The organism is Pantoea sp. 9140 (assembly GCF_000745295.1).
Classification (GTDB): Bacteria; Pseudomonadota; Gammaproteobacteria; order Enterobacterales; family Enterobacteriaceae; genus Pantoea; species Pantoea vagans.
The window spans coordinates 3,098,112-3,155,782 of the sequence record NZ_JQNO01000001.1; the positions used below are offsets into that span (position 1 = coordinate 3,098,112).

The 57,671-nt window shown below is 55.8% G+C and carries 53 protein-coding genes and 1 other RNA gene (2 of these 54 cut by a window edge); 20 read left to right on the forward strand and 34 right to left on the reverse strand.

The features are described 5' to 3' along the window. The 3 genes from FA92_RS14305 to FA92_RS14315 all read left to right on the forward strand — a co-directional run. On the forward strand, positions 1-477 hold the 3' portion of the coding sequence (locus tag FA92_RS14305) for a TerC family protein (RefSeq protein WP_003853954.1). 234 nt of this gene lie to the left of the window's left edge; 477 of the gene's 711 nt are visible here — the last part of the coding sequence; its start codon lies beyond the left edge, outside the window; its stop codon occupies positions 475-477. A 118-nt stretch (positions 478-595) separates the two neighbouring features. After that, entirely contained in the window at positions 596-814 is a 219-nt protein-coding gene (locus tag FA92_RS14310; protein ID WP_013358922.1) for a YgdI/YgdR family lipoprotein, read from the forward strand. A gap of 139 nt (positions 815-953) precedes the next feature. Next, the gene (locus FA92_RS14315; RefSeq protein WP_013358923.1) at positions 954-1,994 is read left to right on the forward strand and encodes an NADP(H)-dependent aldo-keto reductase; all 1,041 of its coding nucleotides are present in this window, start codon (positions 954-956) and stop codon (positions 1,992-1,994) included. A gap of 39 nt (positions 1,995-2,033) precedes the next feature. Here the strand turns inward: FA92_RS14315 and FA92_RS14320 are convergent, their stop codons facing one another. Beyond that, entirely contained in the window at positions 2,034-2,483 is a 450-nt protein-coding gene (locus FA92_RS14320) for a GNAT family N-acetyltransferase (protein WP_033783994.1), read from the reverse strand. Between the two features lie 3 nt (positions 2,484-2,486). After that, positions 2,487-3,743, reverse strand: a complete 1,257-nt coding sequence (gene lysA, locus FA92_RS14325) for a diaminopimelate decarboxylase (protein WP_033783995.1) — start codon at positions 3,741-3,743, stop codon at positions 2,487-2,489. Between the two features lie 102 nt (positions 3,744-3,845). On the opposite strand from lysA, the gene FA92_RS14330 reads away from it, so the two are divergent. Continuing rightward, positions 3,846-4,766 carry a LysR family transcriptional regulator gene (locus tag FA92_RS14330; RefSeq protein ID WP_013358926.1) on the forward strand — a complete coding sequence of 307 codons (921 nt, stop codon included), beginning with the start codon at positions 3,846-3,848 and terminating at the stop codon, positions 4,764-4,766. On the opposite strand, the gene FA92_RS14335 is transcribed toward FA92_RS14330, so the two are convergent. Next, positions 4,763-5,926: an MFS transporter gene (locus tag FA92_RS14335; protein ID WP_033783996.1), complete on the reverse strand. Its 1,164-nt coding sequence runs from the start codon at positions 5,924-5,926 to the stop codon at positions 4,763-4,765. The two genes, FA92_RS14330 and FA92_RS14335, sit on opposite strands and share 4 nt — an antisense overlap. Before the next feature lie 361 nt (positions 5,927-6,287). Here FA92_RS14335 and FA92_RS14340 point away from each other — a divergent pair, with 361 nt between their 5' ends. Beyond that, positions 6,288-6,914: a serine protease gene (locus tag FA92_RS14340; protein ID WP_013358928.1), complete on the forward strand. Its 627-nt coding sequence runs from the start codon at positions 6,288-6,290 to the stop codon at positions 6,912-6,914. Here the strand turns inward: FA92_RS14340 and FA92_RS14345 are convergent. From FA92_RS14345 to xerD, 6 genes are all read right to left on the reverse strand, one after another. Then, positions 6,911-7,405: a cupin domain-containing protein gene (locus FA92_RS14345; RefSeq protein ID WP_033783997.1), complete on the reverse strand. Its 495-nt coding sequence runs from the start codon at positions 7,403-7,405 to the stop codon at positions 6,911-6,913. The two genes, FA92_RS14340 and FA92_RS14345, sit on opposite strands and share 4 nt — an antisense overlap. Positions 7,406-7,528: 123 nt before the next feature. Further along, positions 7,529-9,049 (reverse strand): lysine--tRNA ligase, encoded by a 1,521-nt coding sequence (lysS, locus tag FA92_RS14350; protein WP_033783998.1) that lies wholly within the window; start codon positions 9,047-9,049, stop codon positions 7,529-7,531. Between the two features lie 2 nt (positions 9,050-9,051). Next, a protein-coding gene (prfB, locus tag FA92_RS14355) for a peptide chain release factor 2 (protein ID WP_098052461.1) occupies positions 9,052-10,150 on the reverse strand; the annotation gives its coding sequence in 2 pieces (ribosomal slippage) (positions 9,052-10,074 and positions 10,076-10,150; 1,098 coding nt in all). Positions 10,151-10,382: 232 nt separating this feature from the next. Continuing rightward, the gene (gene recJ, locus FA92_RS14360) at positions 10,383-12,119 is read right to left on the reverse strand and encodes a single-stranded-DNA-specific exonuclease RecJ (protein WP_033783999.1); all 1,737 of its coding nucleotides are present in this window, start codon (positions 12,117-12,119) and stop codon (positions 10,383-10,385) included. Positions 12,120-12,122: 3 nt separating this feature from the next. Next, positions 12,123-12,836 carry a bifunctional protein-disulfide isomerase/oxidoreductase DsbC gene (gene dsbC / locus FA92_RS14365; RefSeq protein ID WP_013358933.1) on the reverse strand — a complete coding sequence of 238 codons (714 nt, stop codon included), beginning with the start codon at positions 12,834-12,836 and terminating at the stop codon, positions 12,123-12,125. Between the two features lie 21 nt (positions 12,837-12,857). Then, a complete protein-coding gene (gene xerD / locus FA92_RS14370) occupies positions 12,858-13,751 on the reverse strand; it encodes a site-specific tyrosine recombinase XerD (RefSeq protein WP_013358934.1) in 894 nt (297 codons plus the stop codon). Positions 13,752-13,853: 102 nt separating this feature from the next. Here xerD and fldB point away from each other — a divergent pair, with 102 nt between their 5' ends. Next, entirely contained in the window at positions 13,854-14,372 is a 519-nt protein-coding gene (gene fldB, locus FA92_RS14375) for a flavodoxin FldB (protein ID WP_033733827.1), read from the forward strand. Between the two features lie 72 nt (positions 14,373-14,444). Here fldB and FA92_RS14380 read toward each other — a convergent pair whose 3' ends face one another. Next, the gene (locus tag FA92_RS14380) at positions 14,445-14,855 is read right to left on the reverse strand and encodes a protein YgfX (RefSeq protein WP_033784000.1); all 411 of its coding nucleotides are present in this window, start codon (positions 14,853-14,855) and stop codon (positions 14,445-14,447) included. Beyond that, on the reverse strand, positions 14,830-15,096 hold the full coding sequence (sdhE, locus tag FA92_RS14385; RefSeq protein ID WP_013358937.1) for an FAD assembly factor SdhE: 267 nt from the start codon (positions 15,094-15,096) through the stop codon (positions 14,830-14,832). Before sdhE ends, FA92_RS14380 begins: the two co-directional genes overlap by 26 nt. Positions 15,097-15,322: 226 nt before the next feature. Between sdhE and ygfZ the strand changes: the two genes are divergently transcribed. Further along, positions 15,323-16,309, forward strand: coding sequence for a tRNA-modifying protein YgfZ (ygfZ, locus tag FA92_RS14390; protein ID WP_033784001.1), 987 nt, complete (start codon positions 15,323-15,325; stop codon positions 16,307-16,309). A 49-nt stretch (positions 16,310-16,358) separates the two neighbouring features. On the opposite strand, the gene FA92_RS14395 is transcribed toward ygfZ, so the two are convergent. Next, positions 16,359-17,024 carry a hemolysin III family protein gene (locus tag FA92_RS14395; RefSeq protein WP_013358939.1) on the reverse strand — a complete coding sequence of 222 codons (666 nt, stop codon included), beginning with the start codon at positions 17,022-17,024 and terminating at the stop codon, positions 16,359-16,361. A gap of 170 nt (positions 17,025-17,194) precedes the next feature. Here FA92_RS14395 and FA92_RS14400 point away from each other — a divergent pair, with 170 nt between their 5' ends. Further along, complete coding sequence (locus FA92_RS14400; protein WP_013358940.1) at positions 17,195-17,914, forward strand: MurR/RpiR family transcriptional regulator; 720 nt, start codon at positions 17,195-17,197, stop codon at positions 17,912-17,914. Positions 17,915-18,029: 115 nt separating this feature from the next. After that, positions 18,030-19,469: a 6-phospho-beta-glucosidase gene (locus FA92_RS14405; RefSeq protein WP_033784002.1), complete on the forward strand. Its 1,440-nt coding sequence runs from the start codon at positions 18,030-18,032 to the stop codon at positions 19,467-19,469. Between the two features lie 17 nt (positions 19,470-19,486). Here FA92_RS14405 and FA92_RS14410 read toward each other — a convergent pair whose 3' ends face one another. The 8 genes from FA92_RS14410 to FA92_RS14445 all read right to left on the reverse strand — a co-directional run bounded on the left by FA92_RS14410 (position 19,487) and on the right by FA92_RS14445 (position 29,529). Further along, the gene (locus FA92_RS14410; protein ID WP_033784003.1) at positions 19,487-20,230 is read right to left on the reverse strand and encodes an SDR family oxidoreductase; all 744 of its coding nucleotides are present in this window, start codon (positions 20,228-20,230) and stop codon (positions 19,487-19,489) included. A gap of 66 nt (positions 20,231-20,296) precedes the next feature. Then, on the reverse strand, positions 20,297-23,170 hold the full coding sequence (gcvP, locus tag FA92_RS14415) for an aminomethyl-transferring glycine dehydrogenase (RefSeq protein ID WP_033784004.1): 2,874 nt from the start codon (positions 23,168-23,170) through the stop codon (positions 20,297-20,299). An 80-nt stretch (positions 23,171-23,250) separates the two neighbouring features. Then, entirely contained in the window at positions 23,251-23,637 is a 387-nt protein-coding gene (gcvH, locus tag FA92_RS14420) for a glycine cleavage system protein GcvH (RefSeq protein WP_033784005.1), read from the reverse strand. 23 nt (positions 23,638-23,660) lie between these two features. Beyond that, positions 23,661-24,758 (reverse strand): glycine cleavage system aminomethyltransferase GcvT, encoded by a 1,098-nt coding sequence (gcvT, locus tag FA92_RS14425; protein WP_033784006.1) that lies wholly within the window; start codon positions 24,756-24,758, stop codon positions 23,661-23,663. 432 nt (positions 24,759-25,190) lie between these two features. Then, positions 25,191-26,393, reverse strand: a complete 1,203-nt coding sequence (gene ubiI / locus FA92_RS14430) for an FAD-dependent 2-octaprenylphenol hydroxylase (protein ID WP_033733677.1) — start codon at positions 26,391-26,393, stop codon at positions 25,191-25,193. A 13-nt stretch (positions 26,394-26,406) separates the two neighbouring features. Then, the gene (gene ubiH / locus FA92_RS14435; RefSeq protein ID WP_033784007.1) at positions 26,407-27,585 is read right to left on the reverse strand and encodes a 2-octaprenyl-6-methoxyphenyl hydroxylase; all 1,179 of its coding nucleotides are present in this window, start codon (positions 27,583-27,585) and stop codon (positions 26,407-26,409) included. Further along, positions 27,582-28,904, reverse strand: coding sequence for a Xaa-Pro aminopeptidase (gene pepP / locus FA92_RS14440; protein ID WP_081917164.1), 1,323 nt, complete (start codon positions 28,902-28,904; stop codon positions 27,582-27,584). Before pepP ends, ubiH begins: the two co-directional genes overlap by 4 nt. Positions 28,905-28,950: 46 nt before the next feature. Beyond that, the gene (locus tag FA92_RS14445) at positions 28,951-29,529 is read right to left on the reverse strand and encodes a YecA family protein (RefSeq protein ID WP_033733679.1); all 579 of its coding nucleotides are present in this window, start codon (positions 29,527-29,529) and stop codon (positions 28,951-28,953) included. Positions 29,530-29,699: 170 nt separating this feature from the next. On the opposite strand from FA92_RS14445, the gene zapA reads away from it, so the two are divergent. The 3 genes from zapA (at position 29,700) to FA92_RS14455 (ending at position 30,939) form a co-directional block, all read left to right on the forward strand. Further along, complete coding sequence (gene zapA / locus FA92_RS14450; RefSeq protein WP_008925677.1) at positions 29,700-30,029, forward strand: cell division protein ZapA; 330 nt, start codon at positions 29,700-29,702, stop codon at positions 30,027-30,029. 40 nt (positions 30,030-30,069) lie between these two features. After that, positions 30,070-30,253: non-coding RNA, 6S RNA (gene ssrS / locus FA92_RS22765), on the forward strand. Between the two features lie 92 nt (positions 30,254-30,345). Continuing rightward, positions 30,346-30,939: a 5-formyltetrahydrofolate cyclo-ligase gene (locus FA92_RS14455; RefSeq protein WP_033784008.1), complete on the forward strand. Its 594-nt coding sequence runs from the start codon at positions 30,346-30,348 to the stop codon at positions 30,937-30,939. 429 nt (positions 30,940-31,368) lie between these two features. Here the strand turns inward: FA92_RS14455 and serA are convergent, their stop codons facing one another. Beyond that, positions 31,369-32,607 carry a phosphoglycerate dehydrogenase gene (gene serA / locus FA92_RS14460; RefSeq protein ID WP_033733680.1) on the reverse strand — a complete coding sequence of 413 codons (1,239 nt, stop codon included), beginning with the start codon at positions 32,605-32,607 and terminating at the stop codon, positions 31,369-31,371. 279 nt (positions 32,608-32,886) lie between these two features. Then, positions 32,887-33,546 (reverse strand): ribose-5-phosphate isomerase RpiA, encoded by a 660-nt coding sequence (gene rpiA / locus FA92_RS14465; RefSeq protein WP_013358954.1) that lies wholly within the window; start codon positions 33,544-33,546, stop codon positions 32,887-32,889. Positions 33,547-33,728: 182 nt separating this feature from the next. Here rpiA and FA92_RS14470 point away from each other — a divergent pair, with 182 nt between their 5' ends. After that, entirely contained in the window at positions 33,729-34,634 is a 906-nt protein-coding gene (locus FA92_RS14470; RefSeq protein ID WP_010248822.1) for a LysR family transcriptional regulator ArgP, read from the forward strand. A gap of 344 nt (positions 34,635-34,978) precedes the next feature. On the opposite strand, the gene FA92_RS14475 is transcribed toward FA92_RS14470, so the two are convergent. The 7 genes from FA92_RS14475 to tkt form a co-directional block, all read right to left on the reverse strand. After that, positions 34,979-35,701 (reverse strand): oxidative stress defense protein, encoded by a 723-nt coding sequence (locus FA92_RS14475; RefSeq protein ID WP_033784009.1) that lies wholly within the window; start codon positions 35,699-35,701, stop codon positions 34,979-34,981. Positions 35,702-35,845: 144 nt separating this feature from the next. After that, complete coding sequence (gene argO, locus FA92_RS14480) at positions 35,846-36,469, reverse strand: arginine exporter ArgO (protein ID WP_033784010.1); 624 nt, start codon at positions 36,467-36,469, stop codon at positions 35,846-35,848. Positions 36,470-36,602: 133 nt separating this feature from the next. Then, on the reverse strand, positions 36,603-37,478 hold the full coding sequence (mscS, locus tag FA92_RS14485; RefSeq protein WP_033784011.1) for a small-conductance mechanosensitive channel MscS: 876 nt from the start codon (positions 37,476-37,478) through the stop codon (positions 36,603-36,605). 190 nt (positions 37,479-37,668) lie between these two features. Then, a complete protein-coding gene (gene fbaA / locus FA92_RS14490; protein ID WP_013358958.1) occupies positions 37,669-38,748 on the reverse strand; it encodes a class II fructose-bisphosphate aldolase in 1,080 nt (359 codons plus the stop codon). 105 nt (positions 38,749-38,853) lie between these two features. After that, positions 38,854-40,017 (reverse strand): phosphoglycerate kinase, encoded by a 1,164-nt coding sequence (pgk, locus tag FA92_RS14495; protein ID WP_013358959.1) that lies wholly within the window; start codon positions 40,015-40,017, stop codon positions 38,854-38,856. Between the two features lie 51 nt (positions 40,018-40,068). Then, a complete protein-coding gene (gene epd, locus FA92_RS14500; protein WP_033733686.1) occupies positions 40,069-41,088 on the reverse strand; it encodes an erythrose-4-phosphate dehydrogenase in 1,020 nt (339 codons plus the stop codon). 313 nt (positions 41,089-41,401) lie between these two features. Then, positions 41,402-43,396, reverse strand: coding sequence for a transketolase (gene tkt, locus FA92_RS14505; RefSeq protein ID WP_033733687.1), 1,995 nt, complete (start codon positions 43,394-43,396; stop codon positions 41,402-41,404). Positions 43,397-43,667: 271 nt separating this feature from the next. Here tkt and FA92_RS14510 point away from each other — a divergent pair, with 271 nt between their 5' ends. Further along, entirely contained in the window at positions 43,668-44,423 is a 756-nt protein-coding gene (locus tag FA92_RS14510; RefSeq protein ID WP_013358963.1) for a M48 family metallopeptidase, read from the forward strand. 64 nt (positions 44,424-44,487) lie between these two features. Here the strand turns inward: FA92_RS14510 and FA92_RS14515 are convergent, their stop codons facing one another. The 3 genes from FA92_RS14515 to speA all read right to left on the reverse strand — a co-directional run bounded on the left by FA92_RS14515 (position 44,488) and on the right by speA (position 48,160). Continuing rightward, positions 44,488-44,898, reverse strand: coding sequence for a YidB family protein (locus FA92_RS14515; RefSeq protein ID WP_033784012.1), 411 nt, complete (start codon positions 44,896-44,898; stop codon positions 44,488-44,490). A gap of 194 nt (positions 44,899-45,092) precedes the next feature. After that, the gene (gene speB, locus FA92_RS14520) at positions 45,093-46,013 is read right to left on the reverse strand and encodes an agmatinase (protein ID WP_013358965.1); all 921 of its coding nucleotides are present in this window, start codon (positions 46,011-46,013) and stop codon (positions 45,093-45,095) included. Between the two features lie 170 nt (positions 46,014-46,183). Continuing rightward, positions 46,184-48,160, reverse strand: a complete 1,977-nt coding sequence (gene speA / locus FA92_RS14525) for a biosynthetic arginine decarboxylase (protein ID WP_072008985.1) — start codon at positions 48,158-48,160, stop codon at positions 46,184-46,186. A gap of 843 nt (positions 48,161-49,003) precedes the next feature. Here speA and metK point away from each other — a divergent pair. Both metK and FA92_RS14535 read left to right on the forward strand, forming a co-directional pair. After that, positions 49,004-50,155: a methionine adenosyltransferase gene (gene metK / locus FA92_RS14530; RefSeq protein WP_010248851.1), complete on the forward strand. Its 1,152-nt coding sequence runs from the start codon at positions 49,004-49,006 to the stop codon at positions 50,153-50,155. A 533-nt stretch (positions 50,156-50,688) separates the two neighbouring features. After that, positions 50,689-52,086 carry a sugar porter family MFS transporter gene (locus FA92_RS14535; protein WP_013358968.1) on the forward strand — a complete coding sequence of 466 codons (1,398 nt, stop codon included), beginning with the start codon at positions 50,689-50,691 and terminating at the stop codon, positions 52,084-52,086. 81 nt (positions 52,087-52,167) lie between these two features. On the opposite strand, the gene FA92_RS14540 is transcribed toward FA92_RS14535, so the two are convergent. Continuing rightward, positions 52,168-53,400 carry an O-antigen ligase family protein gene (locus FA92_RS14540; protein WP_081917166.1) on the reverse strand — a complete coding sequence of 411 codons (1,233 nt, stop codon included), beginning with the start codon at positions 53,398-53,400 and terminating at the stop codon, positions 52,168-52,170. Between the two features lie 25 nt (positions 53,401-53,425). Further along, complete coding sequence (locus tag FA92_RS14545) at positions 53,426-54,571, reverse strand: glycosyltransferase (protein ID WP_033784014.1); 1,146 nt, start codon at positions 54,569-54,571, stop codon at positions 53,426-53,428. Between the two features lie 209 nt (positions 54,572-54,780). Here FA92_RS14545 and FA92_RS14550 point away from each other — a divergent pair, with 209 nt between their 5' ends. The 4 genes from FA92_RS14550 to gshB form a co-directional block, all read left to right on the forward strand. Beyond that, complete coding sequence (locus FA92_RS14550) at positions 54,781-55,293, forward strand: SprT family zinc-dependent metalloprotease (RefSeq protein WP_051926533.1); 513 nt, start codon at positions 54,781-54,783, stop codon at positions 55,291-55,293. A gap of 76 nt (positions 55,294-55,369) precedes the next feature. Further along, entirely contained in the window at positions 55,370-56,074 is a 705-nt protein-coding gene (gene endA / locus FA92_RS14555) for a deoxyribonuclease I (protein ID WP_033784015.1), read from the forward strand. 71 nt (positions 56,075-56,145) lie between these two features. Continuing rightward, positions 56,146-56,877, forward strand: a complete 732-nt coding sequence (rsmE, locus tag FA92_RS14560; RefSeq protein ID WP_033784016.1) for a 16S rRNA (uracil(1498)-N(3))-methyltransferase — start codon at positions 56,146-56,148, stop codon at positions 56,875-56,877. A gap of 106 nt (positions 56,878-56,983) precedes the next feature. Beyond that, positions 56,984-57,671, forward strand: partial view of a glutathione synthase gene (gshB, locus tag FA92_RS14565; protein ID WP_013358974.1) — the 5' portion only. The gene runs 257 nt beyond the window's last position; 688 of the gene's 945 nt are visible here — the first part of the coding sequence; it begins with the start codon at positions 56,984-56,986; its stop codon lies beyond the right edge, outside the window.

Genomic DNA, 57,671 nt, shown 5'->3' on the forward strand with positions numbered 1-57,671 from the left:
CTGATGGATCATGCGTTCTCGGCGCGCGATCTGATTCTGCTGTTTGGCGGTCTGTTCCTGCTGTGGAAATCGAGCATGGAGATCCATGAAACGATTGAAGGCAGCGAAGGCGAACACAATACCCGCGTTCATTCGTTCCTTGGCGCGATTGTGCAGATCATGATGCTCGACATTATTTTCAGCCTCGACTCGGTGATCACTGCCATCGGCCTCTCCGATCATCTTTTCATTATGATGGCAGCCGTTGTGATTGCGGTGCTGATGATGATGTTTGCCGCACGCGCGATTGGTGAGTTCGTCGAGCGCCATCCGTCAGTGAAAATGCTGGCACTCTCCTTCCTGATTCTGGTCGGTTTTACCCTGATTCTGGAGAGTTTCGCGGTCCACGTACCAAAAGGTTACATTTATTTCGCTATGTTCTTCTCCATGGCGGTTGAGTGCCTTAACCTTATGCGCAGTAAGAAAAAGCACGCCTGACAAAGTCAAGGGCGAGCCTGCTCGCCCGGTTATTTTCAGAATCCTACGATTAACCCTGCCGGCAAAACCATTTATTACTACACTTTTTGCACTTAACGATTTGTGAGGAAGAGGCGTGATGAAAGGGTTGGCAGGCGTAGCACTGGTGATGGTAACCGCAGCGTTACTGAGTGGATGCAGTTCTGATTATGTCATGGCGACTAAAGATGGCCGGATGATCATGACCGAGGGCAAGCCGAGCATTGATAAAGAGACCGGCCTGGTGCAGTACACCGACCAGACGGGTCACGAGGTGCAGATTAACAGCGATGAGGTCTCAACGATCATTGAACGTTAAGTGCCCGATTTAATTACCTGCCACCGATTCCGCGCTGGCAGGTGATTTCCCCGACTTTTCCCCCTTCCTTCCCCGCCGTTGCTCGCGCTATAGTCCCTGAGGACACAACATTCCATTCCATAAAAAAAGGAAGCTGGCAATGCACTATCATCGTATTCCCCACAGCACGCTGGAAGTGAGTCAGCTGGGGTTGGGCACTATGACGTTTGGCGAACAGAACAGCGAAGCCGACGCCCATGCTCAGCTGGATTTAGCTATCCGTTCCGGCATCAACTTTATTGATACCGCTGAAATGTATCCGGTGCCACCGCGCCCGGAAACCCAGGGTCTGACCGAACAATACATTGGCAGCTGGCTTAAACAGCGCGGCAGCCGCGATAAAATCATTCTGGCCAGTAAAGTGGCGGGTCCGTCACGCGGCAATGATGCGTCGATTCGCCCGGATATGGCACTGGACCGTAAAAACATCCGCGCCGCACTCGATGCCAGCCTGAAACGTCTGAACACCGACTACCTTGATCTCTACCAGCTGCACTGGCCGCAGCGCCAGACCAACTATTTTGGCAAGCTGGGCTATCAGTACAGCGAGACCACGGCCCAGGTGACGCTGCTGGAGACGCTGGAAGCGCTGACCGAGCAGGTGCGCGCCGGTAAAATCCGTTATATCGGCGTGTCGAACGAAACCGCGTGGGGCGTGATGCGCTATCTGCAGCTGGCGGAGAAGCATGAACTGCCGCGCATTATCAGCATTCAGAATCCTTACAGCCTGCTGAACCGCAGCTTTGAAGTGGGTCTGGCCGAAATCAGCCAGCATGAAGGCGTCGAGCTGCTGGCGTATTCCAGCCTGGCGTTTGGTACGCTGAGCGGTAAATATCTGAACGGTGCGCAGCCTGCGGGCGCACGTAACACGCTGTTCAGTCGCTTTACCCGGTATAGCGGCGAGCAGTCTCAGAAGGCGATTGCCGAATATGTGGCGTTAGCGCAACAGCATCAGATTGACCCGTCGCAGATGGCACTGGCCTATGTGCGTCAGCAGCCGTTTGTGGCCAGCACGCTGCTGGGCGCCACAACGCTTGAGCAGTTGCAGATTAATATCGACAGCTTCAATCTGACCTTAAATACAGAGATTCTGGAAGGTATTGAGGCAATCCACCGCCGTTATACCTATCCTGCGCCATAAATACTCTGTTGCCAGCTGCCGCAGGGCGGCTGGCTTCTCTCACAGGTCACGATAATAGAGTTTCACCGGCTTATCGGGATACTCCAGCGCCTCTCCCTGCGGCAGCCAGCCAGACCGTTCGTAATATCCTCCAAACGTTGACCATAACCACAGCCGTGGATAGCCGCGAGCCTGTGCATAAGCAATGACATGCTGCTGCAGCGCCTCACTGACACCTTTGCCGCGCGCCGACTCATCCACATACAGCGCCGCCAGCCACGGATAGAGATCCTGACGGCTGATCAGATCGCAGCGCCAGAATCCCACCGTGCCGATTGCTCTGCCCGCCTCTACAGCGACAAACGTCACCGGAAAATCAGCGCCGGTCAGGCTGCTGTTTACCACACTGGCGAAGAACGCCCGGCTGCTGGCTTCGCCAAAAGCGCGCCACTGCCAGTCGGTGATCTGATCGGCAAACTTTGGCACATCGCTGAGCGGGACGATTTTCATAAGTTAATCGATTTCCAGCGCCAGCAACGACTCAATCGTCTGCGCGCGACGGATTTCGCGCGGCTGGCCCTGCTCAAACAGCACTTCCGGGATCAGCGGACGGCTGTTGTAGTTTGAGGACATAGAGGCACCGTAAGCCCCGGTGTCGTGAAACACCAGATAATCGCCCACTTTTGCTGCCGGCATCGCGCGCGGTTCAACCATGCCGCCCTCCAGCTGGGTAAAGACATCGCCCGATTCGCACAGCGGACCGGCCACTACCGTGTCGATGGTCTGCTGCTCATCAATCGCCCGTTCATCGCCCGCCATCAGCGAAATATGGTGATAGCTGCCATACATGGAGGGACGCATCAGGTCACTGAAACCGGCATCGACCAGCACGAAATGACGGCTGCCCATCGACTTCACTGCCCGCACCTGCGACACCAGCACGCCCGCTTCGGCCACCAGGAAACGGCCCGGTTCGATCTCCAGTTTGACCGCATGACCCAGATGCTGAGCGATACGCTGACGCGCCGCGTCCCACAGTCCAAAGTAGTGATCGGTATCGATCGCCTCTTCGCCGTAGCGATAAGGAATAGAAAGGCCACCGCCCGCAGAGATCGCAGTCAGATCCTGACCCGATGCCATCACCAGTTCCACCATCGCATCACAGACCTGCTGCAGATGCGAATAATCCACGCCAGAGCCGATGTGCATGTGAATACCCACCAGCTTCAGGCCGTGCTGTTTAATGGCCGCCAGCGCCTCGTCTAAGTCGTCGTGCCAGATACCGTGCTTGCTGTTTTCGCCGCCAGTATTGGTTTTCTGACTGTGGCCATGACCAAAACCTGGGTTGACCCGCAGCCACACCGCATGTCCCGGTGACACCGCGCCGAGCTGATGCAGCATATCGATCGAACCGGCATTGACCGGCACCTTCAACGCAGTAATCCGCGCCAGTGTCGGCTGATCGAACAGATCCGCAGTGAAGACGATCTCGTCACCGCCAGACTGGTAGCCAGCAGCCAGCGCACGTTCGATCTCACCCAGCGATACCGAATCCACTTTCACACCCGCGGCCCGCATCAGGCGCAGGATATGAATATTTGAGCAGGCTTTCTGCGCAAAACGCACTACATCAAACGCCTGCAGCTGAGCAATACGCGCCTGAATAATCTGTGCGTCATAAGCCCAGAATGGACCGGCATAACGGCGTGCCAGCGGCAGCAGGTTAGTGGCGTTGAGGGCGGTGTCGGTACTCTGTAATGAACGTGGCATAGCAATTCTCCTGTGGCGATAACCGCATTAAGCCAGAATCATGCCATAGCGAAAAATATCTGTTTTAATAGCATCTATTCAGAATAGATATAGGAAGGCGGCGTGGCGAACATTAACTGGCGGCATATCGAAATTTTTCATGCGGTGATGACCAGCGGCAACCTGACCCAGGCTGCTACGCTGCTGCATACCTCACAGCCGACCGTAAGCCGGGAGCTGGCACGACTGGAGCAGCAACTGGGATTAGCGTTGTTCGGGCGGGTACGCGGTCGCCTGCAGCCGACGGTACAGGGGTTACGTCTGTTTGAAGAGGTACAGCGATCCTGGTATGGGCTGGATCGCATCATGGAAGCGGCAGAAGGGTTGCGTCAGTTTCGTCAGGGTGAGCTGTCGATCGCCTGCCTGCCGGTTTTTTCGCAGTCGCTGCTGCCACCGCTGTGTCAGCCTTTTTTACAGCGCTACCCGGATGTGAGCCTGAATGTGATTCCGCAGGAGTCGCCGCTGCTGGAGGAGTGGCTGTCGGCACAGCGCTACGATATCGGCTTAACCGAAACCCAGCACGCGCCGGCTGGCACTGACCGCCTCGCCCTGCTGACCTGTGATGAAGTATGCGTTTTGCCACAGCATCATCCTCTGAGTCAGCGTGCAGAACTGACACCGCACGACTTTGCGGGCGAACAGTATGTCAGCCTGTCGCGCAACGACAGCTATCGTCAACTGCTGGATGCGCTGTTTCAGGATCAGGGCGTCGAACGGCGGCTGGTGATGGAGACGCACAGCGCCGCGTCGGTGTGCGCGATGGTCAGAGCGGGCGTGGGTATTTCGATTGTGAATCCGCTGACGGCGCTGGATTACGCCGACAGCGGTGTGGTGATGCGAAAATTCAGCGTGGCGGTGCCGTTTACCGTCAGCCTGGTGAGGCCACAACACCGTCCCGCGTCAGCGCTGGTCGATGCCTTTGTCAGCCATCTGCAGCAGCAGGTGGCTGACTTTCCGGCACGTATTGCCGCCCGCCTGGCTTAAGCGCGAACTCTGGCGGCTGCGCTGCCCGATTTACGGAAGGTGATCAGGCAGATCAGCAGGCCGATAGCGGCCAGCGCAGCTGCCGCAACCGGCACCGCCGTCAGGCCAAAACCACGGCCAATGACTGCCCCGCCGACCCAGGCACCCAGCGCATTACCGACGTTAAACGCCGAAATGTTCAGGGTTGAGACCAGATTAGGTGCCTCTTTGCCGTGACGGACCACGTTGATCTGCAGGCCCGGTACCGTGGCAAAGGTCGCCATTGCCCACAGGAACAGGGTGAGCTCCGCCAGCCACAGCGCATGGCTGGTCCAGCTGAACAGCAGCGAGAAGATGGCGATCAGAGAAAAGCTGAGGATCAGACTGAAGGAGACTTTCCAGTCGGCCAGTTTGCCGCCAAGAATGTTACCCACTGTCAGGCCCGCGCCAATCAGGAACAGCGTCCAGCTGACACCCCGATCGCTGATGCCCGTTACCTCTAACAGCAGCGGCGCAATGTAACTGAACAGGGCAAACATCGCCGCGGCAAAGAACACCGTCATCAGCAGCGAGAGCCAGAGTTTGCCGTTGGCCAGCGCACCGATTTCACTCGCCAGATGAACCGGCTTCTCTTCTTTATTGTTCGGCAGACTCACGATCAGGGCGATAAACGCCAGCACGCCGATCACCGCTACGCCCCAGAACGTAGCGCGCCAGCCAAACATCTGTCCGAAGCTGGTTCCCAGCGGGACGCCCAGCACGTTAGCCAGGGTCAGCCCGGTAAACATCAGCGCCACAGCAGAAGCCTGACGACCGGCCGGCACCAGGCTGGCGGCCACCACCGCGCCGATACCAAAGAAAGCACCGTGACAGAGCGCGGTGACGATTCGCGCCAGCATCAGCAGGTTGTAGTTGTAAGCCAGCGCACACAGCAGGTTGCCGACAATAAAGATCACCATCAGCAGGATCAGCGTTTTTTTGCGCGGCAATCTGGCGGTGAGCAATGCCATAATCGGCGCACCAATCGCCACTCCCAGCGCATAGCCACTGATCAGCCAGCCCGCCGACGGAATCGACACCTGAAGGTCACGTGCCACCTCCGGCAGCAACCCCATAATGACAAATTCGGTGGTTCCGATGGCGAACGCACTCAACGCCAGCGCCATTAATGCTACAGGCATAACACTCTCCCGGTTTTATTTGCAGGTGAACCGCGCAGACGCGCCGCCCCTCGACGCTTGTTAGAATTTGATCTGCGTCACGTTGAGTATTACAGCACAGCACTGATTTGCGACATAGCCTGCGTGCAGCAAAGGATTATTGCCGCCGCCGCAATAATCCTGCCGCGTTATCGTAAAAATCTTTCGTCTCCAGCCTGCAGGCCAGGCCCGCACAGCCTCATTCCCCCACTGTCAGGTTGTCATTTTCTGTTAACCGGTTACGCTTTTTAATGCGGAATTAATTAATAAATCTTTAACGTTGCCGATATATCCCTAATCAATTGCCAGGTGATGTAATCAACTTCTGACGCAGGGAGAGAGAATGCAACGACTCATAGCCTTAATGGTGTTTGGCTTAACCGGCTGCTCGGTGGGTCATTATGAGTACAGTAAAGAGGCTGAAAAACGGGTTGATATGACCGTCACCGGCATTCCCACCGTGCTGGGCTTTGGTACGCTCGGTACCACTATCCCGCTGACGCCGGAGTACAGTCTGACCGCCGCGCACGTGGCGAAGTTTTCACTTTACCGCGTCAAAGCCTGGCATCCGCAATGCGATCTGGCGGTGGTCTACCACAAAAACAGCGAAATGAACCTGCCACCCAGCTTCCGCAACAGTCATATCGGCGACCAGGTGAATCTCTACGGCTACAGTTTTATTTCGGCCATGCCGGTCAGCTCCAGCGGACAGAACCTGATTAATACCACGCTGGCAAACAGCTGGAACAAGCCAGACTGTGTCGTCGTCGCGGCGAATGCGGGTGTGGTGAAAGGGATGTCGGGCGGCGCGGTCTATAACGCCTCAGACGACACGCTGGCAGGTGTAATTATTGGCTACAGCAATAACATCAATGACAATGCCAGCGGTAAGACGCTGTATAAGAACGTTGCGCTCTATGTGCCCTATTCACGGTTCCAGACCTGGCTGGATCAGGCGATAAAATCTTAAGTTTTTTTGTCGGGCAAACCGGGATGGTTGCCCATAGGATGTTCGGGCGGATTCAGCCATCTGTCTTTACGGGTTGCTTCGTAATCCGGGTTAAGAGGATAAGTAATACGATTTTCAGGCTTGCTGGTCTCCCCCACCACTAAAAAGCGTGCCTCGTGCTCGCTGTTATTGATAAAGGTGTGGCAAATGCCCGTGCCCGCCGGAAAGGCCACTGCATCGCCCGGCGACAGTGGATAAAGCTCGCCGTTAATCCAGGCGTCAGGATGTCCTTCAAGCACAAAAATGAACTCTTCTTCCGCGCTCTCCGCGTGGGGATAAGACAAGCGGCGTCCGGGCAACAGCCTTTCATGGTGAATGCCAGGGCGGGTTAATCCTAGCAATCTCCCCAGTGGCGAACCAAACGACATGCGCTCATCGCTGTCGGCATAGTGTTCGTTATCTTCGCCTTCCAGCGCCTGCCAGTGGCGAATACAGTCGGGACGTTGCGTCATGATGATGGCTCCAGGTTGAGACATTCAGCTTGGCAGAGGAAGCGGCATGACTCAAGCATGGCGAGGCGAACAGCAGATATAAAAAAGGCCGGGATGCCCGGCCTTTTCTGAAAACAGTCAGACTTACTTGCTGCCTGGACGCAATGCCGGGAACAGGATCACATCACGGATAGTATGGCTGTTGGTAAACAGCATCACCATACGGTCAATACCGATGCCCAGACCCGCGGTTGGCGGCAGACCGTGTTCCAGTGCGGTGACATAGTCTTCGTCGTAGAACATCGCTTCGTCGTCACCCGCATCTTTGGCATTCACCTGCTGCAGGAAACGCTCAGCCTGATCTTCTGCATCGTTCAGCTCGGAGAAGCCGTTGCCGATTTCACGACCACCAATGAAGAACTCAAAGCGATCGGTGATTTCCGGGTTCTCGTCATTACGGCGGGCCAGCGGAGAGACTTCAGCCGGATATTCGGTAATGAAGGTTGGCTGAATCAGATTCGCTTCTGCCGTCTCTTCGAAGATCTCGGTCACGACGCGGCCCAGACCCCAGCTCTTCTCTACTTTGATGTGCAGGGATTGTGCAATCGCCACGGCTTTGTCGAAGTCTTCCAGATCGGCCAGATCCGTTTCCGGACGGTATTTCTTAATCGCTTCACGCATGGTCAGTTTTTCAAACGGCTTGCCGAAATCAAACTCCTGCTCGCCGTAAGGCACAACCGTGCTGCCCAGCACATCCTTCGCCAGCGTACGGAACAGGCTTTCGGTCAGCTCGATCAGATCTTTGTAATCCGCATAAGCCATATAGAGTTCCATCATGGTGAACTCTGGGTTATGACGTGGCGAAATACCTTCGTTACGGAAGTTACGGTTGATCTCGAATACGCGATCGAAGCCGCCCACCACCAGACGCTTCAGGTAGAGCTCTGGCGCAATACGCAGATACATGTCGATATCCAGCGCATTGTGATGGGTGATAAACGGACGCGCAGAGGCACCGCCCGGGATCACCTGCATCATCGGGGTTTCCACTTCCATAAAGTCGCGGCCCACCATGAACTGGCGAATACCGGCCATGATCTGCGAACGAATTTTGAAGGTGTTGCGAGACTCTTCGTTGGCGATCAGATCAAGGTAACGCTGACGGTAACGGGTTTCCTGATCGGCCAGGCCGTGGAACTTATCCGGCAGCGGGCGCAGTGCTTTGGTCAGCAGACGCAGTTCTGAACAGTGAATCGACAGTTCACCGGTCTTGGTTCTGAACAGTTTGCCACGCGCACCCAGGATATCGCCGAGGTCCCATTTCTTAAACTGCTCGTTGTAGATGCCTTCCGCCAGATCGTCACGTGAAACGTAAAGCTGAATCCGGCCGCCCACATCCTGCAGGGTGACGAAAGAGGCTTTACCCATGATACGGCGGGTCATCATGCGGCCGGCGACGCTGACTTCGATACCCAGCGCTTCCAGCTCTTCGTTGCTCTTCTCGCCATAGCTTTCCAGCAGCTGGTTCGAAAGGCTGTCACGACGGAAATCGTTGGGAAACGCCAGACCGTTGGCACGCAGCGCGCTCAGCTTTTCACGGCGCGTTTTCAGTTCGTTATTTAACTCAACGGCGGTATCAGCGCTCTGCGGTTGTTGTTCAGACATGTCTATAACCCTGCTTTTAAACTAGCTTCAATGAAACGATCCAGATCGCCGTCCAGCACCGCCTGGGTGTTACGCGTCTCTACGCCGGTGCGCAGATCTTTGATGCGTGCATCATCGAGAACGTAAGAACGGATCTGACTTCCCCAGCCAATGTCGGACTTGTTGTCCTCCAGCGCCTGTTTCTCAGCATTTTTCTTTTGCATCTCAAGCTCGTACAGCTTCGCTTTCATCTGCTTCATCGCCTGATCTTTGTTCTTATGCTGAGAACGGTCGTTCTGACACTGGGTGACGGTACCGGTTGGAATATGGGTAATACGCACCGCAGATTCGGTCCGGTTAACGTGCTGGCCGCCCGCACCCGACGCACGATAGACGTCAATGCGCAGATCGGCCGGGTTGATGTCGATATCAATATCGTCATCCACTTCCGGGTAGATAAAGGCGGAGCTGAAGGAGGTGTGACGACGGCCGCCGGAGTCGAATGGGCTCTTACGCACCAGCCGATGCACGCCCGTTTCGGTGCGCAACCAGCCAAAGGCGTAGTCGCCTGATACGCGAATGGTCACAGACTTGATGCCCGCAACTTCACCTTCAGACTCTTCGATAATTTCGGTTTTGAAGCCTTTCGCTTCGGCCCAACGCAGATACATACGCATCAGCATGCTGGCCCAGTCCTGCGCTTCGGTGCCGCCGGAACCCGCCTGCAGATCGATGTAGCAGTCGGCGCTGTCATATTCGCCGGAGAACATGCGGCGGAATTCCAGTTCGCCCAGCTTGCCCTCAAGGACATCCAGCTCGGCAACGGCTTCGTTGAAGGTCTCTTCGTCTTCCGCTTCTACGGCCAGCTCAAGCAGACCCTGCACATCTTCCAGGCCCTGCGACATCTGTTCCAGCGTCTGCACGATGGCTTCCAGCGAGGAGCGCTCTTTGCCCAGCGCCTGAGCACGCTCAGGTTCGTTCCAGACATCGGGCTGTTCCAGCTCGGCGTTTACTTCTTCGAGGCGTTCTTTCTTGGCATCGTAGTCAAAGATACCCCCGAAGAACGTCGCTGCGCTCACTGAGGTCCTGAATACGGTTTTTGACCGGGTTGATTTCAAACATGGCTTTAGCGTCTTTCTTATGTTCGATGGGACAGGAAAATTAACGCACAAGTTTACCCGAAACTGGCGGCAGATTGTAGCGCTGAGACAGCGGGCGGATGCCGGGGTTGCGTGACGTGTCGCATTTGCGTCTTGCAGCGCGCCGACATGCTCGCAGGTAGCGGGCTAATGCAGGGGATAATCAGGCTGTCGCGCCTCTGCCGTGGCCGGAGAGTCGCGACAGCCTGTCTGACTCAGTTCAGCGGCCAGATATGGTCGATGATCAGCTGCACTGAGCGGTTACCGCGATACTCATTAATATCCAGCTTATACGCCAGTTCGACCTGACGAATGCTGCTGTCGGGCCAGAGCGTGGTATCGACATTAAAGGCAATGCCATCGATGAGCGGCCCACCATTCAGCGGCTCGACCATCACTTTCAGATGTCGCTCGCCCACCAGACGCTGTTGCAGCAGCTTAAATTTGCCGTCAAACGCGGGTTCCGGGAACGCCTGGCCCCAGGGACCGGCTTCGCGCAGCATCTCTGCGGTCTGCAGCGAAAACTCCTGCGGCTGTAACGCGCCATCGGACCAGATGATGCCCTGCAGGGATTCGCCATCCAGCCACTCTCCGACCAGGTCGGCAAAGCGCTGACGAAACTCCTCGTAGCGCGCGGTTTCCAGCGATAAACCGGCCGCCATGGCGTGACCGCCGAACTTCAGCATCAGGCCTGGATTCAGCGTATCCAGACGCTCCAGCGCGTCGCGCAGATGGAGACCGGCAATCGAACGGCCCGAGCCTTTCAGCGTGCCGTCGCCCGCCGGCGCAAAGGCAATGACCGGACGATGGAAACGCTCTTTCAGACGAGAGGCAAGAATGCCCACCACGCCCTGATGCCATTCGGGGTGATAAAAGGCCAGTCCCAGCGGCAGATCGCTCTGCTCACGCTCCAGTGCCTGACACAGCGCCAGCGCTTCGCTCTGCATGCCCTGCTCTATCTCTTTGCGCGTCTGGTTCAGCGCATCCAGTTCACTGGCCAGCATGCGCGCCTGGCTGAGATCGTCGGTCATTAACAGTGCTACGCCCACCGACATATCGTCGAGGCGGCCTGCGGCGTTGAGCCGCGGCCCCAGCGCGAAACCGAGATCGCTGGCCGCCAGCTGACGCGCATCGCGATTCGCAATCTCCAGCAGCGCCCGGATGCCTGGCCGACATTTTCCGGCCCGGATACGGCTGAGCCCCTGCCACACCAGAATGCGGTTATTAACGTCGAGCGGCACCACATCGGCTACCGTGCCGAGCGCCACCAGATCCAGCATCTCCGCCAGATTCGGTTCAGTGCGGGTAGCGCCAAACCAGCCCTGGGTACGCAGATGGGCGCGCAGCGCCAGCATCAGATAGAACGCGACGCCCACGCCCGCCAGCGCGCGTGAGGGAAAGTTGCAGTCCGGCAGATTGGGATTCACGATCGCTTCAGCTGCCGGTAAGGTTTCGCCCGGCAGATGGTGATCGGTAATCAGCACCGGAATACCGTGCTGATGTGCGCATTCCACACCGGCATGAGAGGAGATGCCGTTATCGACCGTCAGGATCATCGCGGCACCGCGCGCGCGCGCCTGCTCAACCACTTCCGGACTGAGGCCATAACCATCTTCAAAGCGGCTAGGCACCAGATACTGCACGTTGCCGCCCCCCATGCTGCGCAGCGCCATCACCGTCAGCGCAGTACTGGTTGCGCCATCGGCATCAAAGTCGCCCACAACCATAATGCGGCGCCCATCCAGCAGCGCCTGGTGCAGCAGCGCCACGGCGCTCTCAATCCCGCTTAAGGACTGATACGGCAGCAGGTTTTTCGCACCGCGCTCCAGCTCCGCGGCGTCGCACACGCCGCGTTGCAGATAGAGTCGTTTCAGCAGCGGCGGCAGCGTAGCCGGCAGCGCATCGTCAACCGTCACCTCACGGCGACGCAGTTCCACTTCCTGTTTTAACACCGATTAACCACCACGCTTCTGATTGTCCAGCACCTGCTTCAGCTCCTGCGGCGACTGATAACCCGGGATCATCATGCCGGTGTCGGTCAGCATCGCGGGCGTGCCCTGAATACCGAACAGCACGCCCAGTTTGTAGTGCTGAGCAATATCGATTTTGCAGCTGTCCGGCGCGGCCATCTTCGGCGCATTACCTTTCATCGCTTCATCGAACGCTTTATTGCGATCAGCGCTGCACCAGATCGCTTTCATCGCTGGTTCGATCTGACCATTCAGCCCTTCACGCGGAAACGCCAGGTAGCGCACGGTGATGCCCAGCGCATTGTAGTCCGCCATCTGCTCGTGCAGCTTGTGACAGTAGCCACAGGTGATGTCGGTGAAGACCGTGATCACATGCTGCTCTTTTGGCGCTTTGTAGACGATCATTTCCGGCACCAGCGCCTCGACTTTTTTGTCCAGCAGCTGGTTGGTGACGTTGACCGGCTGTTTGCCGCTGACATCATAGAGCGGGCCCTGAATCATATGCTTGCCGTCATCGGTCACATAGAGCACGCCGCTTTCCGACAGTACGGTTTTAAACCCTGGCAATGGTGACGGGCTGATCTCCGTCTGGTTCAGACCGAGCTTTTTAAGGGATTGCTGAATGGCGCTGTCATCGGCCTGTGCCAGACCGGAAAAGGCGCTGGCTAACAGGGCCAGCATAGCAAAATGCTTGTTCATTTTTATCCTTATGGCCGCGAATCAGGCTCGCGGATGGTGTTGTTGATGCAACTGACGCAGGCGCTCAGTGGCGACGTGCGTATAAATTTGGGTGGTAGAGAGATCGCTATGTCCCAGCAGCATCTGTACGACACGCAGATCCGCGCCGTGGTTCAGCAGATGGGTCGCAAAGGCGTGACGCATCACATGCGGCGATAACTTTTCGCTGTCGATCCCCGCCAGCGTGGCGTAATGCTTGATGCGATGCCAGAAGGTCTGGCGCGTCATCTGCTGTGCCCGATTACTGGGAAACATCACGTCCAGCGTCTGACCATTGAGCAGCCATGGGCGACCATGTTCCATATATTGCTCCAGCCAGTAAACCGCTTCTTCACCTAACGGCACCAGCCGCTCTTTATCGCCTTTACCGATAACCCGCACGACGCCCTGGCGCAGGCTGATGTCGCTGAGCGTCAGTCCAGTCAGTTCAGAGACGCGCAGGCCGGTGGCATAGAGCACCTCCAGCATCGCCTTGTCGCGCAGCTCCAGCGGAATGTTGGTATCGGGTGCCTGCAGCAGCCGCTCAACCTGGGCTTCACTGAGGTCTTTCGGCAGACGCTGCGGCAGTTTTGGCGCGGACAGCAACGCGCTGGGATCGTCCGGGCGCAGCTTTTCGCGATAAAGATACTGGAACAGGCGACGCATCGCGCTGAGCAGCCGCGCTGAGCTGGTCGCCTTGTAGCCGCCCTCCAGCCGTTCGGCCAGGAACTGCTGCAGATCCAGCGGCGTCACACTGAGCAGCGTCAGTTGGTGATGCGTCAGCCAGCCGGTCAGCGTCTGAAGATCCTGACGATAAGAGGAGAGAGTATTCTGCGCCAGATTGCGTTCAATCCAGAGCGCATCAAGAAACTGTTCTGTCAGTTCGCTGTCCTGCACGTTATCTCCGCCGTCTGGTGTAAAATCATGCTCATTATGCCTGATTCAGCGGTGCTTCTGGTACAATTGCGCCAAAGTCAGTATTTACAGAGTGTTATCTGCATGAAAATCGGTCTTTTTTACGGTTCCAGTACCTGTTACACCGAAATCGTAGCGGAAAAAATTCGCGATTTTATTGGCGAAGAGTTAGTAACGCTGCATAACGTCAAAGATGACGACCCGCGCCTGATGGAGCAGTACGACTTGCTGATCATGGGCATCCCGACCTGGGATTTCGGTGAGTTGCAGGAGGACTGGGAAGCCATCTGGACGCAGCTGCCCGCGCTGAATCTGCAAAACAAGATTGTCGCGCTCTATGGCATGGGCGATCAGATTGGCTATGGCGAGTGGTTTTTAGATGCGCTCGGCATGCTGCACGAGTTGCTCCAGCCGATGGGCGTGCGCTTTGTCGGCTACTGGCCGCTTGAAGGCTATGAATTTACCAGCCCGAAACCGCTGAGTGCCGATGGCGCGCAGTTTGTGGGGCTGGCGCTGGATGATGTGAATCAGTTTGAGGTCACCGATGAGCGTGTTGAGCAGTGGTGTGAACAGGTGTTAACCGAAACCGCCGCACTGCTCTGACCGGTCAGGCGCGCTGGTTTGCTGTTGTTGAACCCATGCGCCAGCAGACGATGATTGCCAGCCCTGTTGCCGTTAATGCCGCGCCTTACTGAAGCAGCTGGCGCGTAACGCCCGCCATTCGTCCGGCTGCATATTGTCCTGCATCAGCCACCAGCGCAACGCAGCCCCCTGCTCGCTCTTCGCTACCAGCAGTACGCCAATCGGTAACCACCGCAGCGGCTGGGTGGGCCGCCAGCGTTTTCCCTGCCAGATCCAGCAATGAACGCTTTCCCGCTGCAATGTGCCGTGTCGCCGAATCAATCGCCGGTAACAACGCCAGCCTTCAGCCAGCATCAGCAGAATAACCGGCGTTTTAATCAGCCAGCCGCCCACAGGCAGCGTCATCAGGATTACACCAGGAACGGTAGCCACCAGCCAGGCGCACAGACATCCGCACGCCAGGCGAGAGGGTCGCAGCTTACATTGCCACCGGGCCGCGATCATGGTTACGCTGCTGGATCAGTTTTACCATCCGCTTAAGCTCCGGATCGGCTGGCTCGCCATGATTCATGAGCCAGTTAAACAGATCGGGATCGTCACTCTTCAGCAGGGCAACAAAGACCTGCTTATCCGTGTCGTTCAGCGTGTCATACTCAAATTTGAAGAACGGCATAATCGCCACATCCAGTTCCAGCATGCCGCGACGGCAGGCCCACTGAATACGTGATTTATCATTAATATCCATGCGTCAATTTCCACAATTCACAACGTGGCCGCTAGTGTAACCTGGTTTACTGCGGCTCGCAGGCGCAGCGTCGCAGGCTGTGCAACCTGCCACATTCCAGAACGCGCGTTTTCAAGGTTATCACGCCTTTTGTGCGCCGTTTTCCGTAAACAGGTTGCATTGCCAGTCGGCTCTTTTAACATTGAAGACAATGTTCCGGATGAAGCTTCTTATACAGGATACCTCCATGCCCACTTTTACTTTACCGCCGCGCCAGCCTGCCGCGTCGTCTCGTCTGCCGTTAACCCTGATGTCACTGGATAGCTGGGCGCTGGTTTCCATTACCGGTGCCGACAGCACCGCTTACCTGCAGGGTCAGTTAACGCTGGATGTCGCGGCGCTGGATGCAGACCACCATTCGCCCGCCGCACACTGCGATGCTAAAGGCAAAATGTGGAGCAATATGCGCCTGTTCCATCGCGGCGAAGGCTATGCCTATCTGATTCGCCGTGACCTGCGCGACACCCAGTTGACCGAGTTAAAAAAATACGCGGTGTTTTCGAAAGTGACGATGGCGGCTGACGATGAGTCCGTGCTGCTGGGCGTTGCCGGTTTTCAGGCACGCGCCGCGCTGGCGAAACTGTTTGATAGCCTGCCCGACAGCGAGAAACCGGTCGTGCAGCAGGGAGAAACGACGCTGCTGTGGTTCGCCCATCCGGCCGAGCGCTTTCTGATTGTTACCTCGCAGGCACAGGCTGAGACGCTGAAGCAGAAGCTCAACGATGATGCACAGTTCAATGACAGTCAGCAGTGGCTGGCACTGGATATTGAAGCGGGAATTCCGGTGATCGATCCGGCCACCAGCGTGCAGTTTATTCCGCAGGCCACTAACCTGCAGGCGCTGGATGCCATCAGCTTTAAAAAGGGCTGCTATGCCGGTCAGGAGATGGTCGCCAGAGCGAAATATCGCGGTGCCAATAAACGCGCGCTTTACTGGCTGGCGGGTCAGGCCAGTCATCTGCCCGAAGCCAACGCCCCGCTGGAGTTGCAGATGGGTGAACGCTGGCGTCGTACCGGCAGCGTGCTGGCTGCGGTGCAGTTAGATGACGGCATCAGCTGGATTCAGGTGGTGCTGAATAACGATCTGGAGCCGGATAGCCTGCTGCGGGTTGAAGGTGACGAGGGCGGGCATCTGACCATTCAGCCACTACCCTACTCGCTGACTGAAGAGTGATGTAACGTCCAGGCCCTTCCTTTAACGGAAGGGCCATGCCGCAATCTACTCAGCGCACATAGAAGTAGATAGCGCAGAAGTGGCAGAGACTGCCGCCCAGCACGAACAAATGCCAGATAGCGTGGTTATAGGGAATACGGCGCGCCACATAGAAGATCACCCCCAGCGAATAGATAATTCCGCCTGCGGCCAGCAGCCAGATGCAGCCCGCTGGCAGGATCATCGCCAGCTGATAAACCACAATCAGCGACAGCCACCCCATACAGAGATAGGTCACCAGCGACAGCGCTTTAAAGCGATGTGCAATCGTGAGCTTGAACAGAATCCCGGCCAGCGCCAGCCCCCAGATCACCGCCATTAATCCATATGCCAGCGGCGTCCTCAGCCCGACCAGCAGAAACGGCGTATAGGTGCCCGCAATCAGCAGATAGATGGCGCAGTGATCCAGCTTTTTCAGCCAGGGTCTGGCCGGTCCATCCGGAACCGCATGATAGAGCGTCGAGGCCAGAAACAGCAGGATCATGCTACCGCCATAGAGGCTGTAACTGATAAAAGTGAGGGTGTCCGCCTGCCGCGCAGTGGCCTGGTTGATCATCAGTATCAGCCCGACGATACCGAACAGGCAGCCAAGGCCGTGACTGATACTGTTGGCAATTTCTTCAGCAACTGAATAACCCGCAGCGGGCCGGTGTTTTTGAGAGAGTGTAGTGGTCATATCCGGTTCCTGAACAGCGCCATAGCAGTCATAACTGTTACCCAGCGTAGCCAATAATTTTTTCAGTGTGCACGTGTACGCTAAAATTATTTAGCTGAAATTCACTCTCCGTTAAACCCGGTGCTGAATCTGGTAAACTGACCGCCGGTCAACTGTTCAATGAGCCATCCATGTTTTCGCATCGCGATCTTGCCCGCCTTAACGATCTGGAAATGCAGGTCTATCAGTTCATCATTAAGCATCGCGAAGGCGTCAGCTACATGACGATCCGCGAGCTGGCTGCGCAGGCTGGTGTCTCCACCACCACCGTGCTGCGTTTCTGCCGCAAGATGGACTGCGAAGGCTGGTCGGAATTCCGCATCCGCCTGCGCTTAAGCGAAAAACAGAGCGCGCCATTGCTCAACACGGCGGGTGTCAGCGAGATGCTGAGCTTTTTTAAAAGTATTAATAACCCGGAATTTGAACAGCTCATCGCCCAGGCCGCGCAGAAAATTAATCAGGCTGAGCGGGTCTTCTTTATTGGTGTCGGCACCTCCGGCAGCCTGGCAAAATATGGCGCGCGCTTTTTTTCCAATCTCGGTAAATTCAGTCATGCGATTGACGATCCCTATTACCCGGTCGCTCCCGATCTCTATGAAAATGCCATTGCCATTATTTTATCCGTCTCTGGTGAAACCGAAGAGATCCTGCGTATTGCCAGCCAGTTCAGTCTGAACAAGTGCAGAATCATTGCGATAACCAATACGGAAAGCTGCTCGCTGGCGAAGATTGGTGATTTCAACCTCTGCTACCATGTGCCGATTATCCGTATGGCGGACAACACGGATATTACGACGCAGGTGCCAGTGACCTATATTATTGAAGCGATCGGCCGCCAGCTGGGCAAATAAAACAGCCTGTTTTTCAGGTGTAACAAACGCAATTACTGGCGCGCTGTTATATCGTGACTTTCATTATTGCCTTGCTACACTCAGCCCAATTTCAATATCCGCAATGGGGTGGAGCATGAGTGCAGAATTGCAGTTACCAAAAGGCTTTCTGTGGGGCGGCGCGGTGGCGGCGCATCAGGTTGAAGGCGGCTGGGATCAGGGCGGCAAAGGCGTCAGCATTGCTGACGTGCTGACCGGCGGTTCGCATGGCGTTGACCGGGTGATCACCGACGGCGTGCAGCCTGGCCATTTTTATCCGAACCACAAGGGCGTGGAGTTTTACTCCCACTACAAAGAGGATGTCGCGCTGTTTGCCGAGATGGGCTTCAAATGCTTCCGCACCTCCATTGCCTGGACCCGCATTTTCCCCAACGGGGATGAGCAGCAGCCCAACGAAGCGGGTCTGCAATTCTATGACGATCTGTTTGATGAACTGCTGAAGTATGGCATTGAACCGGTTATCACCCTTTCGCACTTCGAAATGCCTTATCACCTGGTCAAAGAGTATGGCGGCTGGCATAACCGTAAAGTGGTCGACTTCTTTGTGCGCTTCAGCGAAGTGGTGCTGAATCGCTATAAGAACAAAGTGAAATACTGGATGACCTTTAACGAGATCAACAATCAGCGTAACTGGCAGTATCCGCTGTTTGGTTACTGCTGTTCAGGCGTGATCTTCACCGAACACGAGAAGCCTGAAGAGGCAATGTATCAGGTGATGCACCACCAGTTTGTTGCCAGCGCCAGAGTGGTCAAACTCGGTCACGCTATCAATCCTGACTTTCAGATTGGCTGCATGATCGCCATGGTCCCGGTCTACCCGTTTTCCTGCCATCCGGACGATGTGGTGCTGGCCCAGGAGTCGATGCATCAGCGCTATGTGTTCAGTGACGTGCAGATGCGCGGCTACTATCCGGCGTACACCCTGAAAGAGTGGGCGCGCAAAGGGTATAACATCCAGATGGAAGCGGACGATGCCGCGACGCTGCGCCTGGGTTGCGCCGACTATGTCGGCTTCAGCTACTACATGAGTAACGCCGTGAAGACCGATGCCAGCGGCGTTGACGACCCGATTACCGGCTTTGAAGGCGTGGTGAAAAACCCGCATGTGAAAGCGTCAGACTGGGGCTGGCAGATCGACCCGGTGGGCCTGCGCTATGCCATGAACGAGATGTACGAGCGTTATCAGAAGCCGCTGTTTATTGTGGAAAACGGCTTTGGTGCTATCGATAAGCCCAATGCCGACGGGCTGATTGAAGATGATTACCGTATCGACTATCTGCGTGCGCACATCGAAGAGATGAAGAAAGCCGTGACATATGATGGCGTCGAATTAATGGGCTATACGCCGTGGGGCTGCCTGGATTGCGTTTCGTTTACCACCGGCCAGTACGACAAGCGTTACGGCTTTATTCATGTGAATAAAAACGATGATGGCAGCGGCGACTTTTCTCGTGCGAAGAAGAAGAGCTTTAGCTGGTATCAGCAGGTTATCGCCAGCAACGGCGAAAACCTCTGATTCATTACTGAAACCCGTTAACGCCCACCGGCAGCGTCAATGATACTGCCGGTGACGTAAGAGGCCGCGTCGCTGGCCAGCCAGACGATCGCTTCCGCCACCTCTTCTGCCTCACCGCCACGTCCCATCGGGATAATGCTGGCAAGCCGATCCACCCTGCCTGGCTCGCCGCCATCGGCATGCATCTCTGTATAGATGAATCCCGGACGGACGCCGTTAACCCGAATCCCCTGCTGCGCCACTTCCAGCGACAATCCTTTCGTCAGCGTATCCATCGCCCCTTTTGAGGCGGCGTAATCGACATATTCACCAGGCGCACCGGTACGTGACGCGGCCGACGAGACGTTTACGATCGCGCCGCCCTGACCGCCGTGATGGGTGCCCATCCGCTTCACCGCCTCACGACAACAGAGAAAGGTCCCGATGACGTTGGTGGCAAAGACCTTATGCAGGCGCGCCGCATCCAGCTGCTCTGTACGGCACTGCTGAAACAGAATCCCGGCGTTGTTCACCAGCAACGCCAGCGGCACAGACTGCTGGTCGAGCTGCGCAAACATTGCCATCACCTGGGCTTCATCACTGATATCCGCCTGAACCGCAAAGGCTTCACCCCCCTGCTGCTGGATCTGTGCCACCAGCTGTTGCGCTTCTGCCTCGCGCTGACGGTAGTTCACCGCAACCCGATAACCCCGCGCGGCCAGTAACAGCGAGGTGGCCCGTCCGATACCGCGGCTGCCACCCGTAACCAGTGCCAGTTTCATGCTGATTCTCCAGAAAAAAGGGCCGACGAAGCGGCCCCTGATGGTTAATGCTTGTCTGTGCGAAGATTACTGATAGTCGCTCATCGGCACGCAGGAGCAGAACAGATTACGGTCGCCAAATACATCATCCAGACGTTTCACCGTCGGCCAGTATTTGTTGTGGCTGCCCGCCGGGAAGACGGCCAGTTCGCGACTGTAAGGATGTGACCACTCGCTGACGATTTCCAGCTGGGTATGTGGCGCATTCACCAGTGGATTGTCGTCCAGCGGCCATTCACCTGCCGTAACCCGGTCAATTTCCATGCGGATCGCCAGCATCGCGTCGATAAAGCGATCCAGTTCGATTTTGCTCTCAGACTCGGTCGGCTCCACCATCAGCGTGCCTGCCACAGGGAAGGACATGGTCGGGGCGTGGAATCCGTAATCGATCAGGCGTTTAGCGATATCCAGCTCACTGATACCGGTTTGCTCTTTCAGCGGGCGGATGTCGAGAATACATTCATGCGCCACGCGTCCTTCACGGCCAGTGTAAAGCACCGGATAGGCGGACTGCAGGCGGCTGGCGATGTAGTTGGCATTCAGAATGGCGACTGAACTGGCCTGCTTCAGCCCTTCCGCACCCATCATGCGAATGTACATCCAGCTGATCGGCAGAATAGAGGCGCTGCCAAACGGCGCTGCGGAGACCGCGCCCTGCTGCGTCAGCACACCGTCAATCTGCACCACGCTGTGCCCCGGAACAAACGGCGCCAGGTGCGCTTTCACGCCAATCGGTCCCATACCCGGACCGCCGCCGCCGTGCGGAATGCAGAAGGTTTTATGCAGATTGAGGTGCGAGACATCGGCGCCGATGTAGCCCGGCGTGGTAATGCCGACCTGCGCATTCATATTCGCGCCATCCAGATAAACCTGGCCGCCGTACTGATGCACAATCTGGCACACCTCACGGATGGTCTCTTCGTAAACGCCGTGGGTGGACGGATACGTCACCATGATGCAGGAGAGCTTATCGCCCGCCTGCGCCGCTTTTTCGCGCAGGTCGCCGAGGTCAATGTTGCCCTGTTTATCGCAGGCCACCACCACCACGTCCATGCCCGCCATCTGGGCGGATGCCGGGTTCGTACCGTGCGCCGAGCTCGGTATCAGGCAGAGATGACGATCGCCCTCGCCGCGGCTTTCGTGATAGCGGCGGATCGCCAGCAGCCCGGCATATTCACCCTGCGCGCCGGAGTTCGGCTGCATACAGAGTGCGTCATAGCCGGTAAGCTGCACCAGCCACTGTGAAAGCTGGCCGATCATCTGCAGATAGCCGGTCGCCTGTTCCGCCGGGCAGAACGGATGCAGCTCCGCAAATTCCGGCCAGGTGATCGGGATCATTTCGGCGGCGGCATTCAGCTTCATGGTGCAGGAACCGAGCGGGATCATCGCCTGATTCAGCGCCAGATCCTTTTTCTCCAGGCTGTGCATGTAACGCATCATCTCGGTTTCGCTGTGATGACGGTTGAACACCGGGTGGGTCAGGATTTCGCTGTGGCGTTGCAGGCCAGCCGGAATCGCGTGACTTTCACTGGCGACTTCGCTGTCGAGCTTTTCCAGATCCTGGCCGTGCTCATCACCCAGCAGAATAGCGAACAGCGCCAGAATATCGTCGCGGCTGGTGGTTTCATCCAGCGTGATGCCAACGGCGTTATGGATGTCGCTGCGGAGGTTAACGCCAAAGCTCAGGGCGCGGTTCAGCACGGCGGCTTTATCCGCCACTTCCACCGTCAGCGTATCGAACCAGTGCTGATGGCGCAGCTTCAGGCCGCCCTGCTGCAGTCCGGCTGCCAGAATATTCGTGAAGCGGTGAATGCGTGAGGCAATGCGTTTCAGACCGGCCGGGCCGTGGAACACCGCGTAGAGACCGGCGATGTTGGCCAGCAGCACCTGCGACGTACAGATGTTGGAATTAGCCTTTTCACGGCGGATATGTTGTTCGCGGGTCTGCATCGCCATACGCAGCGCCGTATTGCCCGCGGCATCACGTGACACACCGATGATGCGGCCTGGCATGGAGCGTTTATGCTCATCGCGGCTGGCGAAGAAGGCGGCATGCGGGCCGCCGTAACCCATTGGCACGCCGAAGCGCTGAGCGGAACCAAAGACGATGTCTGCGCCCTGCTTACCTGGCGCTTCCAGTAACACCAGCGACATAAAGTCCGCCGCCACGCTGACCACGACTTTACGTGCTTTCAGCCCGGCAATCAGCGCGCTGTAATCGTGCGCTTCACCCGTTGTGCCCACCTGTTGCAGCAGCACGCCAAACAGGTCGTCGTGATCGGATGCTTTGTCGGCGCTGTCAATGATCAGTTCGAAGCCGAACGTCTCCGCACGTGTACGGACCACATCCAGCGTCTGCGGATGAATATCGTCGGCAATGAAGAATTTATTGGCGTTTTTGAGCTTACTGACGCGTTTTGCCATTGCCATCGCTTCGGCGGCGGCAGTGGCTTCATCCAGCAGTGAAGCAGACGCGATATCCATGCCGGTGAGATCCAGCGTCAGCTGCTGGAAGTTCAGCAGCGCTTCCAGACGGCCTTGTGAAACTTCAGGCTGATACGGCGTATAGGCGGTGTACCAGCCTGGATTCTCCAACATGTTACGCAGGATGACCGGCGGGGTGATGACCGCGCTGTATCCCATACCGATCCAGGATTTGTACCGCAGATTCTGGCTGGCAATGGCTTTCAGTTCGGCCAGCGCCTGCTGTTCCGTGGCGGCTTCGCCCACCGCGGGCGGGCCAGGCAGCTGAATGTCTGCCGGCACAATCGTGCTGATTAACGCGTCCAGCGAACGGGCACCAATCGCGTCAAGCATCTGCGCCTGCTGCTCAGGTGAAGGACCAATATGGCGCTCGATGAATGCACCGTTGTGTTCTAGCTGGCTGAGAGTCTGAGTCATTAGCAGTAAATCCTGAATCGGGCTGGGGGAACCGGAGAGCAAACAGAAATCTGCGGCCTCTGCACGAGGCCGCCTGACGACTACTCGTCGATGGAGGCTTTGTAAGCATCCGCATCCAGCAACATGTCGATTTCAGACGCGTCGCTGGCTTTGATTTTGAATAACCAGCCGCCGTCATAAGGCTCGCTGTTGACCTGCTCCGGTGAGTCGGTCAGCGCTTCGTTGACCGCCACAATCTCACCGCTGATCGGCGCATAGATGTCTGAGGCTGCTTTAACGGATTCAGCCACCGCGCACTCTTCACCGGCAGCAAACGTCGCGCCCACTTCAGGCAGATCAACAAACACCATGTCGCCCAGTAACTCCTGCGCATGTTCCGTAATCCCCACCGTGTAGCTGCCATCAGCTTCTTTGCGCACCCATTCGTGGCTGTCGCGGTACTTCAACGTATTCGGCACATTGCTCATTGGCCATTTCTCCTGAATAAAATTTACTGGGCGACCGGTTTACCGGCGCGGACAAAAACGGGACGGGTAACCTGAACCGGCATCTGGCGGTTACGGATCTCAACGATGGCAGTGCTGCCGATAGAGGCTGGAACACGCGCCAGGGCGATGCTGTAACCCAGCGTCGGTGAGAAAGAACCACTGGTGATGATGCCTTCCTGCAACTGCCCCTGGTCATCGGTGAAACGCACCGGCTGGCCGTTACGCAGCACCCCTTTTTCTGTGAGGATCAGCCCCACCAGTTTTTCGGTGCCACGTTCACGCTGCAGTTCCAGCGCTTCCCGGCCGATGAAATCGCGATCGGCGGGTTCCCAGCAGACGGTCCAGCCCATGTTGGCGGCCAGCGGTGACACGCCTTCATCCATCTCCTGACCATAAAGATTCATACCCGCCTCCAGACGCAGCGTATCGCGTGCGCCAAGGCCAGCCGGTTTTACACCAGCGGCCAGCAGACGCTGCCAGAAATTGGCCGCTTCTTCTGCGGGCATCGCAATTTCATAGCCCGCTTCGCCGGTGTAGCCGGTCGTAGCGATAAACAGGTCACCTGACTGCACACCGAAAAACGGCTTCATGCCAGCGACAGCCAGACGCTGTTCTTCGCTGAACAGGGTCTGCGCTTTCTGCTGCGCCTGCGGCCCCTGCACGGCAATCAGCGCCAGGTCATCACGTTCGGTGAGCGTAATGCCATAGCCCTCTGCGTGTTGGGTAATCCAGGCGAGGTCCTTCTCACGGGTCGCGGAGTTCACCACCAGCCTGAAGAACGTTTCGCTCATAAAGTAAACAATTAAATCATCAATGACGCCACCTGAAGCATTCAGCATGCCGGTGTAGAGCGCTTTACCCGGCTGCGTCAGTTTTGCCACATCATTTGCCAGCAGGTAGCGCAGGAATTCGCGGGTACGCGGACCTGTCAGGTCAACAATGGTCATGTGAGAGACATCAAACATACCGGCGTCGCTGCGCACCACATGATGTTCATCCATCTGGGAGCCATAGTGCAGCGGCATCATCCAGCCATGAAAATCTACCATGCGGGCACCGCAGGCCTGATGCTGTTCAAACAGAGGTGTTTGCTGAGTCATAACCATCCTGTGCAGAAGCGGTTGAGTGCAAAAGTGCGCCGGAATTAAGGGCCGACGCAAACGTTCTCTTACGGCTGACGTTACCACCGAATCTGACGATTAACCATAAGCAAACCGGGGTCGAAAGCAGATGCACAGCCTAACCAGGAACAGCTGACCACAGGATAAAAAACTGCAATTTTGTGATTAATCGCGCAATAAATGCAGGGCCTTTAAATATACGCAGCAAATTTATGCGGGATGGCATTCAGGATGTTAAAAAAATTCCGCACTCTGCCAGGAGATGAATGAGAAAAAGTAATGCGAATTCGGCCGCAAAATTAGAATAAATCAAACGAAGATCCCTGATGGTGCAGCGTTGCCTTTTGGTGGTGCAGAGGGGTTAAGGGATAAAAAAAGCCAGCAGATGCTGGCTTATCAGAAGGTGTGGATTTAGCGTAGCCAGGCGGGCAAATCATTCAGGCCCATCGCCTGCTTCAGCATCATGGGTTTTACCCCGGGCAGGCGATCGGCCAGTTTCAGACCGACATCGCGCAGCAGTTTTTTTGCCGGATTATTACCGGCGAACATTTCACGGAAGCCCTGCATTCCCGCCAGCATCATGGCAGCACTGTGCTTACGGCTGCGCTCGTAGCGACGCAGATAAAGGTGCTGACCAATATCTTTACCCTGCTGATGCAGACGGCGAATTTCACCAATCAATTCGGCGGCATCCATAAAGCCAAGGTTAACGCCCTGACCCGCCAGTGGATGAATGGTGTGGGCCGCATCGCCCACCAGCGCCAGACGGTGTGCCGCAAAGTTGCGGGCATAGCGCGCCACCAGCGGGAACGACTTACGCTCGCTCTCGAGCTGGCACAGGCCAAGGCGCATATCAAACGCCACCGAGAGCTGCTGATTGAACAGCGCTTCCGGCATGGTTTCCAGACGACTCGCTTCCTGCGGCGAGAGCGACCAGACGATGGAGCTCAGATGGGGATCCTGCATCGGCAGGAAAGCCAGAATGCCGTCGCCGTGGAACACCTGGCGCGCTACCGCATCGTGAGGCTTCTCAGTGCGGACGTTAGCCACTAACGCATGGTGATCGTAATCCCAGAAGGTCAGCGGAATGTCGGCTTTGTTGCGCAGCCAGGAGTTAGCCCCGTCAGCGGCAATCATTAATCGCGCGCTTAACATGCTGCCATCCTGCAGAGTAATAAAGGCTTCGTTGTCGCCAAATGCCACCTGCTGTAACTGCGAGGGTGCCATCAGCGTTACGTCACTGCAGGCGCTGGCGCGTTGCCAGAGCGCGTTATGAATCACCGGATTTTCGATGATATGGCCCAGATGCGACAGGCCCTGCTGCTCATCATCAAAGGCGATGGTGCCGAAACTGTCCTTATCCCACACTTCCATGCCGTGATATGCGCGGCAGCGCAGCGAGAGAATGGTCGACCAGACATCCAGCTTCTGCAGCAGCCGTTCGCTGGCAGCATTGATTGCCGACACGCGAATGGACGGAGACGCACTCAGCGCCAGCGGTGGCTCCGGCGATTTTTCCAGCACGGCGATGCGCAGCCCGCTGCCCTGCAAGCCGCAGGCCACCGCCAGCCCCACCATACCGCCACCGGCAATCACCACATCAAAAGTTTGCATCTGAGCCTCTTTATTAACGCTTAACCCAGCCAAGCGTACGCTCAGCCAGTTGATTTCGTAACCACGGCAGATGATCCATCGCCAGCAGACCCAGGTTGCGACCGGCCACCATCGGGCCATAGCGATTCGCAAAGACACGAACCAGACCGTCGGTAATACCGATAGTCGCGGCGCGGTCGGGCTGACGACGCTGCTGGTAATGGTTCAGCACCGCATAGCTGCCGGGGTCCTGCTGCTGGCGATGGGCGGCGGCCAGGGTTTCGGCCAGCGACATCACATCCCGCAGGCCAAGATTGAAGCCCTGTCCGGCAATCGGATGCAGCGTCTGCGCTGCATTGCCCACCACCGCCACGCGGTGGGTCACGGGCGAGATCGCCCGGTGGAGTGCCAGCGGGTAATATTCACGCTGACCGGTGTGGGTGAATTTGCCCAGGCGCCAGCCAAAGGCACGCTGAAGCTGGCTCAGGAATTCGGCCTCGCTCCACTGCTCAATGCGTTCACGCTGCGAAAGCGGATGACACCAGACCAGTGACAGACGGTTGCCGGACATCGGCAGCAACGCCAGTGGGCCATGTTCGGTGAAACGCTCGAATGCCCGGCCCTGATGAGGCAACGCAGTGGTGACATTGGCAATCGCTGCGAGCTGCTGATAGTCGTCCCGCTGCCACTGAATACCGCACGAGGCGGCCAGCGCAGACCGCGTGCCATCCGCCGCCACCAGCAGTTTGCCGCTCAGTTGCTCGCCACTGTCCAGCGTCACCTCTACCTGCTGCTCGCTGCGTTGGGCATGCGTGACGCGCGCCGGACAGCGCAGCGTCACGCCTGGCGCTTTTTTAAGTTCAGCAAACAGCCGCTGACCGACGTCAAACAGTTCGACCACCTGTCCCAGCGCCGGAATCGCGTAATCAGCCGCTGCCAGCGACACAAAGCCAGCGTGCCCGCGGTCGGAAACATGGATATCGGTAATCGGGGTGGCACAACTGGCGATGCGATGCCACAGATTGATGTCCGCCAGCTGCTGGCAGGTGCCGGCAGAGAGCGCAATCGCGCGGCCATCGAAACCAGGATGCGCCCGACTGCCAGGCTCACTGCTTTCAATCAGCGTCACCGGCAGTGTGCCCTGAGTAAGATGGGAGATCGCCAGCGCCAGCGTCGCCCCGGTCATGCCGCCTCCGGCAATCAGAATCGTCATGCCTGTTTTGCCGCCGCCATCAGTGCTTCAATCTCATCGGCCTCTTTCACCACGCTGTCGGTGAGATTTTCGATACCCTCTTCCGTGATCACTATGTCATCTTCGATTCGGATACCGATGCCGCGATACTGTGCGGGCACGTCCGCATCCGGCCCGATATAAAGACCCGGCTCGACGGTTAACACCATACCTGGCTCCAGGATCCTGTCGCGGCTCGGCGTGCCATAGTGACCAACATCGTGCACATCCAGTCCCAGCCAGTGCCCCAGGCCATGCATGTAAAACTGGCGATGCGATTCTTCAGCGATCAGGGTATCAACGTCGCCTTCAAGAATGCCCAGTTCAACCAGACCGGTGATCATGATGCGTACTACTTCATCATTCACTTCACGGATGCTGACGCCAGGGCGGAACATCTCAAGCGATCGGTTCAGCGAAGCCAGCACGATGTCGTAAATCGCGCGCTGCGCCGGGCTGAATTTGCCGTTAACCGGGAAGGTGCGGGTGATATCGCCCGCATAGCCGTAGAATTCACAGCCTGCATCGATCAGCACCAGATCGCCGTCACGCATCTCACTTTCGTTTTCGGTGTAGTGCAGAATGCAGCCGTTCTCACCGGCCCCCACAATGGTGTTGTAGGAGGGATAACGCGCGCCGTGGCGGGTAAATTCGTGATGAATCTCCCCTTCGAGCTGGTACTCAAACATGCCGGGCTGACAGATTCGCATGGCACGGGTATGCGCCAGTGCGCTGATTTCCCCGGCGCGACGTAACAGTGCAATCTCCTCTGCATCTTTGAACAGGCGCATTTCATGCACCCACGGTCGCCAGTCAGTGACGGTAGCGGGCGCACTGAGATTCTGACGGAAACCGCGACGCAGCTTGTCCAGCGCGCTGAACACCAGCGTATCCGCATGGGCATATTCGCCCTGCGCATGGTAAATAACGTCAAGGCCATTCAGCAGCAGGTGGAGTTGTTCACCGATATCATTCCAGGGTAAGGCACGATCAACGCCCAGTTTTTCGGGAGCCGCCTCCTGGCCCAGCCGACGGCCAGACCAGACTTCCGCTGCCGGGTCACGCACGCGATTAAACAGCACGCTGTGATTATGATTTTCGTCGCTTTTGATCAGTACCAGCAGTGCCTGCGGCTCGTTAAAGCCGGTGAAATAGCTGAAGTCGCTGCTCTGACGAAACGGGTATTCCGTGTCATTACTGCGTGTCACTTCTGGCGCAGCAAAAATCAGCGCTGCGCTACCAGGCGCCATCTTTGCCAGCAGCGCCTGACGACGCTGCTGGTATCGTTCCAGTGAAATCATCTCTGCACTCCCTGTAAACTGACTGGTTAAACGCGTTGACCTGAAATTAGTGTAGCGTCGGTTTTTGCACTTCTGGAGCGGTGGGCTGGGGACGGGTAAACGTATCGTGGCACAGCAGTGCGGCGACACGTACATACTCGATCACCTCTTCCAGCGACTGCTCCAGCTCTTCCTGGTCTTCATCTTCTTCGTAACCAAGCTGGGCGATAGTGCGCAAATCGTCGATTGCTTCGCCGGTTTCGCCGGTGACCTTATCCAGTTTAGGCTGTGTTACGCCCAGGCCGAGCAGAAAATGGTTAACCCAGCCTGCCAGTGCATCTGCGCGGTCAAAGACAGTGATGTCATCGTCAGCAGGAAGCATCAGCTGAAACAGGAAGCCGTCATCTTCCAGCGTGGTGGCCGTGTGCTCGTGCAGCGCCGCCAGCGGCACGGCAAGAGTGTGTGAAAACGCCATGCCTTCGTTAGCCAGATCGTGTACCAGCGTCTTCCAGCTGGTGTCCTGGTTACCGCCACAGAGGATCCCGCTCAGCAGGCCATGCATTTCCGCGGGCGTCATGCCAACGCCCTGCTGGGAGAGCACAGCCGCGAGCGCGTTGTAATCGGGGGTTGCGTTCTGTAAGGACATAAGTTTTCATCGTCGTTGGCAGAATAAGTTCGTGTTATGCTACCACTAGCTGCCTCAAGGTTTCCAGAAAAGGGGTTGTATCTTATTTCGTGGGTCTATATAGTTGCCCGCCTCCCAAGCCATTGACTGCTAAGGGAGTTGCGAGCGAAGTAATCAGTCAGGAAGGTGGCATGTCTGCACAACCGGTAGATTTACAAATTTTTGGTCGTTCGTTGAGAGTGAATTGTCCGCCAGAGCAGCAAGATGCGCTCAATAGCGCGGCTGAAGATCTCAATCAGCGGTTGCAAGATCTAAAAGTTCGCACTAGAGTCACAAATACAGAACAACTGGTGTTCATCGCCGCGTTAAACGTCTGCCACGAGCTGGCGCAAGAGAAAGTGAAAACGCGCGATTATGCTGCTAATATGGAACAGCGTATTCGTATGCTGCAGCAGACGATAGAACAGGCACTGGTTGAGCAAGGTCGCATCTCTGAGCGTGAGGGTGCGAAGTTCGAATAAAACTTCATGGTTGCTATCGTTACATCAACGGTGAGGTAAATTTTCTCTGAGATGTTTGCATGTGGGCCAGTCCCCTGAGCCGATATTTCGAAAAAACAGAATGTGACGCTCTGTAACCTGTGTGCATGCTCGGTTCGTCCGAGAAGCCTGATGGTTACGACGGCATGTTCACCTTGAACCAAGGGTTCAAGGGTTACAGCCTACGGCGGCATCTCGGAGATCTCCCTTCCTGTAGTCCTGCTTTTTTCCCCGGACCGACATGTTATAGTCGCTGCACAGCGGCTTATCCGGCGGGGAAATCATGTCTGAACCTTCCATGTCATCACCTTCAATGTTACAGCGTCAGGAAATTCGTCAGCAGGTGCGCCATCTGCGTCGTGCCATGACGGATGAGCAGCAGGCTCAGGCCGCCGAACAGCTCGCTGAACTCGCCCTTAACTACGCCCCGCTCTCAGCCGCACGCCATATTGCCCTGTTTTTATCGGTTGATGGTGAGCTGAATACCCGTCCGCTGATTGCCCGGCTCTGGCATCTGAAGAAAGCCGTCTATCTGCCGGTTTTACACCCTTTCTCCCCCGGTAATTTACTGTTTCAGCGCTACTCGCCCGATACACCACTGATCCCGAATAAACTGCGCATTCCTGAACCGCTGCTCGATATCCGGCAGTTGATCACACTTGATCAATTGGATCTGATGCTGGTGCCGCTGGTGGCCTTTGATCAGCATGGGCAGAGGCTGGGGATGGGAGGCGGCTTCTACGACCGCACGCTACAGAACTGGCGGCAGCACGGTTTTTTGCCCGTTGGTCTGGCACACGACTGTCAGCAGGTGGATAGCCTGCCGGTTGCAGAATGGGATGTGCCTTTGCCAGCGGTGATGACGCCGTCAAAGCTCTGGCAGTGGGAGTAGAAGAAGCACTGTTAGGGGATTTTCAGACGGCTTAAACCCATATTCGGGCGCAACTGGCAGCAATGAAATAGCTCAATGCGCAGGGAAGATGGTCAGAAGAGGAAAGCGTCCCGCGCAAGGGACAAAAACGCCGGGAGCGTTTTGAACAGCGCAAAGCGTTGGCACGTTCACGGGCGCACCTCAGGGATGAGGTGCGTACTAAAAACGCCGGGAGCGTTTTTGAACAGCGCAACGCGTTGGCCCGTTCACGGGCGCACCTCAGGGATGAGGTGCGTAATCGCGCGGGCCAAGCATGCCATGGATGGCGGCTTTTGCTTCTTTCCGATCTGACCGTGTTCTCTTCGCAGTCTCGGTATTAAAGCAAATCGGGACAGCCTGTATTAACTACCTGAAGAGACACAACTAAGCGCCTATTCAGGTTGGTATCACTTAGTAAAGCAAACGAGCGCGGATAGTGCCCGGAATCGCCTTCATCAGCTGCAGTGCGTTCTCTGCCACTTCTGGCTCTGCATCAATGTCGATAACCACATAACCCATAAACGGCGAGGTCTGCAGATACTGCGCGGCGATGTTGATGCCCTGCTCTGCGAAGATCTGGTTGATAGCCGTCAGCACGCCGGGACGGTTTTCATGGATGTGTAGCAGACGGCTGGCGCTGATACCGTGAATCGGCAGTGACACTTCCGGGAAGTTTACAGCCGAGAGAGTCGAGCCGTTATCGGAATATTTCGCCAGCTTACCCGCTACTTCAATTCCGATGTTCTCCTGCGCTTCTTCCGTCGATCCGCCAATGTGCGGTGTCAGGATCACGTTGTCGAACTCACTCAGAGGAGAGATAAACGGCTCGCTGTTGGTGGCAGGCTCGGTCGGAAAGACATCGATGGCTGCGCCACCCACATGCTTGCTGGCCAGGGCATCACACAGCGCCGGAATATCCACGACGGTGCCGCGTGAGGCGTTAATCAGCAGCGCACCGGGTTTCATCTGCGCCAGTTGCTCTGCACCGATCATATCCTGTGTGGAGGCGGTTTCCGGCACGTGCAGGCTGACAACGTCGCTCATGTTGAGCAGATCGGCCAGATGGCGTACCTGCGTGGCATTACCCAGCGGCAGCTTGTTTTCAATGTCGTAGAAGAAAACATGCATCCCCAGGCTTTCGGCCAGCACGCCCAGCTGCATCCCGATGTGGCCGTAACCGATGATACCCAGCTTTTTGCCACGCGCTTCAAATGAGCCTTTGGCAATCTTATTCCAGATACCACGGTGTGCTTTCGCATTAGCTTCGGGGATGCCACGCAGCATCAGCAGCATCTCACCAATGACCAGCTCTGCCACCGAGCGGGTATTCGAGAACGGCGCGTTGAATACCGGAATACCCCGGCTCGCAGCCGCCTGCAGATCAACCTGGTTAGTGCCGATACAGAAACAGCCAACGGCGACCAGCTTTTCAGCCGCCGCAAAAATCTCTTCAGTGAGCTGGGAGCGGGAACGGATACCAATGAAGTGCGCATCGCGGATCGATGCTTTTAACGCGTCGGAGTCCAGTGCGCCCTTGTGGAATTCGATGTTGGTGTAGCCTGCAGCCCGCAGATTCTCCAGCGCGCTCTGATGGACACCTTCCACCAGCAGGAACTTAATCTTATCTTTTTCCAGTGATACCTTTGCCATTTCCCGATCCTATTCAGCATTCAATGAGGACTACCATAAGCCAGCCTTCTGTCAAAATATCAAAAAAATCGCGTCCGGCAATACAAACGATTGCCCGGCAGCCAGCACGGCAATGTCTGACAGCAGCACATTGCCGGACAAAATCATGATGTCAGCGATGAAGAGAGAACGAACCTACTGTCGATGACGGTTATGTGACATAAGTCACCAAATTTCACCGACGTGAGAAAAGATGATTTGCAGGCAGAAATAACCGGCGCCTTTACAGCGCCAGACAGATCATTTTTTGATAGTTTTCACGCCATCAGGACCGCCAATCAATGCGATATCGGCACCGCGCGCGGCAAAAAGACCAACGGTAACGACGCCCGGCAAGGCATTGATGGTTTTTTCGAGCTCAATCGGATCGAGAATGCGCAGATTATGCACATCGAGAATAATGTTGCCGTTATCGGTCACCACGTTCTGACGATACTCAGGTAAGCCGCCCATTTTCACCAGCTGACGCGCCACGTAACTGCGCGCCATCGGAATCACTTCGACTGGCAGCGGAAAACGCCCCAGCACATCGACCTCTTTTGAGGCGTCAGCGATGCAGATAAAGGTCTCGGCCACCGCGGCTACGATCTTTTCACGCGTCAGCGCTGCGCCGCCGCCTTTGATCATCTGCATCTGTGGGTTGATCTCATCCGCGCCATCAACGTAAACCGACAGCAGGTCAATCTCGTTCAGATCGAACACCTGAATGCCCAGGCTTTTCAGCTTCTGGGTAGAAGCGTCGGAGCTGGAGACGGCACCTTCGATCTGATGCCTGACCGTGGCCAGCGCATCAATAAAGTGGGCAGCGGTGGATCCGGTGCCTACGCCAACAACGGTGCCCGGCTGCACATAGTCAAGTGCAGCCCAGCCAACGGCTTTTTTCAGTTCATCCTGGGTCATGGTATGTTTAAAACCTGTGCGACAACGAAGTGCGCGTAGTATAAAACAAGGCTTGCTGAAAATGCTCGGCTGTCCGACGTGGATTTAACGCTTTGGAAGCCAGCCCACAAAAAACAAGCGAGCCATCACAGGTGACACTTTTGTGGCATAGTGACGTCCACCCTGAAGGAGAGAGAAGAAGAATGAAACGCCCGGATTATCGAACGCTTCAGGCGCTGGATTCAGTGATCCGCGAACGCGGCTTTGAGCGTGCCGCACAAAAGTTGTGTATCACCCAATCGGCGGTTTCACAGCGTATCAAGCAGCTGGAGAACCTGTTTGGTCAGCCGCTGCTGGTGCGCACCGTGCCGCCGCGTCCGACTGAACAGGGTCAGAAATTGCTGGCGTTACTGCATCAGGTGGAGCTGCTGGAAGAGGAGTGGCTGGGCGATGAGAACAGTGGCACCACACCGCTGCTGCTGTCGCTGGCGGTCAACGCCGACAGTCTGGCGACCTGGCTACTGCCTGCGCTGAAAGATGTGCTGGCAGATTCCCCTGTCCGTCTGAATCTGCAGGTCGAAGATGAAACCCGCACTCAGGAGCGTCTGCGTCGGGGTGAAGTAGTCGGTGCAGTGAGTATTCAGCCGCAACCGCTACCGAGTTGTCTGGTGGATCAGCTCGGTGCGCTCGACTATCTGTTTGTCGCGTCACGCGACTTTGCCGATCGCTTCTTTCCTAACGGCGTCACGCGCTCAGCCCTGCTGAAAGCGCCTGCGGTGGCGTTTGACCATCTTGATGATATGCATCAGGCCTTCCTGCAGCAGAACTTTGATCTTTCACCCGGCAGCGTGCCCTGCCACATCGTGAACTCCTCTGAAGCCTTTGTGCAGATGGCGCGGCAGGGTTCAACCTGCTGTATGATCCCGCATCTTCAGATTGAGCGTGAGCTGGCAAGCGGTGAGTTAATCGATTTGACGCCGGGATTGTGTCAGCGCCGGATGCTCTACTGGCATCGGTTTGCGCCGGAGAGCCGCTTAATGCGTCGGGTGACCGATGCGCTGATTGCGCATGGACATCGGGTGCTGCGGCAGGATGACGTGGCAGCCTGAAAACAAAAACGGGGCGAAAGCCCCGTTTTTGTTGCTGACAAATCGGGATAACCAGGAGTCTTACAACAACAGAAAAGTTAAACGCGAAGGGAACAGGGTCAGAAGAGGAAAGCGTCCCGCGGCCTGGGACAAAAACGCCGGGAGCGTTTTTGAACAACGCAACGCGTTGGCCCGGTCACGGGCGCACCTCAGGGATGAGGTGCGTAATTGTGCGGGCCGAGCGGCCAGGGATTGGCCTTAGCGACTTTCCGATCTGACCCTGTTTCCTGTGCAGGCACCGTCTCACAGCGAACCAGGCCAGGTTTTGTCAACAATCTCAAACGGGACATCAGCCCCGTTTTGCATTATGGCGTGTTGGGCTTGAGCTCAAACACCACATCTACCTGATCGTCAAAGTTGATGCTCTGCTGATCGTAGGTTTCCTGCGCCGACGTATCTGCCGCGGCTGCCGCTTTATACATGCGGTTCATTGGCATCGGCTGATAGTTGGCAACCTGATAACGAATGCTGTAGATGGATCCCAGCTTCGCGTTGAAGCCTTCAGCCAGCTGTGAGGCCTGCTGAGTCGCGTTCTTAATCGCGGCTTTACGCGCCTGCTCTTTGTAGCTTTCCGGGTTTGCCACGCCTAACTCAACGCTGCGTACCTCATTCAGACCAGACTTCAGCGCCCCGTCCAGCAGATCGTTCAGCTTGTCCAGTTGACGCAGGGTGACCTGCACCTGACGCACCGCGCGATAGCCTTTCAGTACCGATTTACCCTCTTTGGTGTAATCGTACTCAGGCTGTGTGCTCAGGTTAGCTGCATCGATATCTTTCTTCTCAATGCCGTTTTTCTGCAGAAAATCGAAATATTGCGCAACCCGGCTATCCGCCTGCTTTTTCGCATCTGCAGCATCTTTCGACGACACGTTCACCACGATTGAGAGCGTCGCGATATCGGGACGGGCATCGACCGTTGCCTTGCCTGAGGTCACCACGTGCGGTCCGTTCGGTAACTCATCAGCGTGTACGCCAGGCAATGCCCCGGCGCTCATGATTGCGGCCAGAGCCAATGCTTTCAGTTTCATGAAAGTCCTCCTTGAAAAGGTCACTATGACGGCTTCCAACCGGCGAAGCCCAAAAGCGCATCGGTATGCGCCATGCTTTGAGTGGTCATTATGGCAAAAGTTCGCCTGCGGTGCGGCAATTACTGGCGCGGATCGCAGCCGGGATCAAAAACCGGCAATGCCCTGGCGCGCCAACTGCAGGGCGATAAACCACATTACCGCACCCACCAGCAGGTTAATAATGCGCTGGGCTTTCGCGGTACGCAGGCGCGGTGAGAGCCACGCGGCCAGCAGGGCCAGGCCAAAGAACCAGAGGATCGACGCACTGATGGTGCCCAGCGCGAACCACTGACGCGCCGTGGTAGTCGGCAACTGACCGCCAAGACTGCCCAGCACCACAAAGGTGTCGAGGTAGACGTGCGGATTGAGCCAGGTTACCGCCAGCAGCGTCGCAATGATGCGTCCCCTGCTCTGCTTTAACGGCTCACCATCCGTCAGATCGGCCTCACCGCGAAAAGCACTGCGCAACGCGCCCCAGCCATACCACAGCAGAAAAGCCACGCCCGCCCAGGTGATGACCATCAGCAGCAGCGGAGACTGACTCAGCAAGGCGCTGCCGCCAAAGATGCCGCCGCATATCAGCAGAATATCGCTCAGCGAGCAGAGTGCCGCCGTCATCAGATGGTACTGACGTTTTACACCCTGATTCATCACAAATGCGTTTTGCGGCCCCAGCGGCAGTATCAGCGCGGCGCCGAGGGCAAGCCCCTGAAAGTAGAGAGATATCACAGCATTACGTCCTCACGTGGTCAGATGCGAAGAAGTATAAAGAGAGGAAATGATTAGCGGAAATTGAAAGAACTAATCTGCGATTAGCAAAATTAATGGGCGACGGTCGCCGCCCATTGATCGATTTTTATTGTCACTGAACCTGCGTTTCGACGGCTTCAGGCGCGGATTTCTGATGCAGATGCACATCCATCTGCGGATAAGGAATACCAATTCCTTTGCCATCCAGCGCACGTTTGAAGTTCTTCAGCAGATCCCAGTAAACGTCCTGCAGGTCTCCGCTGTTGCTCCAGCAACGCACCACAAAGTTCATGGAAGAAGCAGCCAGTTCGTTAAGACCGATCTGAATACCCTTCTCTTTCAATACACGGCTGTCGGCTTCAACGACCTGCTGCAGTAAGGCAATGACTTCATCCACATCCGCTTCATAAGCGACGCCAATGATAAATTCATTGCGACGAACCGGCTCACGCGAGAAGTTAACGATGTTTCCGCTGATGATTTTACCGTTTGGCACCACCACAATTTTGCCATCCCCGGTCCGGAGCGTAGTAGAGAAAATCTGCACATGCAGTACGGTGCCCATCACGCCACCCAGATCAACAAACTCGCCTGTACGGAACGGGCGGAAGGTGACCAGCAGGACGCCTGCGGCCAGGTTTGAGAGCGATCCCTGTAAGGCCAGACCAACTGCCAGACCAGCAGCACCCAGTACAGCAATCACCGAGGCGGTCTGCACACCAATACGTCCCAGCGCCGCGATAATGGTGAAGGCGATAACGCCATAGCGCACCAGCGCGGAGAGGAAGTCTGCCACGGTCGCGTCGATATGACGGGCGCGCAGCAGGCGATTTACGGCATTAGAGATGATACGGGCGATGACCATCCCGATAATGATGATGGCGATAGCGGCAACGATATTTACGGCATAGCTGATGATCAGCGCCTGATTGCGAATCAGCCAGTTACCTGCGTTGTTTAAGCCGTCGACGACGTGTAAATCTTCCATTAATAAGCCCTGTTGTTAGATTCCCACCGGGAATGAAAAAACTGCCAGATGACATCCGACACCCTGCCATCAAGGGTAATCAATTATCCCCTTAAGCGCCAAACCGTCGGGCTTTAAAGCGCGTTTTTACGAAAATTTTGCATAAAAAAAGGCCCTTTCGGGCCTTTTTTGTACGATTACTGAATGTCAGTTACAGCACGTCGACAGCGTTAAGCTCTTTGAAAGCCTGCTCCAGACGCACGACCATAGAGGCCTGGGCAGAACGCAGCCAGACGCGTGGGTCGTAGTATTTTTTGTTTGGCTTGTCGTCGCCTTCCGGGTTACCCAGCTGCGACTGCAGATAGCCTTCGTTCTTTTTGTAGTACTGCAGGATGCCGTCCCAGGTTGCCCACTGGGTATCGGTATCGATGTTCATCTTGATCACGCCGTAGCTGATAGACTCTTCGATTTCTGCAGCTGAAGAACCTGAACCGCCGTGGAAAACGAAGTCCAGCGCGTTGTGCGGCAGGCCATGTTTTTCACACACATATTTCTGCGAATCGCGCAGAATGGTCGGGGTCAGTTTCACGTTACCTGGCTTGTAAACGCCGTGTACGTTACCGAATGAAGCCGCAATGGTGAAGCGCGGGCTAATCGCATGCAGTTTTTCATACGCGTAGTTCACATCTTCCGGCTGAGTGTAGAGTGCAGAAGCGTCCATGTGGCTGTTATCCACGCCATCTTCTTCACCACCGGTGCAGCCCAGTTCGATTTCCAGCGTCATGTCGAGTTTCGCCATACGCGCCAGGTATTTGCTGCTGATCTCGATGTTCTCTTCCAGAGACTCTTCTGACAGGTCGATCATGTGAGAAGAGAACAGTGGTTTACCGTTTTTCTGGAAATACTCTTCACCCGCGTCCAGCAGACCGTCGATCCATGGCAGCAGTTTCTTGGCACAGTGGTCGGTGTGCAGGATAACCGGCACGCCATACTGCTCAGCCATCAGGTGAACATGGTGTGCACCCGCGATAGCGCCGAAAATGGCCGCGCCCTGTGGTTTATCAGTCTTGAAGCCTTTACCCGCGATAAATGCAGCACCGCCGTTAGAGAACTGGATGATGATTGGCGCTTTAACTTTCGCAGCGGCTTCCAGTGCGGCATTGATAGAGTCGGTGCCGACGCAGTTTACGGCTGGCAGTGCGAATTTGTTCTCTTTCGCAACTTTGAAGATCTTCTGTACGTCATCACCAGTGACAACGCCGGGTTTTACGAAATCAAAAATTTTAGACATGATTGTGTCCTGTTTCGTGACCGTTGTTCCCGCTCGGGAACATCGATTTAAACGCCCAGACGGGCAAGACTTCAGGCGATGCCGCCAGGCATCGCCCCCAAAGGATTACTGCTTCGCACGCTCTTCCAGCATAGCAACTGCAGGCAGTTTTTTGCCTTCAACGAATTCAAGGAACGCGCCGCCGCCGGTAGAGATGTAGGAAATTTTGTCTTCAATGCCGAACAGGTCGATAGCCGCTAAGGTATCGCCACCGCCAGCAACAGAGAAGGCATCGCTGTCTGCAATGGCGTTCGCCACGATCTCGGTGCCTTTACGGAAGTTAGGGAACTCAAACACGCCCACCGGGCCGTTCCACAGGATGGTTTTAGCATCCTTCAGGATAGCCGCCATCGCCTGTGCGGTTTCGTCACCAAAGTCCATAATCTCTTCGTTATCCGCCACTTCCGAAACCTTTTTCACGGTCGCTGGCGCAGTTTCAGAGAATTCTGTGCCGACGCGTGAGTCAGTCGGAACCGGGATACCGTGCTGATCGCGCAGGCCTTTGGCCGCTTCAACGAAGTCTGGTTCATAGAGTGATTTACCGACATTGTTGTCGATAGCCACGAAGGTGTTAGCAATACCGCCGCCCACAATCACGGTGTCCGCGATTTTGACCAGAGACTGCAGCACGTCAAATTTGGTAGAGACTTTAGAACCGCCAACAACAGCCACCAGCGGACGTTCCGGGTTGCTCATAACTTTACCCAGCGCTTCCAGTTCTGCAGAAAGCAGCGGACCGGCACAGGCGATAGGAGCAAATTTGCCGACGCCGTGGGTAGACGCCTGCGCACGGTGCGCAGTACCAAAGGCGTCCATCACAAATACGTCGCACAGCGCAGCATATTTTTTAGACAGTGCTTCGTCGTCTTTCTTTTCGCCTTTGTTGAAGCGAACGTTTTCCAGCACCACCAGTTCGCCAGCGCCGACTTCAACGCCATCGAGGTAATCTTTTGCCAGGGTCACATTGGTGCCGCTCAGCTTCTCTTTCAGGTAGTTAACTACCGGCAGCAGCGAGAACTCTTCGTTGTACTCACCTTCGGTCGGACGACCCAGGTGGGAGGTAACCATTACTTTCGCGCCCTGTTTCAACGCCGCTTCAATGGTTGGCAGAGAAGCACGGATACGTGCATCAGACGTCACTTTACCTTCTTTAACTGGTACGTTCAGATCGGCACGGATCAGAACGCGTTTGCCAGCCAGATCCAGATCGGTCATCTTAATTACAGACATGGTGAACCCTCTCGTTGATTCTCATAAGTTTTGCCAGACGCAAACCGCGTCTTACCTGAAACCGCTTGCGGCCATCGCTAACGTCGTGTCGAGCATTCGGTTAGCAAAGCCCCATTCGTTGTCACACCAGACCAGGGTCTTGATAAGGTGTTGACCGCTGACCCGCGTTTGTGTTCCATCCACAATGGCACTGTGCGGATCATGGTTAAAATCTACTGAGACTAACGGTAATTCCGTATAGTCAACTATACCACGAAATGCCCCTTCTGCCGCGCTCCGCAACAGGGTGTTAACATCACACGCTGTCACCGCGTTATGCACAGAAACGCTGAGATCAATGGCCGTCACGTTAATCGTCGGGACGCGAACGGCTATCGCCTCAAAGCGATCGTTGAATTTCGGAAAAATACGGGTAATGCCAGCCGCCAGACGCGTATCTACCGGGATGATCGACTGACTGGCTGCACGTGTGCGGCGCAGATCGCTGTGATAGGCGTCGATCACCTGCTGATCGTGCATCGCCGAGTGGATCGTAGTGACAGTGCCGGATTCGATTCCAAACGCATCATCCAGCAGCTTAATCACCGGAATAATGCAGTTCGTCGTACAGGAGGCGTTGGAGACGATGCGGTCACTGGCGGTCAGTGCCTGCTGGTTAACGCCATACACCACCGTGGCGTCGAGATCGTTGCCGCCGGGATGAGAGAACAGCACTTTTTTAGCGCCAGCCTGCAGGTGCGCTTCGCCATCAGCCCGCGAGCCATAGACGCCGGTACAGTCCAGCACCACATCCACGTCGAGTTCACGCCAGGGCAAATCGGCAATGTCTGCACGGTGCAGAATACGTAGGGTATCACCCCCCACCCACATCACATCGCGCTCCTGACGGACGTCGAACGCAAAACGGCCATGGCTGGTATCGTATTTCAGCAGATGCGCCATACCGGTGGCTTCTGCCAGCTCGTTAATGGCGACCACGGTGATCTCTGCACGCCGGCCCGTTTCATAGAGCGCGCGCAGGACGTTGCGTCCAATCCGGCCAAAACCATTTATCGCTACCCGTACCGTCATTTCTCTCCTGCCACGTCAGACTGAAAAAAACGTGCCGTTAGCCTGAGCGTTTCACTGCATTTTGTACAGGAGATTCTTACCCGGCATTGTCCGAAATCAGGGCGGTGTGCACAGCGACTGAAACGGTTCAGCCACAATAATAGAAGGAAGGAATAACAGGAATGACTGTGATCAATCTGACTGCTTAAATTTGGATCTGCGTCACAAATTCGGGCCATAGTCAGTTATTACTGGAGGAATAATAAATAAAGGGACGAAAATTTCGCCCCTCTTGTTTCACTGCCAGACGGGAACAGACCCGCTTGGCCGGTTTTTACGCCAGCAGCGCCTTCGCTTTAGCGACCACGTTGTCGACGGTGAAGCCAAACAGTTCAAACAGCTGATCCGCAGGTGCAGATTCGCCGAAGCTGGTCATACCCACGATAGCGCCGTTCAGACCGGTGTATTTGAACCAGTAATCCGCGATGCCCGCTTCGATAGCGACGCGCGCGCTGACCGCTTTCGGCAGTACGGATTCGCGGTACTCATCGCTCTGCTTGTCGAAAGCATCCGTTGAGGGCATAGAGACCACGCGCACTTTACGGCCTTCGCTGGTGAGTTTGTCCCATGCACCGACAGCCAGCTCAACTTCTGAACCGGTAGCGATCAGGATCAGCTCAGGGGTGCCGTCGCAATCTTTCAGTACATAACCGCCACGTGCCACGTTAGCCAGCTGTGCAGCGTCACGTTCCTGCTGCGCCAGGTTCTGACGAGAGAAGATCAGTGCTGTCGGGCCATCCTGACGTTCGATGGCATATTTCCACGCCACGGCAGATTCAACCTGGTCACATGGACGCCACAGGCTCATGTTTGGTGTGGTACGCAGGCTCGCCATCTGCTCAACCGGCTGGTGCGTCGGACCATCTTCGCCCAGACCGATAGAATCGTGGGTGTAGACCATGATCTGGCGGATCTTCATCAGTGCCGCCATACGCGCTGCATTACGCGCATATTCAACGAACATCAGGAAGGTGGCGGTGTACGGCAGGAAGCCGCCATGCAGCGCCAGGCCATTAGCGATAGCGGTCATACCAAACTCGCGCACGCCGTAATGGATGTAGTTACCCGCTGCATCTTCGTTGATTGGCTTAGAGCCAGACCAGATAGTCAGGTTGCTCGGTGCCAGGTCGGCTGAGCCGCCCAGGTATTCCGGCAGAATTTTACCGAAAGCTTCGATAGCGTTCTGTGAGGCTTTACGGCTGGCGATCTTGGCCGGGTTCGCCTGTAGCTGCTCAACGAACTTCTGCGACTCTTCCTGCCAGTTAGCGGGCAGTTCGTTGCTGACGCGACGTTTGAACTCGGCAGCCAGTTCAGGATGTGCCTGCGCATACGCAGCGAATTTCTCATCCCATGCAGACTCTTTTGCCTGGCCCGCTTCTTTCGCGTCCCACTCTGCATAGATGTCAGAAGGAATAACGAATGGCGCGTGGTTCCAGCCCAGCTGTTTGCGGGTCAGTGCCACTTCATCATCACCCAGCGGTGCGCCGTGTGAATCATGCGTGCCCGCTTTGTTCGGTGAACCAAAGCCGATAACGGTTTTGCACATCAGCAATGAAGGCTTGTCGCTGACGCTTTTCGCTTCGTCGATCGCTTTAGCAATCGCGTCCGCATCGTGACCATCAACGCCGCGCACCACGTGCCAGCCGTACGCTTCAAAGCGCTTCGCGGTGTCATCGGTGAACCAGCCATCAATGTGACCATCGATAGAGATGCCGTTGTCATCGTAGAACGCAACCAGTTTGCCCAGCTTCAGCGTACCCGCCAGTGAGCAGACTTCGTGCGAAATACCTTCCATCATGCAGCCATCACCCATGAAGACATAGGTGTTGTGGTCTACGATGTCATGACCCGGACGGTTGAACTGTGCGGCCAGCGTGCGTTCCGCAATGGCGAAGCCGACTGCGTTCGCGATGCCCTGCCCCAGCGGACCGGTGGTGGTTTCAACGCCCACGGTGTAGCCATATTCAGGGTGACCTGGAGTTTTTGAGTGCAGCTGGCGGAAGTTTTCCAGCTCGCTCAGTGGCAGATCGTAGCCGGTCAGGTGCAGCAGGCTATAGATCAGCATGGAGCCGTGACCATTAGACAGAACGAAACGGTCGCGGTCGGCCCACAGCGGGTTGGTTGGGTTGTGGTTCAGGTAGCCGCGCCAGAGTACTTCAGCGATGTCCGCCATGCCCATTGGGGCACCCGGATGTCCCGATTTCGCTTTCTGTACTGCATCCATACTTAACGCACGAATGGCGTTGGCAAGCTCTTTACGAGAGGGCATTTTCTACTCCAGGTCGGATTAATGCTTCGCGCCTTAACTTATTGTTATTAATGAGTTAGTGGGCAAAACAAGGAAAAAGTTGCCCATCAATGTACATGAAAATCGGGGCAAAAGTACATGCTGTAAAACGCTAAATGTAACCGCTCCGTATGGCTTTTCCGGCCAACTCTGCTAGCAAAGTGCAGACTGGCACGCTATAACCAAATCGTTTATTCACCTGACTGAGTTTCAGGTGTTTGTTTTTCTTACCTTGTTATGAATGGGATAGAGCATGAAAATCCAGAAAACGGTGTTAGCGCTTGGGCTGGCAACGCTGCTCAGCGGCTGTCAGGGTTTAGACAATAATGGACTGATGCAGTCGGGCGCGCAGGCGTTTCAGGCGTACACCCTGAGCGACGATCAGGTTAAGCAGCTGAGCGATAAATCCTGTGAGCAGATGGACAAAGATAATCAGGTTGCGCCTGCGAACAGTGAGTATCAGCAGCGTCTGAACAAGATTGCGGCCGCGCTGGGCGACAACATCAACGGCGTCCCGGCTAACTACAAGGTCTATCAGACCAAAGATGTTAACGCCTGGGCGATGGCCAACGGCTGTATCCGCGTTTATAGCGGCCTGATGGATATGATGACTGACAATGAAGTGGAAGGCGTGCTGGGTCATGAGATGGGGCACGTGGCGTTAGGTCATACGCGCAAGGCGATGCAACTGGCGTATGCCACGACCGCAGCCCGCACGGCAGCAGCCTCAGTGGGCGGCGTGATCGGTTCACTGTCGCAGTCGCAGCTGGGTGAGATGGGGGAAAAACTGGTCAATGCGCAGTTCTCCCAGACACAGGAATCACAGGCGGATGACTACTCCTACGATTTGATGAAGAAGCGCAACATCAACCCGGAAGGCCTGGTCACCAGCTTTGAGAAACTGGCGAAACTGGAACAGGGACGTCAGAGCTCGATGTTTGACTCGCACCCGGCTTCTGAAGCGCGCGCCGAGCACATCCGCGAACGTATTGCTGCTGACGCGAAGTAATACGGACGGCAGGCGCGTGCATTGTGCATGCGCCTGCAGAGCGTGTCAGGTCAGTATCTGTGGCCTAACGTTTGAATATCTGATCCACCATCGAACCTAAATCGAGTTTGTTCTCGTGCAGTGAGGCTTCATCCATATGCCCCTGCGGTGACATCTTATCAATCAGCTGCGGCAGGATAACTGCCAGCGTGCCCGCTGCGCCTTTCACGTCGGTTCCCAGCTTATCCGCCAGTGACTGCAGTTCCGCCTCACCAAACGCCGAGTGGATGTCGCTGTGTTCTACAGGCTGATTCGTCCCGGTGCCGATCCACGAACCAAACACCTCACCCAGCCCGCCCTGCTGGAATTTTTGCAGCAGCACTTCGATGCCGCCCTGCTCCTGTACCCAGTGCCAGACCGCCTGCAACTGCCCAGGCAGATGCCCGTCGCTTTGGTTGCCCTGCAGCGCTTCCGCCAGTTCATCCAGAAAGCCCATAATTGCCTCCACGTTGAGAATTGATATCAGTCAGTTTAGTTGCTGATGCGTGGTTACGCCTGAGGCGCGTGCGCTATCAAAAGCGGGAGAAAAATCCGGAGGGGAAAAAGCGGATGGTGACCGTTACTGACACTGCGCCGCTTCAGGTGGCAGCGCAAAGCCTGCCGGGTTGACCCGGCAGGCTCAGGACGGGATTAGCCTTTGTTCACGGCCTGAACATGCAGCATATCCAGTGCCAGCGTCGCCGCCGCCAGTGCTGTCAGATCGGCGTGATCGTAACCCGGTGCCACTTCCACCAGATCCATGCCGACAATGTTCATGCCCTGCAGGCCACGAATCAGCTTGGTCGCTTTATCGGTGGTCAGGCCGCCAATGACCGGTGTGCCGGTGCCAGGCGCATGGGCCGGATCCAGGCAGTCGATGTCGAAGGTCAGGTAAACCGGCAGATCGCCGACGGTGCGTTTCACTTCGGCGAGGATATCGTCAACGCTGCGGTCATTAACCTGCGCCGCATCCAGCACGTTGAAGCCCAGGCTCCTGTCGAACTCGGTACGGATACCGATCTGCACGGAGTGCTGTGGATCGATCAGACCCTCTTTCGGCGCGGTAAAGAACATGGTGCCGTGGTCAAAGGTCGGGCCGTTGGAGTAGGTATCGGTATGGGCATCGAAATGCACCAGCGCCATCTTGCCGAAATGTTTCGCATGGGCGCGCAGCAGAGGCAGCGTAACGTAGTGGTCACCGCCAAAGGTCATCATGCGCTTGCCATTGGCCAGCAGTTTTTCCGCATGGGCCTGTAACTTGTCAGAGAGGTCCTGCGAGTCGCCGAAGGCGTAAACCAGATCGCCACAGTCGACGACGTTCAGGCGCTGACGCAGGTCGAAATCCCACGGCCAGCGGCAGCCTTCCCAGGCCAGATTAGTTGAGATCTGACGGATTGCGCCCGGACCCAGGCGGCTGCCCGGACGACCGGAAGTGGCGGCATCAAACGGCACGCCGGTGATAACCCACTCGGCGTCGCTGTCGTAAGGCTGGAAATTCAGCGGAAAACGCATGAAGCCAAAGGCGTTAGAAACCAGGGAGTTGTCGTACTGATTGCCAAGCGTGTTATACATAATTGCTCTCTCTATGTGCGTAAGTCGGGCCAGGCCCGCAAGCCATTAAGGTTGAGATGAAAAAAATCCCCTCCGCGTCGTTAGGCCCGACGAGGAAGGGATTGAGTGGTTCAGATTATCGACATAGTTAACGGCAACTGCAATATGCGATTGCGGGCTGCCGGGGCCGATTACTCATCTTCTAAATAGGTGTATCCGTAGAGGCCGCTCTCAAACTCTTCCAGGAACTGCGCGCGCAGTTCGTCGTCGAGATCGGACGCCTGCACCTGATTGCGGAACAGCGCCATCAGCTCGTTAGGATCAAGCTGCACATAACGCAGCATGTCAGCCACGGTGTCACCTTCATCCGAAAGCTGCACTTCGACTTCGCCATTTTCGCGTGCGTAGACATCCACCGCCTCGGTGTCACCGAACAGGTTGTGCATGTTGCCCAGGATTTCCTGATACGCCCCGACCATAAAGAAGCCCAGCATCGGCGGGTTATCAACGTCATATTGCGGCATCGGCATAGTAGTCGCGATACCGTCGCCATCCACGTAGTGATCGATGGTGCCATCTGAGTCACAGGTGATGTCGAGCAGTACGGCGCGGCGCTCCGGCTTCTTGTTCAGCCCTTCCAGCGGCAGGACCGGGAACAGCTGATCGATACCCCACGCATCCGGCATAGACTGGAACAGCGAGAAGTTAACGTAGATCTTATCCGCCATCCGCTCCTGCAGTTCGTCGATGATCGGACGGTGCGCACGGTTGCTGGGATCCAGATGCTGCTGAATGTAGTGGCAGATGCTCAGATAGAGCTGCTCAGCCCATGAACGCTGTTTGAGATCGTAAGTGCCGGACGCGTAGCCGGTGTGGATATCAGACAGATCCATCTGGCTGTCATGCAGCCATTCACGCAGCGAACGACGGGTGTCCGGCTCGTGCATCTCCTGCCAGGTTTCCCACATGCTGAGGATCGGGCGCGGCGCATCCGCATCCGGCGTTTCGGGTTCGCTGAACTCGTTACGCTCCACACCGATGATGTTGGAGACCAGCACCGTGTGGTGCGCGGTCACGGCACGACCGGACTCGGTGATCACCGTCGGATGGTCCAGACCGTGCTCATCACAGGCCGCACCAATCGCCCAGATCACATTGTTGGCGTACTCATTCAGGCCATAGTTGACCGAGCAGTCCGACTGCGAGCGTGTGCCTTCATAATCGACACCGAGACCGCCGCCCACGTCGAAACATTTGATATTAACGCCCAGCTTCGCCAGTTCGACGTAGAAGCGCGCCGACTCACGCACACCGGTGGCGATATCGCGGATATTGGACATCTGCGAACCCAGATGGAAGTGCAGCAGCTGCAGGCTGTCGATGCGACCCACTTCACGCATGATCTCAACCAGCTTCAGCACCTGGGTCGCGGACAGACCAAACTTCGACTTTTCGCCGCCGCTCGACTGCCATTTACCGGAGCCCTGAGAAGCCAGACGCGCACGGATACCGAGACGCGGCACCACATTCAGACGCTCTGCTTCTTCCAGCACCAGCCGGACTTCTGTCATCTTCTCCAGCACCAGATAGACCTTGTGGCCCATCTTCTCGCCGATCAGCGCCAGACGAATATATTCGCGGTCTTTATAGCCGTTACAGACGATCACTGAGCGGGTCTGTCCGGCGTGCGCCAGCACCGCCATCAGCTCTGCTTTGGAACCTGCTTCCAGTCCCAGCGGTTCTCCAGAGTGGATCAGCGATTCGATGACGCGTTTGTGCTGGTTAACTTTGATCGGGTAAACCAGGAAGTAGTCGCCTTTGTAACCGTAAGATTCACGCGCACGCTTAAAGGCGGCGTTAATCGAACGCAGACGATGCTGCAGGATCTGCGGGAAGCAGAACAAGGCGGGCAGACGCTGGCCCTGTGCTTCGCGCTCTTTCACCAGGCGGGCTAAATCGACGCGCACATCCGGACGGTCCGGATCGGGGCAGACACTGATGTGGCCCAGTTCGTTAACGTCGTAATAGTTGTTGCCCCACCAGGCGATGTTGTACGTACGCAACATTTTGCTCGCATCCTGATCGTTCATTGCAACCTCCTGCATGGAGCGGAGTGTACCCTGTTCGCCAGCTGACGAACCTTTGATATTCTTCATGTCGTCAGACATCGCGAACCTCAATTTTCCGTTGAAAGATAGAACTGTTAACCGGCTTTATGGCCGCTAATCTGAAAACCTGTTGCCACATTAAATCCACTGTCCTGTTCACCTGACATTGCCGTCAGCGCGATTCACGCATGAGAGTTAAGTGTAAAACACCCTGGCCATCTCCGTTGAAACAGAGAACATTTAACCGATCACTATTGACCATGGATAATCTGCGTCGTTCCGCTGCGCGGGCGCAGAGAAGAGACAAAACCGATCGAGCAGAGATAAAGATTAGCCGGCGCCTGTGTCGGTAAAATTACCGCATCGGACGTCGTGTCGGCAGAAAAGAGAAACAGATGGGAAGCAGGAGAGAGCCAGCGCCACGCCGCAGCGCAGAGAACCGGAAAAAGAAAAAGCGTGGTTCATTACTTGTATCACCTCCGCATATGCCAGGGGCACATGGAAAACAACCTGGGTGAAAGCCAGATCAGAGTCCGACAGGCGCGACGCAGAGAGTGGCGTCATTCTTGCTGCTGCTCTCGAAGCAGCGGCGTTTTATACCGTTTACGGCCCAAAAATGCAAAAAGATTATCCGGGAATTGCGTGAAGTGTCAGCAAATTATGTCGATAACGATAACAGGTTAAATGCTGAAACAGAAAAAGGGCTGGTAATTGGTTTACCCTCTATCCTAAAATAGCCGTCCAGATGGTTTTCCATCTAAACAGGTTACTATCCAGGCGGTGTTGGCCCGCTGTGCTGACACAACCTCACTGCTCGCGGCTTTGCCTGAAGGGGCGTCAGGTCAGACAACCTCACTGGCGCTATGCAGTCGTACTCAAACCATATTTAAGGTAAAGAACAGAATGGCTAAACACCTTTTTACGTCCGAGTCCGTATCAGAAGGACATCCCGATAAAATCGCCGACCAGATCTCTGATGCTGTGCTGGATGCGATCCTTGAACAGGATCCGAAAGCGCGCGTGGCCTGCGAAACTTACGTTAAAACCGGTATGGTGCTGGTTGGCGGTGAAATCACCACCAGCGCCTGGGTCGATATCGAAGAGATCACCCGCAAGACCGTACGTGAAATCGGCTATGTTCATTCCGATATGGGCTTTGATGCCAACTCCTGTGCGGTATTAAGCGCGATTGGTAAACAGTCTCAGGATATCAACCAGGGCGTTGACCGCACCGATCCGCTGGAACAGGGCGCGGGCGATCAGGGCCTGATGTTCGGCTATGCCACCAACGAAACAGACGTGCTGATGCCTGCGCCGGTGACCTATGCGCACCGTCTGGTGCAGCGTCAGGCTGAAGTGCGTAAAAACGGCACCCTGCCTTGGCTGCGTCCGGATGCCAAGAGCCAGGTCACTTTCCAGTATGACGATGGCAAAATCGTCGGCATCGATGCCGTTGTGCTCTCTACCCAGCACGCGGAATCCATCAGCCAGAAAGATCTGCAGGAAGCGGTGATGGAAGAGATCATCAAGCCGGTTCTGCCAGCAGAATGGCTGAGCGCCTCAACCAAATATCACATCAACCCAACCGGTCGCTTTGTGATTGGCGGCCCGATGGGCGATTGCGGTCTGACCGGTCGTAAAATCATCGTTGACACCTACGGCGGCATGGCGCGTCACGGTGGCGGTGCGTTCTCGGGTAAAGATCCGTCAAAAGTTGACCGCTCTGCAGCCTATGCAGCGCGTTACGTGGCGAAAAACATCGTGGCGGCCGGTCTGGCTGACCGTTGTGAAATCCAGGTCTCCTACGCAATCGGCGTGGCTGAACCGACCTCAATCATGGTGGAAACCTTCGGCACTGAGAAAATCTCTACTGAACAGCTGACGCTGCTGGTACGCGAGTTCTTCGACCTGCGTCCATACGGTCTGATTCAGATGCTGGATCTGCTGCACCCAATCTATAAAGAGACGGCGGCTTACGGTCACTTTGGTCGCGAACATTTCCCTTGGGAAAAAACCGACAAAGCGGCCCTGCTGCGTGAAGCCGCTGGCCTGTAAGGTCAGCAGCTGCTGATGAAAACCCTGCCCCTGCGGCGGGGTTTTTTATCGGCTTTTCAGCCCCATCGCTAACCGGAGAATTTTTGCTTCCGCCATCCTTCTGAACAATATCCCCACACCGTTTCAGCGCGCGCCCGTGGACGGAAAAAACGAACCTGACCGGCATGTCTTTCACTCTGCAGCAAATTTTCCATTCTCAGCTACACTTCCTTTCGCTTTTTCTGACGACAAAATGTTAACGATTACAAATTGAAATGCTTTGTTTTTCCTATATTTAGGAATTAACGCACGTAGTTATTATGCTGAAAATGCGTTATTTTCAGCGTCGTCTGATAGCCACTAAATAGAGCATTGTCAGAAACTTAATGAGTGCTATACCTCACTGGTTAATTAATCTTTCCGGGAAAAATATGCTGAATTTCAGGGTTTCAGCGTGTGTAAGCGATTACACTGATGTGATCAGACTCACTTTTTTCCCGCAAAAGGTTTTTTAACATTGATAAAAACAATGATGGATAAACCTGGAGGCTCCCATGCCTGGCAATACACACAAAAGCAGAACTTCAAATAAGGCGATGACCTTATTTGTCTGCTTTCTGGCGGCCCTTGCGGGACTGCTGTTCGGTCTGGATATCGGCGTTATCGCCGGTGCCCTGCCGTTTATCGCAAAGGACTTTAACGTTACTCCCCACCAGCAGGAGTGGATCGTCAGTTCCATGATGTTTGGTGCGGCGGTCGGTGCTATCGGCAGCGGCTGGATGTCATCCCGCCTGGGCCGTAAAAAAAGCCTGATGGCCGGTGCGATTCTGTTCGTTATCGGTTCACTCTGGTCAGCGATGTCGCCAAACCCGGAAATGCTGATCAGCGCCCGCGTTCTGCTGGGCCTGGCCGTCGGTATTGCCTCTTATACCGCCCCGCTTTATCTTTCTGAGATCGCTCCGGAAAAAATTCGCGGCAGTATGATTTCGCTTTACCAGCTGATGATCACCATCGGTATTCTGGGTGCTTACCTTACCGATACCGCCTTCAGCTTTACCGGCAACTGGCGCTGGATGCTGGGCATCATCACCATTCCGGCTCTGCTGTTGCTGATCGGTGTTTTCTTCCTGCCAAACAGCCCACGCTGGCTGGCGGCGCGAGGCAACTTCCGCGATGCGCAACGCGTACTGGATCGTCTGCGTGACACCAGTGAGCAGGCAAAACGTGAGCTGGAAGAGATTCGTGAAAGCCTGAAGGTCAAGCAGTCTGGCTGGGGTCTGTTCACCAGCAGCAGCCACTTCCGTCGTGCGGTCTATCTGGGCATCCTGTTGCAGGTCATGCAGCAGTTTACCGGTATGAACGTCATCATGTACTACGCACCAAAAATCTTTGAAATCGCGGGCTTCACCAACACCACCCAGCAGATGTGGGGCACGGTGATTGTGGGTCTGGTCAACGTACTGGCGACCTTCATTGCTATTGGTCTGGTGGATCGCTGGGGCCGTAAACCTACCCTGATTCTGGGCTTTATGGTGATGGCAGCTGGTATGGGCGTGCTGGGTACGATGCTGCACTTCGGCATTCACTCCGCGGGCGCACAGTACTTCGCGGTCGGTATGCTGCTGATGTTTATCGTTGGTTTTGCGATGTCAGCCGGTCCGTTGATCTGGGTGCTCTGTTCCGAAATTCAGCCGCTGAAAGGCCGCGATTTCGGTATCACGGTTTCCACGACCACCAACTGGATCGCCAACATGATCGTGGGTGCGACCTTCCTGACGATGCTGAATACGCTGGGCAACGCGAACACCTTCTGGGTCTACGCACTGCTTAACCTGTTCTTCATTCTGTTGACCGTGATGCTGATTCCTGAGACCAAAAACGTCTCGCTGGAACACATCGAACGTAACCTGATGGCAGGTAAGAAACTGCGCGACATCGGTTCACGTGACTAATATTACCCGATAAAAAATACGGTAAAAAAAACGGCGGGGTTTCTCTGGAAACCCCGCCGTTTTTATTTGTTCAATGCATGATTAAAGCGTGCTAACCCGCCCTGCCGGCAATGGCTGCCGTATGCAGCAGAGCGCCAGCGCCATAATGAAAATAGTGGCTGTCTGATTATACGGCAGTACTGAATCGGTCAGTCCGCAGATAAACAGTGCCAGCATTGGCAGCGCCACGCCGCGCAGATCGCACTTCTTAAGCCAGCCGCCAGGCACAGCCAGATAGAGCAGCGCCAGCGACAGCGCGCCCAGCCAGCCCTGCAGCGTCGTCACTTCCAGAAACTCGTTGTGCATGTTGTACTTAACGTTGGTGTAGCCTTCACCATTAAGCGGATAGTGCGCCATGATGAACTCCCGCGCCTCCGTGGTGCGTACATCCGGCGTGGCAAAACCGCCATGATGCTCAATAAAGTTGACCGCCCCGCCCCAGATAGCCACGCGTGCGCCCAGCGAGGTCGAGCTGTTTGACCCGTAATTCTCAATGTCCTGCATCCCTTCTACCCAGCGGTTACTGGTCATCAGGATCAGCACCGCCAGCACGCCCACCAGTAATGCGCTGATTCGCCAGTTGGTCAGCAGCGACAGCCGGTAGGTCTGCAACAGGAACAGCAGCCCCACGGCAATCAGTGCAATCAGCGTTACGCGGGTGCCGCACAGGTAGAGCAAGGCAAAGGTCACAGCCAGCACAGTGATATCGGCAATCTTCCAGTATGCGTGCGTCTCGTAACGGCTCAGCCACAGCCAGGTGCAGTAGATAAACAGAATCATGTAGGAGGACATCGAGGCCGCTTCGGTGGTGAGCTTGATGCGGATATTCTCGGTATAGAGATGCTCATGAATACCAAAGCCCAGCGTAATCAGCAGACCGACCAGAATTAACACTTTTCCAATGCGCAGCGTGGTTGCAGAGACCCGGTTGCCATAAATCGCCAGACTGAGCAGCACAAAGGCTCCCAGCAACAGCCGCTTCGCCCCCAGCAGATAGTTGGCGATATTGGTGATGGCATCGTTTGAGGGTGCGGTTTCAAGCCCCTTTGTGTGTATCGCCCAGAACAGACGGATCAGAGCAAAGAGAATCAGCACAGCAAACAGGACGACATAAAAACCGTTCTCTTTAAACGCCACTCGCCTGCGCACCAGGCCATACAACACAGATGCGACGGAGAGATAAGAGACCAGATAAAATATTTTTTGCGGCAGGCCGGAAATAAACATATTCAGTGACAGCGCCAGACAGAGCGCAATAACTGAAGCATTAACCATTAACGTTAATCCATTACGACTGCTTTTATTCGTCATGCTTAACCTCAGTCAGACGGTTAAACGCACTCATCAGGTGCTTCATATAATTTTCCTCATAAAAACCGGTGATGCTCGCTTTAATAACCTGATGATCGGGAAAGTGGAAATCCCGGCTCATGGCGTTGAGAATAGCGGCCAGCGCCATGCTGTCATTAGTGGGGTAGAGCTGACCATTGAGACCGTTCTGAATAATCTCTGACGGGCCACTGATGCAGTCGGATGAGACGCAGTAGACACCCCGAGACATCGCCTCCAGCAGGATTAGCGGAAAGCCTTCAAAGTTCGAGGTCATGATCAGACAGGTGACCTGTCTGATATGGCGGATGACATACTCCCAGGCGTTCTCCTGCCAGCCATGCCAGGTAATACGATCCTGAATGCCGAGTTGCGTCACGTAGTGCTGACACTGCGTCAGATCTTCTCCGTCACCCACAATCTCCAGCGTCCATGGCGCATCCAGATGCTTCAACGCATCAAACAGATCTTTAAGCTGTTTCTGCCGCTGAAAATGGACGCGACCGATATAGAGAAACTTCAGCCCCTGCGGCCTGCCGATAACCACGTCATTACGCCGGATCGGGTTATAGATGACGTCAACGTCAGTAGCGGGTGCGCCCAGCTCCACCAGCTGCTCTTTGATCTGCTTACTGATGGCAAAATGGTGATCGGCCCGCAGCAGATAGTGGGGACGGTAGCGCTCCCGCGGTGGCAGGTGCATCCAGCTCGACAACACGATTTTGCGTCCTGAGAGCGTAATGGCCCGGCGCGTCATCAGACAGGGAATGGTGTTGAGGGTCAGAACATGGTCGGGCTGATAGCGACGAAAGAAGGCGGCCATTCTCAGCGTGTGAATAAGATTTTTTATTTTCTTATTACGCAGCGTGCAGACGCTCTCTGATAAAACGGCGTTGGCGGTCCAGGCACGGGAGAGGCTCTCCTCTCCGCTGTTGATAATAAACAGCCCTGCTTCCGTTTCGGATTCCTTATTCAGGGCGGTAATCAGCTGGCAGGTCACATTCTCCATACCGCCGCGGCCAGCCATGAGATCGGTAACCAGCACAATACGCTGTTTCCTGATGTTATTATTTTTCATTGCGTTGTCCGTACACTGTGCCTTCCGCTTCTGATCCATTCACTCTGCAGTGAACATTATCAACAGGATATTCTAAAAAAGACCGTAACAATATTTAATCCAGAATTTTAACTAATCGCAGGGCTACGCCGGGCCACACGAACACTGTGGATCGTATGGTTCGAAACTGGCGGATGAGTATAGTCGCTGCGCTGTCGTTTTCGCGGGTAACGTTGAGTTCCTGGGCGACGGCGATTATTCTGAGCGCCATGAAAACACCTCGTCTCCCCATTGCCCTGCAGCAGGCCGTGATGCGCTCACTGCGCCAGTCGCTTGAGCGTGCAAATCAGGCCCTGAAAACCCATTATCCGGAACCGAAGCTGCTCTACCAGCAACGCGGTACGGCAGCGGGCACCGCCTGGCTGACATCCTGGGAGATCCGCATCAATCCGGTGCTGCTGCTGGAAAACCAGCAGGCATTTATCGATGAAGTGGTGCCGCACGAGCTGGCGCATCTGCTGGTGTGGAAACAGTTTGGCCGCGTCGCACCGCACGGCAAAGAGTGGAAGTGGATGATGGAGCAGGTGCTGGGGGTGCCGGCACGCCGCACCCATCAGTTTGAGATCGCCTCCGTGCGCAGTAACACCTTTGCTTACCGCTGCCAGTGCCAGCAGCATCAGCTGACGGTTCGCCGCCACAATCGTATTCTGCGCAAAGAAAGTGAATATCGCTGCGTGCACTGCGGCAGCCTGCTGGTCGCAGGCGAGTTTGTCGCTTCCTGAGAACAATCCCCATTCCGCCCTATTCCACATTCTGTTAACCTGCCGCCCTTTTTCGTACCAGGAAGAAATCCGGAATATGTCTCGCATACTAAGTCTGGCGGTTGCGCTGCTGTTTGCACCTGCCGCTGACGCTCTTAATCTGAATAACTATCATCAAAATAACTTCCAGCAGGCCAAAACCTTTGCGGCGGCGATTAACGCCGATGCACCGGGTTCGTTCTACTGTGGCTGTAAGATTCAGTGGCAGGGCAAAAAGGGCATTCCCGATCTCAACAGCTGTGGCTATCAGGTGCGCAAGAACGCCAATCGCGCCGGGCGCATTGAGTGGGAACATGTGATGCCGGCCTGGGAGTTTGGTCATCAGCGCCAGTGCTGGCAGGACGGTGGCCGCAAAAACTGCAGCAAGGATCCCGAGTATCGCCGCATCGAAACTGATTTGCATAACCTTCAGCCCGCAGTGGGTGAAGTGAATGGCGACCGTGGTAACTTCGCCTACAGTCAATGGAACGGCAGCGAGAAGCAGTACGGTCAGTGTGAGATGAAGATCGATTTCAAACTTAAACAGGCGGAGCCACCCGCGCGGGCGCGCGGTGCCATTGCCCGCACCTATTTCTATATGCGCGACCAGTACCATCTGCGCATTTCGCGCCAGCAGACGCAGCTGTTTACCGCCTGGGACAAGCTCTATCCTGTCACAAAATGGGAGTGCGAACGCGACCAGCGCATTGCAAAGATTCAGGGCAATCACAATCCATATGTGCAGCAGGCTTGCCAGCGCTAAAATCCCTGCCCTACACTAGCTTTTTTTCCCCATGACGCCGCCGCAGCGCGGCGTCCGGTTTCAGGAACCTTATGCGCATACCTCGCATCTATCACGCCGGGCCATTAGAGATCGGCAGTGAAATTACCCTGGATGAAGATGCATCCAATCATGTGGGCCGGGTACTCCGGATGACGGCAGGCCAGCGTCTGGAACTCTTTGATGGCACTAATCTGACTTTTGCAGCAGAGATCACGCATGTTGATAAAAAGCGTGTAAAAGTATCGGTCACAGAGAGCCAGCCGGACGATCGCGAGTCACCTTTGCATCTGCATTTAGGTCAGGTGATGTCGCGCGGTGAAAAAATGGAATTCACTATCCAGAAATCGATCGAACTGGGCGTGAATGTCATTACACCCTTGTTTTCCGAGCGCTGTGGCGTAAAGCTTGATGCTGAACGTCTGGCGAAGAAGATCCAGCAGTGGCAGAAAATTGCTATTGCCGCCTGCGAGCAGTGTGGCCGTAATCGCGTGCCGGAGATTCGTGAAGCGATGACGCTGGAAGCCTGGTGTGAAGAGGCTGACAGCGGTCTGAAGCTCAACCTGCATCCGCGCGCCAGTCACAGCATCAATACGCTGCCACAGCCTGTTGAGCGGGTACGACTGCTGATTGGCCCTGAAGGCGGTTTGTCTGCGGACGAGATTGCGATGACGGCACAGCACGATTTTACTGACATTCTGCTTGGCCCACGGGTATTGCGTACCGAAACCACCGCGCTGACGGCCATTACGGCACTTCAGGTGAGGTTTGGCGACCTGGGTTAAGCGATACTTTCAGCGGAAAGAGCGCAGGCATGATGTCCTGACCGATCGGCCCACTGCAGACCGAACCAGACGAGGCGGTAAATACCGCCTCACCGAGGAGATAATAATGATTAAACTTGGCATCGTGATGGACCCTATTTCGTCCATCAATATTAAAAAAGACTCCAGCTTCGCTATGCTGCTGGAAGCACAGCGCCGTGGTTACGAAATTCACTACATGGAGATGCACGATCTCTCTATGCGCGGTGGCGTGGCCTCTGCCCGCACCCGCCTGCTGACCGTCGAGCAGAACCCTGACAACTGGTATCAGTTCGGCAGCGAGCAGGTGATCCCGCTGGCTGACCTGAACGTGGTGCTGATGCGCAAAGATCCGCCATTCGACACCGAGTTCATCTATGCGACCTACATTCTGGAGCGCGCAGAAGAGCTGGGCACGCTGATCGTGAACAAACCGCAGAGCCTGCGTGACTGTAACGAAAAGCTCTATACCGCCTGGTTTGCCGAGTTCACGCCTGACACCCTGGTGACCCGCAGCAAAGCGCAGCTGCGTGCCTTCTGGCAGGAGCATGGCGACATCATCATGAAGCCGCTGGATGGCATGGGTGGCGCGTCGATTTTCCGCGTGAAGAAAGACGATCCTAACTTTGGTGTGATTACCGAAACCCTGACCGAGCATGAGAGCCGTTTCTGCATGGCGCAGAACTACATTGCGGCGATCAAAGAAGGTGACAAACGCGTGCTGGTTGTGGATGGCGAACCGGTGCCTTACTGCCTGGCACGTATCCCGCAGGGCG

Excerpts from the sequence above, each read along its gene's own strand:
- dsbC (WP_013358933.1), bottom strand. The coding sequence starts at position 12,836 with ATGAACAAGCATTTTGCTATGCTGGCCCTGTTAGCCAGCGCCTTTTCC.
- rpiA (WP_013358954.1), bottom strand. The coding sequence starts at position 33,546 with ATGACCCAGGATGAACTGAAAAAAGCCGTTGGCTGGGCTGCACTTGAC.
- rsmE (WP_033784016.1), top strand. The coding sequence starts at position 56,146 with ATGCGCATACCTCGCATCTATCACGCCGGGCCATTAGAGATCGGCAGT.
- pepP (WP_081917164.1), bottom strand. The coding sequence starts at position 28,904 with ATGATTTCACTGGAACGATACCAGCAGCGTCGTCAGGCGCTGCTGGCA.
- FA92_RS14545 (WP_033784014.1), bottom strand. The coding sequence starts at position 54,571 with ATGGATCAGAAGCGGAAGGCACAGTGTACGGACAACGCAATGAAAAAT.
- gcvH (WP_033784005.1), bottom strand. The coding sequence starts at position 23,637 with ATGAGCAATGTGCCGAATACGTTGAAGTACCGCGACAGCCACGAATGG.
- lysS (WP_033783998.1), bottom strand. The coding sequence starts at position 9,049 with ATGTCTGAACAACAACCGCAGAGCGCTGATACCGCCGTTGAGTTAAAT.
- FA92_RS14310 (WP_013358922.1), top strand. The coding sequence starts at position 596 with ATGAAAGGGTTGGCAGGCGTAGCACTGGTGATGGTAACCGCAGCGTTA.
- fbaA (WP_013358958.1), bottom strand. The coding sequence starts at position 38,748 with ATGTCTAAAATTTTTGATTTCGTAAAACCCGGCGTTGTCACTGGTGAT.
- ubiH (WP_033784007.1), bottom strand. The coding sequence starts at position 27,585 with ATGACGATTCTGATTGCCGGAGGCGGCATGACCGGGGCGACGCTGGCG.
- FA92_RS14475 (WP_033784009.1), bottom strand. The coding sequence starts at position 35,701 with ATGAAACTGAAAGCATTGGCTCTGGCCGCAATCATGAGCGCCGGGGCA.
- tkt (WP_033733687.1), bottom strand. The coding sequence starts at position 43,396 with ATGCCCTCTCGTAAAGAGCTTGCCAACGCCATTCGTGCGTTAAGTATG.
- serA (WP_033733680.1), bottom strand. The coding sequence starts at position 32,607 with ATGGCAAAGGTATCACTGGAAAAAGATAAGATTAAGTTCCTGCTGGTG.
- FA92_RS14340 (WP_013358928.1), top strand. The coding sequence starts at position 6,288 with ATGCAACGACTCATAGCCTTAATGGTGTTTGGCTTAACCGGCTGCTCG.
- FA92_RS14445 (WP_033733679.1), bottom strand. The coding sequence starts at position 29,529 with ATGTCCTTACAGAACGCAACCCCCGATTACAACGCGCTCGCGGCTGTG.
- FA92_RS14550 (WP_051926533.1), top strand. The coding sequence starts at position 54,781 with ATGAAAACACCTCGTCTCCCCATTGCCCTGCAGCAGGCCGTGATGCGC.
- FA92_RS14395 (WP_013358939.1), bottom strand. The coding sequence starts at position 17,024 with ATGACCACTACACTCTCTCAAAAACACCGGCCCGCTGCGGGTTATTCA.
- FA92_RS14335 (WP_033783996.1), bottom strand. The coding sequence starts at position 5,926 with ATGCCTGTAGCATTAATGGCGCTGGCGTTGAGTGCGTTCGCCATCGGA.
- FA92_RS14540 (WP_081917166.1), bottom strand. The coding sequence starts at position 53,400 with ATGGTTAATGCTTCAGTTATTGCGCTCTGTCTGGCGCTGTCACTGAAT.
- sdhE (WP_013358937.1), bottom strand. The coding sequence starts at position 15,096 with ATGGATATTAATGATAAATCACGTATTCAGTGGGCCTGCCGTCGCGGC.
- epd (WP_033733686.1), bottom strand. The coding sequence starts at position 41,088 with ATGACGGTACGGGTAGCGATAAATGGTTTTGGCCGGATTGGACGCAAC.
- FA92_RS14535 (WP_013358968.1), top strand. The coding sequence starts at position 50,689 with ATGCCTGGCAATACACACAAAAGCAGAACTTCAAATAAGGCGATGACC.
- FA92_RS14455 (WP_033784008.1), top strand. The coding sequence starts at position 30,346 with ATGTCATCACCTTCAATGTTACAGCGTCAGGAAATTCGTCAGCAGGTG.
- gcvP (WP_033784004.1), bottom strand. The coding sequence starts at position 23,170 with ATGACTCAGACTCTCAGCCAGCTAGAACACAACGGTGCATTCATCGAG.
- speB (WP_013358965.1), bottom strand. The coding sequence starts at position 46,013 with ATGTATAACACGCTTGGCAATCAGTACGACAACTCCCTGGTTTCTAAC.
- pgk (WP_013358959.1), bottom strand. The coding sequence starts at position 40,017 with ATGTCTGTAATTAAGATGACCGATCTGGATCTGGCTGGCAAACGCGTT.
- FA92_RS14380 (WP_033784000.1), bottom strand. The coding sequence starts at position 14,855 with ATGATCGCGGCCCGGTGGCAATGTAAGCTGCGACCCTCTCGCCTGGCG.
- mscS (WP_033784011.1), bottom strand. The coding sequence starts at position 37,478 with ATGGAAGATTTACACGTCGTCGACGGCTTAAACAACGCAGGTAACTGG.
- FA92_RS14510 (WP_013358963.1), top strand. The coding sequence starts at position 43,668 with ATGAAAATCCAGAAAACGGTGTTAGCGCTTGGGCTGGCAACGCTGCTC.
- FA92_RS14410 (WP_033784003.1), bottom strand. The coding sequence starts at position 20,230 with ATGAAACTGGCACTGGTTACGGGTGGCAGCCGCGGTATCGGACGGGCC.
- gcvT (WP_033784006.1), bottom strand. The coding sequence starts at position 24,758 with ATGACTCAGCAAACACCTCTGTTTGAACAGCATCAGGCCTGCGGTGCC.
- ubiI (WP_033733677.1), bottom strand. The coding sequence starts at position 26,393 with ATGCAAACTTTTGATGTGGTGATTGCCGGTGGCGGTATGGTGGGGCTG.
- speA (WP_072008985.1), bottom strand. The coding sequence starts at position 48,160 with ATGTCTGACGACATGAAGAATATCAAAGGTTCGTCAGCTGGCGAACAG.
- FA92_RS14345 (WP_033783997.1), bottom strand. The coding sequence starts at position 7,405 with ATGACGCAACGTCCCGACTGTATTCGCCACTGGCAGGCGCTGGAAGGC.
- FA92_RS14515 (WP_033784012.1), bottom strand. The coding sequence starts at position 44,898 with ATGGGCTTTCTGGATGAACTGGCGGAAGCGCTGCAGGGCAACCAAAGC.
- lysA (WP_033783995.1), bottom strand. The coding sequence starts at position 3,743 with ATGCCACGTTCATTACAGAGTACCGACACCGCCCTCAACGCCACTAAC.
- fldB (WP_033733827.1), top strand. The coding sequence starts at position 13,854 with ATGAAAATCGGTCTTTTTTACGGTTCCAGTACCTGTTACACCGAAATC.
- FA92_RS14470 (WP_010248822.1), top strand. The coding sequence starts at position 33,729 with ATGAAACGCCCGGATTATCGAACGCTTCAGGCGCTGGATTCAGTGATC.
- FA92_RS14405 (WP_033784002.1), top strand. The coding sequence starts at position 18,030 with ATGAGTGCAGAATTGCAGTTACCAAAAGGCTTTCTGTGGGGCGGCGCG.
- metK (WP_010248851.1), top strand. The coding sequence starts at position 49,004 with ATGGCTAAACACCTTTTTACGTCCGAGTCCGTATCAGAAGGACATCCC.
- FA92_RS14315 (WP_013358923.1), top strand. The coding sequence starts at position 954 with ATGCACTATCATCGTATTCCCCACAGCACGCTGGAAGTGAGTCAGCTG.
- FA92_RS14320 (WP_033783994.1), bottom strand. The coding sequence starts at position 2,483 with ATGAAAATCGTCCCGCTCAGCGATGTGCCAAAGTTTGCCGATCAGATC.
- FA92_RS14400 (WP_013358940.1), top strand. The coding sequence starts at position 17,195 with ATGTTTTCGCATCGCGATCTTGCCCGCCTTAACGATCTGGAAATGCAG.
- endA (WP_033784015.1), top strand. The coding sequence starts at position 55,370 with ATGTCTCGCATACTAAGTCTGGCGGTTGCGCTGCTGTTTGCACCTGCC.
- ygfZ (WP_033784001.1), top strand. The coding sequence starts at position 15,323 with ATGCCCACTTTTACTTTACCGCCGCGCCAGCCTGCCGCGTCGTCTCGT.
- zapA (WP_008925677.1), top strand. The coding sequence starts at position 29,700 with ATGTCTGCACAACCGGTAGATTTACAAATTTTTGGTCGTTCGTTGAGA.